The following is a 56,281-nucleotide window of genomic DNA, read 5'->3' as shown; positions in this document are numbered from 1 at the left end:
TTTCATCACCTGTCAATGCATGGACGTCCGTGACTGTCCCGGACAGGGTGGCGGAGCCGCTACACGCGCCGGGCGGGGAGACGGTTCGACAACTCGTCGAGAAATTTTCGGCTGGAGCTAATCCGACTGAACGCTACGGACGTACTGGTGGGGGGAACAGGGTCGGCCGGCGGTGCGCCGCCGCGAGACGATCGAGGAGCTAATGGCCCGGGCTACGCAGAACGAGAAGGCGCCTGCCGTCCGTACCAGCACCAGCACCAGAGGCATCCGGGTACGGTCCCGCGGCCAGATCCTGGCGCTGTCCGCGTCCGGGATCGCGGCGCTGTGGGCGCTGATGATGCTCACCAACGTCGGCCAGCGGGCGTACGCCATGGGCTTCTTCTTCACCGAGTTCTTCGCCGGTGTGATCGCCCTGGTCGCGTTGAGTCTGACCGTGATGATGGGGCTGCTCGCCACCGACCGGCTGGTGCTGCTGATCCGGCACCGGGTGCTGTTGCAGTCGGCGCACCGGGCCACCGGCATCCTCGGCGTCGCCGGCCTGGTCTTCCACGTCATCACGAAGATCGCCAGCGGTCGGGCCGGGGTGACCGACATGGCGGTGCCGTTCGTCGGGGGCCGGGGGCTCTACGTCGGTCTCGGCACCATCGCCGCGCTGCTCATGGTGGGTGTGCTCTGGACCGGCATCATCCGGGCCCGGTTCGCCGACGTCGGTCCCAAGTGGCTGTGGCGCGGCCTGCACTCGATGGCGTACCTGTCCTGGCCCTTCGGCATCTTCCACGGCCTCGGCGCCGGACGCGCGCCGGCCACCTGGGTCACCCTCAGCTACTGGCTCTGCGTGGTGTTGGTGGTGGTGGCGCTGCTGGTCCGCCTCTCGGTCAGCCTCCAGCGCCGCAGTCGCGAGCAGCACCAGGCCGCCGCGCTCAACGAGGCGATGACCGGCAGCAAGTCCACCGAGGAGACCCGGGGCAAGGGCCTGCTCGGCACCCTCACCGGCCGGCGCGCCGAGGGCGAGGACGGCCGCGAGAAGCGGGTGCGCCGCGACATGAGCTGGGCCGAGAGCACCTCCGGCACCTGGGCCAGCCCGACCATCCGGCGCAACGACCCGGAGCGCTTCACCGTGCCGGTGGTCCCCGAGCCGGGCAGTCTGCGCGAGCCGGTACGTCCCGGCCGGGACCGCCTCGACGAGGACCTGGAGCCGGTGGTGCGGCGGCCCTCGCGCCGCGAGGAGGAGGAGTTCGAGCGGGCCATCCGCCGCGAGACCGAGCTGATGGAACCGGTGTCCCGACGGCGTGACGAGGAACCGGTCGGTCGGCGTGCCGTCCGCCGCGACGACGAGCTGGAGTCCACCGGGCGGCGCGCGTACCGCCGGGACGAGGAGGAGCTGGAGCCGGTGGGCCGCCGGGTCCGCGAGGACGAGGAGCCGGTCCGGCGCCGTGCGTCCCGCCGCGAGGAGGAGCGCGAGTCGGTGGGCCGACGCTCCGCGCGCCGCCGCGAGGAGGAGTCGGAGTACGAGCGCGAGCCGGGCGGCCGACGCCGCCGCGACGACGAGGAGACCGGCCGGTACCGCCGCTCCCGGGTGGACGACGACGCCGGTACCCGCTACTCGTCCCCGCCCCGCCGCCGCGCCGACGAGCCGGAGGAGCCCTGGGACAGCCCGCGTCGCTGGGAGTCGAACGCCCCGATCTCGGCCGGTCCGATCTCCGGTGCGCCCATCTCGGGTTCGCCGATCTCGGGTACGCCCATTTCGGCCGAGCCGCGCAGCGGAGGCGGGCGGCACAGCGTGGAGGACGACGTGCCGGAGGCGGAGAACGACTACTGGCGGCCTCCGGCCCGGTACGCGACGGAGGACGACGTGGACGACGACACCCCGACCCTGGTCGACCTCGCCTCCCGGCGCGCCCGCCGGGCGTCGGACAGCCGGCGCCGCCGGGCCGACCCGGAGAAGGTGGACGGCGCCTACTGGGCCGGGCTGCGAGGGGAGGCCAAGTGACGGAGCGTGCCGTGGTCCCGCCGGTGGCCTGTGTCGGTGAGCCCCGGCTCACCGCCGGGTTCGCCGAGTTCGGCCGGCTCGACCTGCAGGCCCACGAGATGGTGCACGGCCCGATCAGCCCGATGGAGCCGTCCAACCTGCTGCGTCTCGCGGAGGGCATCCAGCTCAAGGGCAAGGGCGGCGCCGGGTTCCCGTTCGCCAGGAAGCTGCGGGCGGTGCTGGAGTCCTGTGAACGCCAGGACCTGCCGCCGGTGGTGGTGGTCAACGCCACCGAGGGGGAGCCGGCGAGCTGGAAGGACAAGGTGATCCTCACCCGGGCCCCGCACCTGATCCTGGACGGCGCGGCGCTGGCCGCCTTCGCGTTGGACGCCGAGGAGATCGTGCTCTGCGTGGCCGACGACCTGGTCGGCCGGGACTCCCTGATGGAGGCGCTGGACGAGCGGCGGATGCCGGTGCCGACCAGCGTGGTGACGGTGCCGCACCGGTTCATCAGCGGGGAGGGCGGCGCGTTGGTCAACGGGATCAACGGGCTGCCGCACATCCCGCCCGGCACCAAGAAGCGCTCCAGCGACTCCGGCGTCAGCAACCTGCCCACTCTGCTCTCCAACGCCGAGACGTACTCGCAGCTCGCGGTGGCCGCCCGCCTCGGCCCGTACGAGTACGCGGCGCTCGGCACCGACGACGAGCCGGGCACCGTGCTGCTCAGCGTGACCGGTGCGGCCAAGCGGCACGCGGTGGTGGAGTGCGCGGCCGGCACCCCGCTGCGGGAGATCCTCGAACTCTGCGAGGTGCCCGACGGGCCGGGCATCCTGATGGGCGGCTACCACGGCAAGTGGATCACCAGGGAGGCGGCGGAGAAGGCCGAGGTCTCCCGCAAGGGGCTCGCCGCGGTCGGCGGCACCCTCGGTGCCGGCATCATCGTGCCGCTCGCGAACGACACCTGCCCGCTCGGCGAGGCCGCCCAGGTGGTGCGCTACCTGGCCGGTGAGTCGGCCGGGCAGTGCGGACCGTGCAAGCGCGGCCTGCCCGACCTGGCCCGCGCGGTCGACCTGGCGGTCTCCGGCAGCGCGCCGGTGGAGGTGGTCCGGGCCGCCGCCGGCGACGTCAAGGGGCGCGGTGCGTGCAGCCACCCCGACGGTACGTCCCGCTTCGCGCTGTCGGCGATGGAGGTCTTCGCCGACGACCTCAAGAAACACACCACCGGCGAGGGCTGCGGCCGGCGGGTCAAGGGCATGATGGGCCTGCCCGGCGCCCCCGACCCGGATCCGCAGAAGCTGGTCCTGGACTGGTCCCGGTGCGACGGCCACGGCCTCTGCGCCCACGTGGTGCCGGACTTCATCCGGCTCGACCAGAACGGCTACCCCGCCTTCCCGCCCACCCCGGTGCCGACCTGGCTGCGGGAGGGCGCGTCGAAGGCGGTCAAGGTCTGCCCGGAGCTGGCGCTGCGGTTGACCAAGGCCTGAGCGTGCCGCGACCGAAGCTGGCACCGGGCAGGCGTGCCGCGACCGAAGCGGGAGTGCGTGCGCGTGCGGTGACCGAAGCGGGACCGGGCGGGCGGCCGGTGGCCGTACCAGCGAACCGAAGGAGACACCGATGAGGCCGGTCCGACAGACGCGACGTGCCATCGGTGCGGTCGCCGTCCTGCTCGCCGCCGCGCTGGCGGCCGGCGGCTGCGGTGCCGCGGATTCGGTCGAGGAGGCCGCGGCCGTACCGGAGTCCGCCGCCGCGCCCGCACCCACCTCGGCGTCTGCGGAGCCCGCCGGACCGACGCCCGGCCCCACCGCCCCGGTGCCGGTACCCGACACTCTGAAGTTCACCGGGCAGACCCTGGCCGGTACGGATTTCGACGCCGCCGCCCTGGCCGGTCGTCCGGTGGTGCTCTGGTTCTGGGCACCCTGGTGCGCCACCTGTGCCAGCCAGGCGTGGACCATCGCCGAGATCGAACCCGGCTTCCGGGACACCGTGCCGATCGTCGGCGTCGCCGGGCTCGGCGAACGCAAGGCGATGACCGACTTCGTCACCGAATTCGAACTCGGCCCGATGCCGCAGATCGACGACCGGCAGGGCACGCTCTGGAAGCGGTTCGGGGTCGTCGAGCAGAGCACCTTCGTGATCATCGATCGGGAGGGCAAGGTCGCGCACAAGGGGTGGCTGGACGGGGAGGACCTCACCCGGCGGGTCACCGCCCTGGCCGCCTGATGGAGGCGCCGCTCCTGCTCGCGCTGACCGCGGGCATGCTCGGCGCGGTCAACCCGTGCGGCTTCGCGATGCTGCCGGCGTACCTGTCGCTGCTGGTCGCCGGGGCCACCGACACCCGGGGCGCCGTCGGCCGGGCACTCACCGCCGCCGCCGCGCTCACCTGCGGGTACGTGCTGGTGTTCGGTGCCTTCGGCCTGGCCCTGGCCCCGTTCGCCGGGTGGCTGCGTCCCCGGCTGCCGTGGTTCACCGTCGGGCTGGGACTGCTGCTCCTGCTGCTCGGCTGCTGGCTGCTCGCCGGACGACGGCTGCCCAGCCTGCGCCCGCTGCCCCGGGCACCCCGGCTGACCCGCAGTTGGCCGTCGATGGTGCTGTTCGGCATGGCGTATGCCGCCGCCTCGCTGGGCTGCGCCATCGCGCCGTTCCTGGCGATCGTGGTGACCAGCCTTCAGGCCGGGTCGACCGGACGCGGGCTGGCGCTGTTCGGGGCGTACGCCCTGGGGATGGGGTTGGTGGTCGCGGTGGCCGCGCTCGGCGTGGCGCTGCTGCGCGGCGAGGTGGTGGCCCGGCTGCGGGGCGCCGGCGCCTGGGCACCCCGGGTCAGTGGCCTGGTGCTGCTGCTCGCCGGTGGTTACGTCGCCTGGTACGGCTGGTACGAGGCGCGGCTGGCCGCCGGTCGTCGCGAGGCGCTCGCCGATCCGGTGGTGAGCGCCGTCGCCGGTGTCCAGCGTTCGCTGGCGGCGGCTCTGGACAGCGCGGGTCCGGCGGTGCTCGTCGCGGCTGTCGGCGTGCTGCTGCTCGCCGGCTTGCTGCGAAGGAAGGGCCCCTTATTAACGCCTGCGGTAGAGCAGGGGTCCCCTGCTAACACCGCACCCCGCCGCGAGCCCTCGGACGCGAGCGCACGAAGCGGCACTGCACCGAGCGGCACTGCACCGAGCGGCACCGCACCACCGGTCGATGCCGCATCGGTCGATACCGCACGGATCGGCAGCGCGCCGGTCGGCGTACCGGGCAGCGGGTCGGAGCGTCGGGGGTCGCACGCGGCGACCCCCGACGAACCGGTCAGCGCGGGGTGAGTCGGTCGGTGCCGATCCGGTCGCGGAGCACCTCCGGCACCAGCACCGAACCGTCGGCCTGCTGGAACTGCTCCAGGATCGCCGGCAGCAGCCGGCTGGTCGCCAGCGCCGAGCCGTTCAGCGTGTGTACGAACCGGGTCTGCTTGCCGCCCGGCTCGCGGTAGCGGATCGCCGCCCGTCGGGCCTGGTAGTCACCGCCCCAGGAGACCGACGAGACCTCCTTGTACTTGCCGGTGCTGGGCATCCACACCTCGATGTCCAGCGTCTTGCGCATCGAGGCGCTGGAGTCGCCGGCCGCCAGCAGGCTGCGCTGGTAGTGCAGGCCCAATCCCTCGACCAGGCTCTCCGCGTGGGCAACCATCTGTTCCAGCGCGGCGTCGGCCTGCTCGGGCAGGGTGAACTGGAAGATCTCCACCTTGTTGAACTGGTGGCCCCGCACGGTGCCGCGCTCGTCGGAGTGCGAGCCCGCCGCCTCGCGGCGGTAGCAGGGGGTGTACGCGAACACCCGCAGCGGCAGCTTCGCGGTCTCCAGGATCTCGTCCTGGTATGCGCCGAGGATCGCCGTCTCCGCCGTCGGCAGCAGGAACTGCCCACGCGGGGCGGACTGCTTGTCCAGGTGGTAGACGTCGTCGTAGAACTTCGGGAACTGGCCGGCGGCGAAGCCCGCGGTGTCCAGCAGCAGGTGCGGCGGGAGCAGGAACTCGTACCCGGCCTCGATGTTGCTCTCGATCAGCCAGTTGACCAGCGCCCACTCCAGGCGGGCACCCAGGCCGGTGTACATCCAGAAGCCCGACCCGCCCAGCTTGACGCCGCGCTCGTGGTCGACCAGGCCCAGCGCCCGGCTCAACTCGACGTGGTCACGGACCTTCTCGATCGCCGGAGGCGCGCCGAAGGTCTTCACCACCCGGTTGGCCTCCTTGCCGCCGGGGACCACGTCGTCGGCGGGCAGGTTGGGCAGCTCGCTCATCACGGTACGCAGCCGTGCCTGCACCTCGTCGAGTTCGCTCTCCAACTCGGCGATCTGCTTGCGGCCGACCTCGGAGGTCGTCTCCGGCTCGACACCGGCCCGCTTCGCCTGCGCGTACGCCCGGGCCTCGGCCTTGCGACGCTGGCGTTCCCCGTCGATCTCACTGATCAGCCGGCGACGCTCCCGGTCGAGCTGCTGGATGTCGTCCAGCGCCCGGTCGACCTCGGCGGCCTCCAGCCGCTTCGCCAGCGCGGTCGCCACCGCGTCGCGATCCTTCCGGATCAACTCCATGTCGAGCATGCTGCTCCGTACGCCTCCGTCCGGAAGTCGGGTGGACTACCAGATGCTACCGCCGCGCCCGGATCGCCCCGACTCCCGCACCCGGCACTCTGATCCTGCCCAGCGGCGCGCTCGGTCAGAGCCGGATCGGCATCAGGATGGAGAAGGCGCCCTCGTCGTCCGGACGGCGGATCGCCAGCGGGGTGACCGGGCTGTCGAGTTCGAGCACCAGCCGGCCGCTCCCGGCCGCGTCGAGCGCGTCGAGCAGGTACGCGCCGTTCACCCCGACCTGCAGGTCGTCGGCGTGGTGCAGGTCGTCGGGGCCGAGCAGGCGCAGCCCGTCGCCCGTCCCCAACCCGAGTACGGTCACCGGCAGCGGAGCACCGGCGTACTCGCGGGTCAGCGTGGGACCGCCCGCCCGCAGGGCGCCGGCCAGCCACTCGGCGTCCACCGCGATGCGGCGGGTCGGCCCGTGCTCGCCCGCGCGGGGTAGCAGCACGTGGTAGTCGGGGAAGTCGTCCGGCAGCGCCCTGGCGTGCAACTCCCGCCCGGCCACGTCGGCGTGCAGCCGGGACGTGGTCAGCGTCAGCCGTACCTCGTGCGCGTCGACGTCCGGGTCGGTCACCAGTCGGCTCAACCTGTCCACCGCCGCCAGCGGCAGCAGCGTACGCACCGCCGGGCCGTCCACCGTCGCGTCGGCGGTCGCCACCGCCAGCCGGTGCCGGTCGGTGGCCACCAGCCGTACGCCCGTGGCGGTCACGTCGAACAGGACACCGGTGAGCGCCGGCAGTTCCGGGTCGGTCCCGACGGCGAAGCGGACCGCGTCCACGGCGGCGGCGAGTCCCGCGCGGTCCAGGGTGAGCCGGGTGGCGGCGTTCGACTCCTCGACCGGCAGCAGTGCCCGGATCCGGGACACCTCGCGGCGCGCGTCGGCCAGCCCGTCGGCCAACCGGCGGAGTTGGGTGTCGAGCAGCCGGTGCACGACGGCCGGTTCGGCGCGTACCGCCTGGGCGATCTCGGCCACCGGCAGGCCGACCCGGCGCAGCCCGGCGACGAGCCGGGCCGAGGCGACCTGGTCGTCGGTGTAGCGGCGGTACCCGGTCACCGGGTCCACCAGGGCCGGCACCAGGACCCCGGCGGCGTCGTAGAACCGCAGGGCACTCACGGTCAGCCCGCTGTCCCGGGCCACCTCGCCGATGCTGCGCAGGTCACGCTCCACCCCGCAGATCCTGCCGCCTCGACCAGGTCGAGGGTCAACCGGGCGGCGGGCGCCGGGCGGATGTTAGGAGGGGTCCCTTCCTATGCACGAGGCGTTAGAAAGGGTCCCTTCCTTTCATCAAAGACCGTTCACCCAGCACCGTTCACCCAAACCGTTCAGCCGAGGACGCGGAAGGTGAGGCCGGCGCTGGTGAGGCGGGTCAGGAGTGCGTCGCCCATCGCGGTCACCGGCGTGACCTGGCCGGATGTGGCAGGCAGGTCGTCCAGGGCCAGGCAGAGGGCGGACTCGGCGAGCATCTTGGCGGTCTCGTCGTAGCCGGGGTCGCCGCCGGCCACCTCGGTGATCACCCGCTGCCCGCCGCCGGTGCCCACGAAACGGACCCGGAACCACGACTTGGCCCGCTGTTCGGCGCTCGGGCCCTGGCCGGAGGCGAGCCGGCCGAGCAGCCAGCGCCGGGCCGGGGGCAGCCGGGTGAGTCCGGCCAGCGCGCCCAGGCCGGCACCCGCCACCAGCACGGTGGGCAGGCGTTTGACCGCCGCGAAGTGCCGGTAGCGGAAGTCCGGCCCGTACTCGGGGCGGGCGGCGGCCGAGCGGCGCACCACCTGCGGGTCGATGGTCGGCAGCGGCACCGCCCAGACCGGCAGATCGCGCGACCGGGCCAGCTTGCCCGGTACGGCCCGGACCCGCCGGTCGGTGGGTCGCGGTTCGGCCGCGCGCCGTTCGCGGGCCACCCGGGACGTCTCGGCCCGCCGGGAGAAGGCGGTCAGCGCCGAGTGGTACGTGCCGCCGGAGAACCGGCCGCCGGCCCGTACGTAACCGTCGACGGTGATCGGTACGTCGGCCGGGAGGTGCTTGACGGTGAACCAGACGCCCAGGTCGTGCGGGATCGAGTCGAAGCCGCAGGCGTGCACCAGCCGGGCCCCGGTGCGGGTCGCCTCGGCGTGGTGCCGCAGGTACATCTGGTCGACGAACTCGGGTTCGCCGGTGATGTCGAGGTAGTCGGTGCCGGCTGCCGCACACGCCGCGACCAGCGGTTCCCCGTGGTGCACGTACGGGCCGACGGTGCTGGCCACCACCCGGGCCCGCTCGGCGACCGCCCGCAGCGACGCCGGGTCGGTGACGTCGGCGGTGAGCAGCGGCAGGTCCGCCAGGGGCGGCGTGATCGCGGCCAGCCGGTCCCGGACCGCAGCCAGTTTGTCGGGGTTGCGCCCGGCGATCGCCCAGCGCAGTCCGGCCGGCGCGTGCCGGGCCAGGTACTGCGCGGTCAGCTCACCGGTGAACCCGGTCGCCCCGAACAGCACGACGTCGTACGTCCGTTCCGCAGCCATCAAGCGATGATGTCATCCACCAGGCCGACCGTCGATCGATAGCGGCTCGTGCGGAGTGAACACGGCCCGCAGACAGTCGTCGGGGTGGTCGCGGAACAGCGCGTACCCCTGGGCCGCCCGCTCCAGCGGGAAGTGGTGCGTGGCCAGGTGTTCGGTCCGCAGTTCGTCGCGGGCCATCCGGTCCAGCAACATCGGGATGTAGCGCTGACCGTGCTGGCGCGCTCCGCGCACGGTGAGCCCCTTGTGCACCACCGCGCCGGTGGGGAACGCGTCGACGACGCGCGCGCCGCCGTTGAGCACGAAGACCGTGCCGCCCTTGCGGCAGGCGTGCACCGCCTCGCGCAGCGCCTCGGGCGCGCGGCGTCGTCCGGTGAAACGCTCCGCCAGGGACCGGGGTTCCTCGGCCGCGCCGCCGACCGCCTCCACACAGACGTCCGGCCCCCGTCCGCCGCTGAGGTCGCGCAGTTCCGCCAGCACGTCGGTGTGGCGCAGGTCGAGGGTTTCCGCGCCGGTGTGCTGCCGGGCCATCAGCAGCCGGCCCGGGTGCCGGTCGACGACCACCACCCGGTCGGCGCCGAGCAATCCGGCCGCCCGGGCGGTCAGTTGCCCCACCGCTCCGGCCCCCCAGACGGCCACCACGTCCCCGGGGCGGACCGCGCCCAGGTCGGCGCCCATCCAGCCGGCCGGGGCGGCGTCCGAGGCGAACAGGGCCCGGTCGTCGCCGACGGACTCCGGCACGGTGAACGCCCCGACGTCGGCGTACGGCACCCGCACGTACTCGGCGTGGCTGCCGGCGAAGCCTCCGGCGGCCCGGGGCTGGCCGAAGCAGCCGGCCACCGGGTGCCCCCACTCTGCCTCCCCGGCGGCCGGCTCGGTGCTGCCGTTGTCGCAGCAGGCCGGCAGCCCGCGCCGGCAGTACCAGCAGGCACCGCAGGCCACCGAGGCGCAGACCACCACCCGGTCGCCGACCCGGTGGCGGCGGACCGCCGGACCCACCTCCAGCACGTCGCCGAGGAACTCGTGGCCGAGCACGTCGCCGGGGGACAGGCCGGGTGTCCGCCCGGCGAGCAGCGACAGGTCGGCGCCGCAGGTGGCGCTGCGGCGTACCCGGACGATCATGTCCTGGTCGTTGCGCAGCTCCGGGTCCGGGACCTGGCGCACGGCCAGGTCCCCGCCGGAGGTCCAACACAGCGCCCTCATCCCGACGGGCGCGCCGGTCGGTCGGTGGACGGACGGTCGGCGCGCAACACCTCACCGGCCTCGACGAGCTGCTTGACCTGCCACAACGCCTGGCGCACCAGGAGCTGCGGGTCGTCGCCGACCAGGTGGGCGGCGAACCCGGGCGGGGTGGCGTCGGGCCGTGGTCGGGCGGCCAGTTCGACGCCCCGGTCGCCGGGGGCGGCGCGTAGCGTGACGTCGACCGCGCCGTCGAGCCGACGCAGCGGCTCGGGCCAGCCGCGTGCCGGCAGGACCTCCTCCGCCGGGCGGTCGACGGTCACCACCTGCCAGCGCCCGGTGCGGGCGCCGTCGGGTCCCCGGCGGCGTGCGGCCCACCGGCGGGCGACCACCGACCGGGCGGTACGCGCCGCCGCCCCACCGAGGACGCCGGCCACCGCGACGACCGTCCTGACCCGTCCCACTCGCACCTCCGGATCCGTGTCCGCCCCGATCGTCCGGATCGGCGGCCCCGCCCAGCGGACGGGAACCTCTCCACGCTCGCCCGGGGTGAGGTGAACCCGGCTCGCCCCGAAGGGGTGAACGGCCGCCGGTCGGGTAACCGCCCGCCGCAGGACCGGGGAGGAGTACGCGTCCGTGGGGGTGGGCCGGATGCCGGATGACCGCAGCACCGTACGGACCGCCGGGGCGGTCGGCGCACCGGCCGGCCCGCCCCTGCTGGCGTCGCGCCTGACGCCTGCCGTGCTCCCGAGACCGGTGGTGCTGCGTCCCCGGCTGGCCCGGATGCTGGACGAGGGGGTGACGTCGCCGGTCACGCTGGTCCGCGCGCCCGCCGGGTGGGGCAAGACCACGCTGCTCGCGTCGTGGCGGCAGGCCGTGACCGAGGCCGACCCGGACGCCCCGGCACCGGCCTGGATCTCGGTGGAGGCCGGCGACGACAGCGACCGCCTCTGGTCGTACCTCGCGGCGGCGCTGCGGTCGGTCGCGGACCCGGGGGCGGACCCGGCCGCGACACCGGTGCCCGACCGGGCCCCACGCCCGGACGAGCTGGAGGTGCTCGCCGCCGCCCTGGCCGCCCGGGAGCGACCCGTGGTGCTGATCCTGGACGACCTGCACCGCGTCACCGATCCGGCCGCCCTGGTCGGGCTGGAGTTCCTGCTGCGGCACACCGAGCAGCGGTTGCGGGTGGTGGCGGCCGGGCGGGCCGGCCTGCCGTTGGCGGTGCACCGGCTACGGCTGGCCGGTGAACTGACCGAGATCGGTCCGGGTGACCTGGCCTTCACCGCCGACGAGGTGGCCGACCTGCTGACCGCGCACGGGGTGGCGGTGCCGGCCGCCGCCGTCGAGCGGCTGCGCGGACGTACCGAGGGGTGGGCGGCGGCGTTGCGGATCGCCGCGCTCGGGCTGCACGGCCAGCCGGACCCGGACCGGTGGATCACCCAGCTCGGCGCGGACCAGCCGGAGATCGCCGGCTACCTGCGCGAGGAGGTGCTCGCCGGACTGGACCCGGCCGATCGGGACCTGCTGCGCCGCGCGGCGGTCACCGACACCGTCTGCGCCGGACTGGCGGTGGCGCTGACCGGTGACGGCGACGCCGAGGGGCGACTCGGCGCGCTCGCGGCGGACGCCGGGCTGCTGCACCCCGACGGCGGGCGGCCGGTGTGGTACCGGTGCCATCCGCTCCTGGCCGACCTGCTGTACCGCGAAGTGTCCCGGCTGCCCGCCGAGGAGCAGCGTGACCTGCACCTGCGCGCGGCGAGCTGGTATGCCGGCAACAGCCGACCGGCCGACGCGTTGCGGCACGCGCTGGTCGCCGGCGACTGGACGAGGGCGACCGACCTGTTCGTGACCGGCTGGCCGGAGTTGGCGTACGACCGGGGCGGCCGGACCGGGCCGGTGCCCGCGCCACCCCCGGCGGAGGCGGTGTCGCGTGACCCGGAACTGGCGCTGGCCTGCGCCGCCCAGCGGGCTCTCGACGGTGACGGCGACGCCGCCCACCGGCACCTACGGCTGGCCGCCGGGCACGCCCGTGCCCTGCCGGAACCGCGCCGCAGCCGGTTCGCCCGGCTGGTCGCCGCCGTGGAGCTCACCCTGGCCCGGCTGGCCGACGACCCCGAGGCGGTACGCGTCGCCGCCGCCCGCCTGCTCGCCACCCGCCCCGCCGTCGCCTCGCCCGCCGTCGCGGAGCCCGCAGTCGGGGCGGCCACTGCGGGGCGGCTCGACCTCGCCGTTGCGGACGAGCCAGTGGCGGTACGCGCCGAGGGTCTCCGGGCGGGCACCGGGGACGATGCCGACGTGCGGACGGTGGCCGGTACCGCCTCGGCCCTGCTCGCCCTCGACGCCGGTGACCTGGCCGGTGCGGCGAGCGGGTTCGCGGCGGCGCTGGCGGCGGCGCGGTCGGCGGGTCGGCCGCGCACCGAACTGGTCTGCGCCAGTCGGTGGGCGCTGCTCGCGGCGCTGCGCGGCGAGCTGCGCGCGGCCGAGGAGGCGGCCCGCGCTGCGCTGGCCCTGCCGCCCTGCCAGGGCTGGTCGGCGCAGCTCGACTGCGGGTACGCCTATCTGGCGTTGGCCCTGGTGGCGCTGCATCGGGACCAGCCTGCGGAGGCCGAGGCGAACCTGACCCTGGCGGCACCGGCGAACGAGGAGGCGGCGGCCGGCGCGGTGGCGGTCTGGTGCCGGGCGTACCTGCGCGGCGACGAGGGGGATCTCGCGGTGGCCCACCGGCTGCTGGTGGAGGCCCGGAGCCGCTGGTCCGGCCGGGGCGGCGAGCTGGACGGGCGGCTGCGGGCGGCCGAGGCGGACCTGCACAGCGCCCGGGGTGACGTGCCGACGGCCCGGGACCTGGCCAACGGCCACCCGGACTCGGCGGCACCCCCGCTGGCGGTGGCCGCCGCCCGGGTCGAGCTGCGGGCCGGTGACCCGCGCGCCGCCGCCCGCCTGCTGCCGGACTGGTCGGCGCCGTCGTCGGCCGACTGGCCGCTGCCGGTACGCCTGGACGCCGCGCTGCTCGACGCGGTGCTCGCGGCCGGGAGCGGGGACGGGCGGCGGGCCGGCCGGACGGTGGAGCAGGCGCTCGACCTGGCGGCCCCGGACGGGTACCGGCGGCCGTTCACCCGGGCCGAGCCGGGCCTGCGGGACCTGCTGGCCGCCCACCTGGACTCCGGCACGGCGCACTGGCCGACGGTCAGTGACCTGGTCCGTGCCGTCGAGGTGCCGGACGGGCGGGGTACGCCGGGCGTGCCGCTGGCGGCACTGGACGAGCCGTTGACCGAGCGGGAGCTGACCATCCTGCGGTACCTGCAGAGCATCCTGTCCAACGTGGAGATCGCGGCCGAGCTGTCCGTCTCGGTGAACACCGTCAAGACGCACGTCCGCAACATCTATCGCAAGCTGGACGCCACGCGCCGTCGGGACGCGGTACGCCGGGCCCGCCAACTGCGCCTCATCTGATCCGGATGCGCGACGGTGGCGGGTGAGGTGATCACCCGCCACCGTCGCCACCGCCCGGCCGCTGGTCAGCCGGCGGCGTCGTCGACCACGGTCAGGAGGGTGCCCGGGTCGACATCGCCGTCGTGGCGGTCGCCGTTGACGAACAGGGTGGGGCTGGCGTCCACGCCGCTGCGGATCGCGCCGACGAAGTCCTGCCGGATCCGGTCACCACCGGCGTGCCGCCCGATCTCCGCGTCCACCTCGTCGACCGGCAGGCCGAGTTGCTCGATGCCGAGCGTCAGGTGCACCGGGTCGAGCTGGTCCTGGTGCTCGTAGAGCCAGTCGTGCATCTCCCAGAACCGTCCGCGCCGACCGGCGGCCTCCGCCGCCTCGGCGGCCCGCTCCGCGTACGGGTGGATGTTGGCGATGGGGAAGTGCCGATAGACGAGGCGGACGGTGTCGGACCGCTGCCGCTGGACCTCCTGGAGGTTGCGGTGCGCCGTTCCGCAGAACGGGCACTGGAAGTCGCCGTACTCGACGATCGTCACCGGCGCGTCCACCGGGCCCCGGACGTGGTCGTGCTCCGTGACGGGTGTGCGGAGCCGCGCAGTGACCTGCAATGGCGTGGTCAGCCGATCGGTCATACCCGCCAGTCTGCTGTCCGGCCGGGTGAGGCGGGGTCACCCGGCCGGGGTGGTCGGGCCGGGACGGCTCAGCCCAGCACCGGGGCCACCGCGATGTGGTTTCGCACCTCGCGGATACCGGGAGCGGACCAGACGACCCGTTCGACCTCGGCGCGCTCGGGCATCGAGTGCACCAACCCGCCCAGCAGCACCGTGTCGCCGTGTACGCGTACCGTCACCTGCTCGGCCTCGGTGGCCTGGTTGCGGGCCAGCGCGTCGACGATCCGCTGGGCCAGCACGGCGCCGTCGGGGCGTACCGAGGGCCGGACGACGAGACCGTCGCTGACCCCGCGTACGCCGCCGAGCCCGGCGACCGCCTGCTGGGCGGCCCGGCGCTGGTACTCCCACTCGACCTCGCCGTGCAGGGTGACCCAGCCCTGCGAGACCGTCACGTCGATCTGCTCGACCGGCACGAACGCGTGCCACTGGAGGGCGTGCGTCACGGCGGCGGCGATCTCCGGGTCGGTGCGCTCGGCGCCGGTGGCCGTGTGTACGGCGAGGTCGTTGGCGACGGCCCGGACCTGGGCCACCCGGTGAGCGGCCCGCTCCGCCGCCCACTTCTTGGCGTAGCCGTCCACCCGTCCGGTCAGCGTCACCACGCCCTCCGCGACGCTCACCCCGATCTCGTGCGGCCGGACCCGGGGCTCCCAGTCGAGTTCGTCCAGCACCGCGGTCCGGATGTGCTCGTCGGTGCGCTGGATCGTCGAGATGCCGACCATCTCCTCGCTCCTCTCGCGGCGGCGGCTGCGGACCGGTACCGGTCCGCCGGGACCGAGCCTGGTCGAGGAGCGGGTGATCCCGCCTCACCCGCGTCGGGCGAGACATCGCGCACAGATGTTCGGGCGAGACGCCGCGCACAGATGTAAGGAAGGGTCCCCTGCTATGCACGAGGCGTTAGCAGGGGACCCTTCCTTACATCTTCGTCAGGTCAGCGGACCGGCGGGGGAGTCCGGGCGCTCGACGTCCACGAACTCGATGTCGTCGGCGGCCCGGTCCCGGCTGCCGGCGGCCCGCGCGGCGCTGCCGGCGGCCCAGCCGATCGCGGCGCCGACCAGGGCCGCGCCGATCAGCAGGGTCCAGGGCAGCGCGGGGCGGCGTCCGGCGAGCGCGTCGAAGGCCACGCTGGCCCGGTGCCGCGCCTCCTCGGCCGCCGATCCGACCAGGTCACCGGCGTCGTCGGCGAAACCGGCCGAGGTGTGCCGCGCCGAGCGGGCGGCGTCCCGGATGCTGTCGCCCGCCGAGACGAGGTGTTGCCACGCCTGGTCCGTGATCTGTTCCGGCTTGCTGCGACGGTCCAGCAGGTTGCTTCCGAACATGTGGTTCCCTCCTCGACAGTGCCGAAGCCGGTGGCCGGGCAGACCTCGGACGTCGGCGGTTCGCCACCGAGGCTGTGCCCCGCCGGACGCCACCGCAAACCACAGTGCCCGCGTGGTCGGTGTCGGCCGCGTGGACGTCGCCCGTGCACGGGCGACGGCTCTCGCCGGCCGGCGTACCGGATCACCCCTGGGACACCACCATCACCCCTGGGACACCACCGCGACGACCGCCGCGCGGGCGAAGTCGTCGTCATCGTCATCGTCGTCGTCATCGCCCCCGCCGCCGAACCCGCAGGCGAGCAGGAGGGCGAGCAGGGCGCTGACACCGGCCAGACCGGCGAGCCTGCGAAGCATCGCGTCGTCCCTTCGTCGTGGTCGTCATCGGTGATGCTAGGCACACTCCGCCACCGGCACCGGCTGGTCGCAGGTCAGGCCGTCGGCTGGCGGGGCACGCCGGGGTCCCGGATATCGGACGGGCGAGCCGCGGCCCGCTACCCTGGTTCGTCGGTGCGAGCCTCGGCTTGCTCCAAGTGATAGGACGTAATAAGTCCGGATATGGGCGATTTGACGCGCCGATGTCCGCGAATTGCTCATCCCGAGGGGTGGCGACCGAGGCCGTCGGAGGAATACTCTCGGTCGCGGCCCGCGTACTGATGAGGCGCCCGTCGTACGGGCGAGTGGAGGTGCTCGCGTGAGCCTGTCGATCCTGCAGACGGTTCGGCCCGGTGGTGTCATCGAGATCGCCCCTCGGGGCGAGATCGACGTCGACACCGCGTATGAGGTGAAAGAGGCCATCGCCGAAGTGCTGGCCAAGGGGCGGCCGGCCCGGATCGAGCTCAACATGCGGCTGGTCACCTTCATCGACTCGGTGGGCATCAGCGCGATGGTCGCCGGCTTCCAGACGGCTGAGGTCAGTGGCGTCAAGCTGATCGTCACCGAACCCAGTCGGTTCGTGCACCGACAGCTCTGGGTGACCGGGCTGCTCGGTCTCTTCGGCGCGCCGGAGCCGTACTACGCCGGTGCCGCCGCCACTCCCGAGGTCCTTCCCGGCGGCTGACCGTCAGTCGCCGTCGAGACCGGTCAGGTTCACGTCGGACACCTCGGTAACGGCGCGGACCGCCGTCACCGAGGCGTACCCGTCGGCGAGCCACGCCAGGTCGGTCCCGGGCTGCACCGCCTGACCGGGCTCCTCCAGCGCGGTCCGCACGAAACCGTGGCCGGCCTCGGCGACGGTCATCTGCACCTGACCGAAGGTGGCCAGACCCGCCCGGCGTACGCCGCGCAGCCGGTCCAACGGCACGTCCGGCGAGTTGACGTTGAGCACGCTCTCCACCGGACCGGCGGTCAGCCGGGGGAGCAGGTCCAGGGCCACGTGAGCGGCGGTGGCCCAGTTCCGTTCGGCGTCGCGTACCCGGGCCGCGGCGGCCACCGCGGCACCTCCGCTGACGGCGGTCGCCTCCCCGACGGAGAGCACGTCCAGTGACACCGCCAACGCCCGGCAGCCGTTGGCAGCGGCGGTGAACGCCGCACCCACCGTGCCGGAGTGCAGCACCGCCCGGCCCGCGTTCGCCCCCCGGTTGATGCCGGAGAGCAGCACCGACGGCGGCGGCCCGAACGCGCCGTGCACGGCGATCAACGCGATGAAGCCGGGTGAGCCGCCGACCCCGAAGGCCGGTACCCCGGCCAGCTCCGGCAGCGGATGCTCACGGACCACCACCTGCCCGTCCTGCTCCACGGCACTCATCGCGGCGCTGGTGCCGCTCGCCTCCTCCAACGGTGCCGCGACCACCACGTCCAGCCCTCGGTCGACCGCCGCCCGGGCCAGCGCATGGATTCCCGGCGCGGCGATCCCGTCGTCGTTGGTGATCAGCACGCGCAACGTCATGCGCCACCCACCCGGTGCGCCAACTCGTCGGGGGTGGTGCGTTCCTGCCGGCGGACGCCGGCCGGCTCCAGGCGTACCCGGTCCACCAGGCCGGTGATCGAGTCCAGCCGCCCGGTGCCCAGCCCGTGCCGGGTGACGTTCAGCGCGCCGGCCGCCGCGCCGGTCCGGATCGCGGTGCGTACGTCACCGCCGCGCGCCACCACGGCGGCCACGCTGGCGGTCATCGAGTCTCCCGCACCGCGCGGGTCGGCCGCCTCCAGGCGGGGCATCTGCACCTCGAAGACCTCGCCGTCGACGAGGGCCAGCGCCGGCTTGTCGGCACGGCTGACCACCACGTTCTCGGCGCCGGTGGCGTGCAGCTCGTACATCGCCCGGGTGAGCTGCTCCTCGTCGTCGTCGGCCGCGCGGCCGTCGGCGATCAGCTCCTCGTGGCTGACCTTGACGAAGAACACCCCGCTGTCCAGCACGGCGGTGAGGTGGTCGCCGCAGAGGTCCACCACCACCCGGCTGCCGTTCGCGCCGAGGTCGGCGGCGAAGCGCCGGTACAGGTCGGCGGGGACCAGCGACGGGTCGTTCGGGCCGCTCAGGATGCTCACCGCCGCCCGCAGTCCCTCGCCCAGCGACAGGTTGTAGAGCTCGTCCAACTCGTGTCGACTCAGCGGCTGCCCGGTCACGTCGACGATCTCCTGCCGGGTGCCCTCGCGGCGGTCGTGTACGTACCCGCCGCTGCCGCCGGAGTCCCGCGCCACCACCTTGAGGTCGACGCCCTCGCTGACCAGCAGGGGCTCCAGCACCTGCCCGATCTCGCCGCCGAGCGCGGTGCAGAGCACCACGTCGACGCCGTGCGACAGCACCATCCGGGCCTGCCAGACGCCCTGACCGCCGGGGTGCAGGTGCAGCTCCGGAGTCTCGTTGGGCTGGTCGATCGTGACCGTGAGCAGTGGGGTCGGCGCGAAGACCATCACATGTCCGGTCGCCGCGCTCACGACGCACCGTCGCACTGGGTCCGCTGCGGTCCGCTCATAACCGTTCCTCCCGGTCGCCACGAAATGTCCGCTTCGATGTCGACGGTAACCAAGGTGGCCGCAGAGCGCGCGGCGACGGGCGGGGCGGAACCGAGGCAGCCGCCTCGGAGTGCGGGAACGACGACGCCGGGTGGACCACCCGCGAGGGCGGCCACCCGGCGTGCCGTGTGGATCAGTACACCGACAGGTGCACGTGGTTGGTGTGGTCGCTGGACGGGTCGCCCCGCGCGCCGCTGTACGTCCGCCAGCCGCTGCTCGGCAGCCAGATCTGCTTGTACCAGATCACGTAGAGCACGGCGAGACGGTCGGCGTTGTTGACGTAGAACGCCGCCAGGTTGTTGCCGTACGTCCGGTCGCCGCCGGTGGCGACCCCGCCGAAGCCGTTCTTCTGCGCCGCGAAGTCGCAGGCCCGACCCTTCGGGTGCTCACCCGAGCCGCCCGCGCGGTAGCAGGAGACGTACCGGGTGAAGCCGGCCGCCTTGGCCTGGTTGAGCGCGTGCAGGGTGCGGGGCGTGATGCAGCCGTTGGCCGGGGTGGGGTCGTTGACGCTGCACGACTCGGCCGGCCAGGAGCCGTTGGAGTTGCGCGGTGCCGGCTTGGCGGTGGCGCTGCTGGAACCGCCGCCACGTGCCGGGGTCCGGCTGGCCCGCTCCTGTGCCGCGGCCCGCTCGGCGCGCTCGGCGCGTTCCTCGGCCACGGTCAGCGAGCGCTCGGCCTGCTCCTTGCGCTTGGCCATCACGGCCACCTGCTTGCGCTGCTCCTGCACCTCGACGTCGAGGGCCTGCTTGGTCTTGCTGACCTCGTCCCGGGTGGTCCGCAGGTCCCGCAGCGCGCGTTCCTCGTTGGCCGCCACCGCGTCCAGCGCCGCCGCACGGTCCATGAAGCCGGCCGGGGAGCCGCTGTTGAGCAGCGCCGACGCGGCACCGAGCCGGCCGCCGCGATACGCCTGCGCGGCGATCTCGGCTACCTTGTCGCTGCGTTCGGTGAGCTGACCCTCGGTCGTGGTGAGCTGCGCGGCCAGCTTCTTCTGCCGGTCGACCGAGCGGTCCAGGGCGGTCTTGGCGTCGAGGTAGCCCTTGCTGGCCGCCTCCAACTGGGCGCGCAGCGCCGGTGTGCCGCCCTCGTCGCCGACGTCACCGGGGGCTGCGGAGGCAGCGCTGAACGGAGCGAGCGCGGCGCCCAGGGCGAGGGCGAGCCCCGCAGCGATCAGGGCCGCCGTACGGGCGGCCGGTCTCACGGTTGCCACTGCTGGCATGCACATGTCCTTCCGTCAGCCGCCGACCGGGTTAGCTGACGGGTTCGGGACGGAAGATCCCTACCGCTGGACGCGGATGCACCCCTGGAACATGGTTCCCCGGTTCGCCCTGGCGGGCGATTAGGCGGCGGTCACCGCCGGCACCGTCGAGTGCCGCCTGGCGGAGACCGGGTCCGAGCCTACCGGTGCTGGTGGGGCTGGTGCAGCCGGTGTGACTCCTGGTGTTCCCCTGATCACCAGTAAACCAGACAAATGGGATTCTTGTTGCCTTTCGTATTCCTCGTCCCGCTACCACTCCACCGTCCCACAGGCACCTGCGCTCGTCCCGGGCTCGATCTGCAACGTGGCGTGCGCGATGTCGAAGTCCTCGCGCAGTGCCTTACGGGCCGCGCGGAGCACCGTGCCGACCTCGACGCCCTCGGCGGTGGTCAGGTGGGCCGAGGCCACCTCCATCCCGGAGGTGAGCGTCCAGACGTGCAGGTCGTGGACGCTGGCCACGCCGGGCACCGCGGCCAGCCGGTCATGCACCGCAGTGACCTGGAGGTGCTCCGGGGCTGCCTGCACCAGGATGCGGACCGCCGCCCGGCCCAGACGCCAGGTACGCGGCAGGATGAACGCGCCGATCGCGACCGCCACCAGCGGGTCCGCCCACCACCAGCCGGTCAGCGCGATCAGCGCCGCCGCCGCGATCACCCCCAGCGAGCCGAGCAGGTCGGCCAGCACCTCCAGGTACGCCCCGCGCAGGTTGATGCTCTCCCGTGCCCCGGGTCGCAGCAGCGCGAACGCGACCAGGTTGGCGAGCAGGCCGAGCGTGGCCACCACCAGCACCGGCCCGGTACGCACCTCCGGTGGGTCGCCGAACCGGCGTGCCGCCTCGACCAGCACGTAACCGGCGACGCCGACGAGCAGCACGGCGTTGGCCAACGCGGCGAGCACCTCCAGCCGATAGAGGCCGAAGGTGCGTTGTGGATGTGTGTCCACGCGTCGGGTGGCGGTCACCGCCGCGAGCGCCATCCCGATGCCGAGCACGTCGGTGAACATGTGCCCGGCGTCGGAGAGCAGGGCCAGCGAGCCGGTCCACAGGGCGGTCACCGCCTCCACCACCATCAGGGCGGCGAGCAGCACGAACGCCGCCCACAGCCGGCCGGAGTGGCGGTGTGCGGCGTTCGACACCGAAGCGTGGTGGTGGTCGTGGCCCGCGCCCACGCAGACACCTTGCGTGCTGCGCCCCGCCGGGGACGGATCTATGCCGACATTGCTATATGTGCGCGCTCAGCCGGTCGGGTCGATCGTGGTCAGCCGCTGGGTGGCCCGGGACAGGGCGACGTAGAGCGTACGCACGCCGGAGCCCGGATCGGCACGGATCTCACCGGGGGCGACCAGCACCACGCCGTCGTACTCCATGCCCTTGGCCTCCAGGCTGGTCACCACCTGGAGGCGCTCGCCGCCGAGCCCGCCCAGCCAGGCCGCGACCTCGTCCCGGCGCGGCACCGGCGTGATCACCCCGACGGTGCCCTCGACCTCGCCGAGCAGCGCGCTCGCGGCGGTCAGCACACTGGTTTCCAGCTCCGCCGCCGGCACCACCAGCTCCACCGGGTCGACCCCGGTGGTCCGCACGGCGGTGGGCAGGGCCAGGTCCGGGTACGCCCGCCGGATCTCGGCCGCCGCCACCGCGAAGATCTCCGCCGAGTTGCGGTAGTTGGTGGTGAGCGTGAACCGGTGCCGCCGCCGACGACCCAACGCCTGGTCCCGGGCCCGGGACAGCTCCTGCGGATCCCCCGTCCACGCGGTCTGCGCCGGGTCGCCCACCACCGTCCACGAGGCCAGCCGACCGCGTCGGCCGATCATGCGCCACTGCATCGGTGACACGTCCTGCGACTCGTCCACCACCACGTGCGCGTAGTCGCGGTAGTCCTCCGGCCGCTCCCGGGCCGCCTGGCGGGCGGCCCGCTGCCGGCCGGCGTGCGTGCTCAGCTCGCGTACCCCACCGGCGAGCTGGAACGGGTCGCGCTTCGCGCGGGCCGGACGCACCGGCTTGCCGAGCAGCGCGTCCAGCTCGTCGAGCAGCGCCACGTCGGCGACGGTCGGCACCTCGGCGGCCAGCCCCCGGTACGCCTGCTCCAGCAGCCGGATCTCGGCCCGGGACAGCAGCCCGGCGGCGTACCGGCGCAGCCGCTCCGGATCGGCCAGCCAGCCGAGCACGTGCCGGGGATGCAGCCGGGGCCACCACGCCTTGAGGAAGTCCCGGAAGTCCGTCCGGTCGATCAGCTCGTCCTCGAAGGCCCGCTGCTCGGGCAGCCGGGCGATGCCCAACCGGCGGGCCTGCGCCCAGAGCGCCGCCAGGACGCCGTCGAAGCCGGCCCGGCGTACCTCGTTGCGCCGCGCGCCCCGGGCCAACGCCCGGTCCCGGATGGCGTCCAGCTCGGCCCGCTCCAACCGCAGCAACTGCCCCCGGTAGAGCAGCCGCAGCTCGGCCGGGGAGTCGGGTACGCCGTCCCGGGCCGCCCGCTCCAGCAACCGGCGCATCCGCAGCGACCCCTTGACCGCGGCCACCTCGACCGGGTCGGTGCGGGTGGCGACCAGCCCGGGGAAGAGGGTGCCCAGCGAGTGCAGGGTGGCGGTCTCCTCACCCAGGGACGGCAGCACCGAGGCGATGTACTCGACGAAGACCGAGGAGGGGCCGACCACCAGGATGCCGCCCCCGGCGTACCGGCTGCGGTCGGAGTAGAGCAGGTACGCAGCACGGTGCAGCGCCACCGCCGTCTTGCCGGTGCCCGGCCCGCCCGAGACCAGCGTCACCCCGGAACCGGGGGAGCGGATCGCCTCGTCCTGCTCGCGCTGGATGGTCGCCACGATGTCGCGCATGCCCCGACCGGTGGTCCGGGACAGGTTGGCCAGCAGCGCGCCGTCGCCGACCACCGCCATCTCCGCCGGTGCGGCGTCCGGGTCGAGTAGGTCGTCCTCGATCCGGGTGACCCGCTCCCGGCTGGACTGGATCGTCCGGCGGCGTACCACGCCGAGCGGCTCGGCCGGGGTGGCCTGATAGAACGGGGCGGCGGCCGGGGCACGCCAGTCGACCACCAGCGTCGCGGCGTCCTCGTCGCGGATGCCCAGCCGTCCGACGTGGAACACCTGCCCGTCGCGCAGGTCCAGACGGCCGAAGACCAGCCCCTCGTACTCGGCGTCGAGCACGTGACGGCGCTGCGCGGCGTGGAACACCATCGCGTCCCGCTCCACCAGCGCGCCGAAGTTGCCGACCCGGGCCAGCCGGTAGCCGTCCCGCTCGGCACGGACCGCCGCGCGGCGCAGCTCGGCCAGTCGTGCGTACACCCGGTCGAGATGCCGCTGCTCGACGGCGATCTCCTGGTCCAGGGTGCTCTGGTCCACCGCTTCGTTCTCCTCGTCACCCGGCCCGGCCAACCGCACGAGATTACGCCCCACCTCGCGGGCGTGCGGAGGCACCGGGCCCGGGTGCGATCTCTATCGGCGGCGGGTGCGGCCGGCGGCGGCCCGACCACCGGCGCGTCGGGCGTCGGCGAGCACCTGACGCAGCACGCCGGAGAGGGCCGCAGTGACCTCCTCGGGACGCTCCATCATCAACATGTGCCCGGCGCCGGGGCAGACGGTCAGCTCGGTGGCGGGCAGCGCGGCGGCGATCGACTCCGCGCACGGCGGCGGGGTGAGCCGGTCCCGGTCGCCCACCAACGCCGCCGCCGGCAGATCCGCCAGCGCGGCCAACGTCTCCAGCCGGTGCTGGGCGCCGAAGGAGGCCCGGAACCCGCCGATCGAGCGCAGCGAGGCGCGCGCCACCGCCGAGGTGACCAGGCGGATGTCGGTCGGGTCGCAGCGGTCGCCGAAGAGCATCCAGCGGATGCTGGGGCGGAGCGCGCGCAACAGGGCCCGGGGCGGACGCCAGGCCCCGCAACGGGCGAGCACCCCGGCCCCGGTGGTCTCGGCCAGCCGGATGATCCGGGCGATCCGGGGCGACAACCCGTAGACCGTGTGCGTGTGCCCCTCGGCGGTGGTCGAGACGAAGACCAGCCCGGCCACCCGGCGGGCGAAGTGCCCGGGGTGCCGGTGCGCGTACTCCATGATCGTCATCCCGCCCATGGAGTGCCCGACCAGCACCACCCGGCCGGTCGGCACCACCGTGTCCAGCACCGCGGCCAGGTCGTCGCCGAGTTGGGCCAGCGTCGCCGTGGGCAGCGTCATGCAGCTGGACCGACCGTGGCCACGCGCGTCGTACCTGACCACCCGCACCGACCGGTACGCCTTGCGCAGCGCCGTCACCTGCCGGTGCCAACTGCGCGCGTCGAGCGTCCAGCCGTGCAGCAGCACCGCCGTGACCTCGGCGTCCGCCGGGCCGTCGGTGTCCACGTGCAGGCTCACGTCGTCGCCCAGTCGCACCTCGACCGGATCTGGCATCGCCACCTCCCCAGGCACACGCGGATGCGCAACACCGGGGATACCCGGTGGTAACACCGGCTACCCGTCATGAGACCACGCGAATCGGGGTGCTGAGAAGATCCCGGAACCGGTGACGTCGGCGGGACGATCCGGCCAAGCTGAGACCATGGCGATGCCACGGACGGCCGATCCACGACCGGACGACCGGGCGGCCGGCGGGACCCCACGCGCCGCGCTGGCCGAACTACTCGCCGGCAACCGGCGCTTCGTCAGCGGCCAGCCGGTGCACGGACACGACGTCACCGCCGCCGCCGCGAGCGCCTCCGGCGACCAGCAGCCGTACGCCGTCCTGCTCGGCTGCATCGACTCGCGGGTACCGCTCGAAGCGATCTTCGACCAGACCTTCGGCTCGATCTGCGTCATCCGCACCGGCGGCCACGTGCTGGACCGCGCGGTCCTCGGCTCGATCGAGTACGTCGTGGACGTGCTGGGCGTACCACTGGTGATGGTGCTGGGGCACGAACGCTGCGGCGCGGTGGCCACGACGGTCGACACCCTGCGTACCGGTCGACGTCCGGCCGGGGCGCTGGCCCACCTGGTCGACCGGATCGCGCCCGCCGTGACCGAGGTGGGGCTGGACGACCCGCAGGTGCAGCCCCTGGCCGTACGCCGCCACGTCCGGCGCACCGTCACCACCCTGCGCGCCGACCCGCTCCTGGCCCCCGCCGTCGCCTCCGGCCGGGTCGCGGTGACCGGCGCGCTCTACACCCTCACCACCGGCGAGGTCTCCCTGGTCGCCCCCGCCCCCTGACCACCCCACCCCGTCCCGCTGCCCGTGCCCCGCTGCCCGTGCCCTGCGTCCCGCTGTCCGCCCTGTCTCGGGCGATCATGGAATTGTGGCAGATGTTTTGGGATGGTATTCGCCCTTTTGTCGCTGCCATGACTCCATGATCGCGCAGCGGAGCGACGGGGTGCGGCGAGGCGGGGGTGTTGCGTCGGCGGGCGCGGCGAGGCGTGCCAGGGCGAGGCGGATGCGGCGCGGGCGGTTCGGGGGTCGGGGGCGGGGACGCGCGAACGCCCGCCGGGTGGGCCCGGCGGGCGTTCGTGGTGGTGCGGGTGGGGCGGTGCTCAGCCCTCGAAGACGCCGGCCTCGACCAGGCGCTTCTCGGTGGCGTCCCAGCCGTCGCCCGGGTGGGCGGCGTTGAGGCCGTTGATCTCCGCCCGGATCTTGGTGGCGTGCCCGGCGGCGGCCAGCACCCGGATCTCCTCGATGAAGGCCTCGGAGTCGGTACGCAGGTGCGCGGTCTTGCCGTTGGTCAGGTTCCGCACGTAGGCGTGCTTGCCGCCGTTGAGCGGGATCAGGTACTTGAACTCGCCCAGCACGCTGAGTGCGCCACCCTGGCCAGCCTGGCCGGCCCGGACTGACGCGCGCGCGGTCTTAGAGGTGTTGCTCGCCACGGAGGTACTCCTTGCAAGACGTACGGAGGACGGGGAAACGTCCGGGGGCTGATGCGGGTGGTACCGAATGGGTGACCCGCAGAGGCTGTACGCGGCACAGGCCGCCGATGGAACTGTACACGAGCCACGATCCCGGCTGGTCACCGCGGCGTCACGAGGTGGAACCGCAGTCACCTGTCCGGGTATTCCGACCGGCGGATTTCCCGATTCGCTGGCGCACCATCCGTCACAGGAGTCATCATGTGTTCCAGCAACGCACCCGGTCCGGGTCGAGGTCGTAGGGGAAGACGCACCTCGCTCTCCGGGAGGTCACCGTGCCAACGCGTGGCGTCGTATACGTCCATTCGACCCCGCTCGCCGTGTGTTCACACGTCGAGTGGGCGATCGCGCGCGTCCTTGTCGCGCCGGTCAACCTGCAATGGACGGCTCAACCCGTCGATCCCGGCGCCCGCCGGGCCGAGTGCGGGTGGTCCGGTCGCCCGGGGACGGGCGCCGAACTGGCTGCTGCCCTCCGGCAGTGGCCCATGATCCGTTTCGAGGTGACCGAGGAACCCAGTCCGGGCGCCGACGGCGAGCGTTTCATGTACGTGCCGGGACGCGGGCTGTTCCGGGCCACGGTCGGTGCCGCCGGTGACATCCAGCTCGGCGAGGACCGGCTGCGCAGCATCATGGCTGCGGCGCGGGGACCAGAGGCGCTCGCGCACGCGCTGGACAAGGCGCTCGGCACCGCCTGGGACGCCGAGCTGGAGCCGTACCGCTACGCCGGTGACGGCGCGCCGGTGACCCTGCTCACCCGGGTCGGCTGAGCGGCCGGACCCGAGGCCCGCCACCTCCGGCGGCGTACCGGCACGCCCGTCCACTGGTTGACGGTCGAGTTGCCCCGATACGCGGTGAGCTGGTGGACTGGGCCGCGTGTCGACTACCCCTCGGCGCGTCGTCGCCGCGTTCGTCGCCGTGACCGCGTTACTCGTCACCGGCTGTTCGGGAGCCGGGCAGCGACCGGGGGCCGCCCCGTCGTCGGCCCCGGCGACAGAACCGGCGCCCCCGTCGAGCGCACCGCCGGACGACCCGGCCACCCGGGCCGCCGCGCTGGTCGCCGAACTCGCCGACGAGGACCTGGTCGGCCAGGTGCTGATGCCGTACGCCTACGGCGACCAGGCCACCAAGGTCTCGGCCGGCTCGGCCGCCGGCAACCGGAACCTCGGCGGCGTGGACACCCCGGCCGAGATGATCGAGAAGTACCGGCTCGGTGGCCTGATCCTGGTCGGTTTCAGCGCCGACGACCCCACCCAGGGCAACCAGCCGACCACCAACGTCGACAACCCGAAGCAGGTCCGCCAGCTCACCACCGGCCTGCGGGAGGCCGCCGACAAGCTGCCCGCCGGCACGGCGCCGTTCCTGATCGGCACCGACCAGGAGTACGGCGTGGTCACCCGGATCACCGACGGGGTGACCATGCTGCCCAGCGCGCTCGCCGCCGGTGCCGCCGACGATCCGGCGTTGACCGAGGCCGCCTGGCGGGCCGCCGGCACCGAGCTGGCCGCGATGGGGATCAACCTCGACTTCGCGCCGGTCGCCGACGTGCTGGTCAAGCGCAGCACGGTGATCGGGTCCCGGTCGTTCGGCGCGGACCCGACCCGCGCCGCCGGACAGGTCGGCGGTGCGGTCCGGGGGCTTCAGGCGTCCGGTGTCGCGGCCACCGTCAAGCACTTCCCCGGGCACGGGCACAGCGCCGTCGACTCGCACGAGGACCTGCCGGTGCTCACGCAGTCGCGCAAGAAGCTCGCCGCCGAGGCGTGGCCCCCGTTCAGCGCCGGCATCGAGGCGGGCGCCCTGGCCGTGATGTCCGCCCACCTCGACGTGGCGGAGATCGATCCGGGAGTGGCCGCCACCTTCTCCCGCAAACTGCTCACCGACGTGCTGCGCGGCGAACTCGGGTTCCAGGGCGTGGTCATCACCGACGGGATGAACATGCCTCCGGCCCGCCGCTGGGGGCCGGGCGAGGCGGCGGTACGCGCCCTCAAGGCCGGCAACGACCTGATCCTCATGCCGCCGCACGTCGGTCAGGCGTACGACGGGCTGCTGACGGCGCTGCGGGACGGCTCGCTGCCCCGGGCCCGACTGGTGGAGGCGGCCACCCGCGTACTGACGATGAAGCTCACCCTGGCCGACAAGCCGGTGCCGGAGATGTCCACGTTGCGGGCTCCGGCGCATCTCGAGGCCGCCGGTGACCTGGCCGCCGCCGCGGTGACCGTGTTGAAGGGCCGGTGCGACACCAGCGGGGTCAACGGCCCGGTCACCGTCACCTCCTCCGGCGGGCGGGCGCACACCCGGACCGCGCTGACCGAGGCACTCACCGCCGCCGGGATGGAGGTGGTGCCCAGCGGCGGCACGGTCGTGCACCTCGTCGGGTACGGCGACGGGGCCGGCGACCTGCGCTCCGGAGCCGCCGTCACCGTCGCGATGGACACCCCGTACGTGCTGGCGCAGGCGAACTCGCCGACGCTGCTGGCCACGTACTCGTCGAGCCGGGCCTCGATGACGGCGCTCGCCGACGTACTCGCCGGCAAGGCCGCCCCGCGCGGACGGTCCCCGGTGAAGGTCTCCGGGCTGCCCGCCACCACCTGCGGCTGACCCGCCGACGACCGGCCGACCGGCCCGGAACACGCATCGGCCCCGCCGACGCGTGGTGCGTCGGCGGGGCCGATGCGGTGCTGCCGCAGCCTGCGCCGCCGGGGCGGCTCAGGCCCGGGTGAAGACGAGCGCCACGTTGTGGCCGCCGAAGCCGAACGAGTTGTTCAGCGCGGCGGGGATGTCCATGTGGCGGGCCTTGCCGGCGGCGACATCGAGGTCGAGGCCGTCGTCCGGGTCGTCCAGGTTGATCGTCGGCGGCACCACGCTGTCGCGGATCGCCAGGATCGTGGCGATCGACTCCAGCGCACCGGCCGCGCCGAGCAGGTGCCCGGACATCGACTTGGTGGCGGTCAGCACCGGGTGGTCGCCGAGTGCCGCGTGCAGTGCCTTGATCTCGGCGATGTCGCCCACCGGGGTGGACGTGGCGTGCGCGTTGACGTGGCTGATGTCGGCCCGGTCCACGTCCGCGTCGGCGATCGCCTTCGCGATGGCCCGGATCGCGCCGGCGCCCTCCGGGTGCGGCTGGACGATGTCGTAGCCGTCGGAGGTGATACCGGCACCGGCCAGCCGCGCGTACACCCGGGCGCCCCGGGCGGCGGCGTGCTCGGCGCGCTCCAGCACCACGATGCCGGCGCCCTCGCCGAGGACGAAGCCGTCCCGGCCCTTGTCCCACGGCCGGGAGGCCCGCTCGGGCTCGTCGTTGCGGGTCGACATGGCCCGCATCGAGGCGAAACCGGCGATCGGCAGCGCGTGGATCACCGCTTCGGTGCCACCGGCCACCACCACGTCGGCCCGACCGGCCCGGATCATGTCCAGACCCAGCGCGATCGCCTCCGCGCCGGTCGCGCAGGCGCTGGCCACCGAGTGCACACCGGCCTGGGCGCCGAGTTCCAGACCCACCCACGCGGCGGGACCGTTGGGCATCAGCATGGGCACGGTGTGCGGGGAGACCCGCCGGGGACCGGACGCCTCCAGGATGTCGTCCTGGTTGAGCAGGGTGACCGCACCACCGATACCGGAGCCGATGCTGACCCCGATCCGTTCCGGATCCGCTCCGGCGTCGACCAGGCCGGCGTCGGCCCAGGCCTGGTGGGCGGCGATCAACGCGATCGCCTCGGAACGGTCCAGCCGGCGCAGCTTCACCCGGTCCAGGACGGTGGAGGGATCGACCGCCAGTTGGGCGGCGATCCGGACCGGCAACTGACCGGCCCACTCCTGGGTGAGCGCACTCACCCCGGAGCGGCCGGCGAGCATGGCGTCCCAGGTCGACGCGACGTCCCCGCCCAGCGGGGTGGTCGCGCCGAGCCCGGTGACGACGACGTCAGGACGACTCATGATCAGGACTGCGCCTCGATGTAGCTCACGGCGTCCCCGACCGTCTTGAGGTTCTGGACCTCGTTGTCCGGGATCTTGACGCCGAACTTCTCCTCGGCCGCCACCACGACCTCCACCATGGAGAGCGAGTCGACGTCCAGGTCGTCGGTGAAGGACTTCCCCTCGGCCACGTCGTCCGGGTTCACCCCGGCAACCTCTTCGAGGATCTCGGCGAGGCCGGTGGTGATCTCGTCACGGGTCATTGCGGTGGGTTCCTCTCATCGGAATTTCTCGACGGGCGGCGACGCCGTCCGTCACACCTCTGCGCCTGCGCGCCGAGGGGGTCTCAGGGGCAGCGGACGACCTGACCGGCGTAGGTCAGGCCACCGCCGAAACCGAACAGCAGCACCGGCGCGCCGGAGGGCACCTCGCGGCGCTCCACCAGCTTCGACAGGGCCAGCGGGATGCTGGCCGCCGAGGTGTTGCCGGACTCGATCAGGTCCTTCGCGATGATCGCCTGCGGGATCTTCAGCCGCTTCGCGATGCCGTCGATGATCCGCGTGTTGGCCTGGTGCGGAACGAACGCGGCCAGTTCCGACGGGTCGACCCCGGCCCGTTCGCACGCCTGTAGGGCCAGCGGCGCCAGGGCGGTGGTGGCCCAGCGGAACACCGTCTGACCCTCCTGCGCGACGTACGGGCGCCAGCCCTCGATGCGTACCGCGTCGCCGCGTTCCGGCACCGAGCCCCAGACCACCGGGCCGATACCGGCCGGCTCGCCCTCGGGTGCGGCGGTGACCACCGCGGCGCCCGCCCCGTCGCCGAAGATGATGCAGGTGGAACGGTCGTTCCAGTCGATGAAGTCGGACAACTTCTCCGCGCCGATCACGATGGCGTTGCGGCTGGCACCGGCGCGGACCGCGTGGTCCACGGTGCCCAGCGCGTACGCGAAGCCGGAGCAGGCCGTGTTCAGGTCGAACGCCCCCGGGGCGTCGATGCCCAGCTTGGCCGCGACCCGGCAGGCCACGTTCGGGCTGCGGTCGATCGAGGTGCAGGTCGCCACCACGACCAGGTCGATGTCGGAGGCGGTCAGCCCCGAGTTGGCCAGCGCCTTGTCCGCGGCGGCGGCGGCCATGTCGGCGACCGTCTCGTCACCGGCGATCCGCCGGCTGGCGATGCCGACCCGGTCCCGGATCCACGCGTCGTTGGTCTCCACCAACTGGGCGATCTCGTCATTGGTCACCACCCGGGACGGCTGGTAGTGCCCCAGGGACAGGATGCGACTGCCGCTCATGACGAGCCCTTCCTACGGTCGATCTCGGCACGGGAGTCGGACGGACTGAGGCGGACCGCGCTCACGCCTGCCCTCCGGCGACGCGGGCGATCAGGTCGCGGGCGGCGGGCAGCTTGTCCGGGGTGTTCAGGGTCACGATCTCCGGCAGGCCGGGGCCCTTGAGCTCGCGCTTGACCAGGCCGGAGAGCGTACCGGCGGGCGGCAGCTCGATCACGCCGGTCACCCCGAGGTCGGCGAGGGTGGCCATGCACAGGTCCCAGCGGACCGGGGCGGTGACCTGCCGGACCAGCCGCTGGAGCATCTCCGCGCCCTGTCCGACGGCGGTGCCGTCGAGGTTGGAGAGCAGGATCCGCGTCGGGTCGGCGGTGGTGACGTCGGCCGCGACCGTGGCCAGCGCCGCCTCCGCAGGAGCCATGTACGGGGTGTGGAAGGCACCCGCCACCTGGAGCCGGATGACCCGCGCCTGGGCCGGCGGCTCGGCGGCCAGCTTCTCCAGGCCGTCGACCGCACCGGCGGCGACGACCTGCCCGGTGCCGTTGCGGTTCGCGGCGTGCAGCCCGTGCCCCTCGATCGCGGCGAGCACCTCGTCCGGGTCGCCGCCGAGGACCGCGGCCATGCCGGTCGGTTCCAGCGCGCAGGCGGCGGCCATCTCCCGGCCGCGTACCCCGGCGAGGGAGATCGCGGCGTCCGCCGGCAGCGCGCCGGCCAGCGCCGCCGCACCGAGTTCGCCGACGCTGTGCCCGGCGGTCAGCGCCACGTCCTGCATCGGCAGGTGTTCGGCGGCGAGCAGGGCCGCGGCCACCAGCAGCGGCTGGGTGCGGGCGGTGTCCCGGATCTCGTCGGCGTCGGCCTCGGTGCCCAGGTGCACCAGGTCGACGCCGGCCAGCGCGGACCAGTGACGCAGCCGCGCCTCGGCGCCGGGCAGGTCGAGCCAGGGAGTCAGGAAGCCGGGTTTCTGAGAACCCTGGCCGGGGCAGAGTACGGCGAGCACGTCTATGACTCTCCCGGATACCCACCGGTTGCGCTGTGCCGACCGGTACCAAACCGCACTAGGACCTTTGGAGAGATCCTACAAAGATTGGTGCTGATCATCGCCGACCTGTGATCTTTTACCGGTCGGTGGGGCCAATGTCGGGGTCGGCACCACCGGATCCAACCGACCCACGGTCAGGGCCACCCGCAACGCGAAGGCGTCCCGGGGCGACAACGGGCTGAACCCGGTGACGTCGGAGATCCGCCGCAGCCGGTAACGCACCGTGTTCGGGTGCACGAACAGGGCCCGGGCCGCGCTCTCCAGCGTGCCTCCTGCGGCGAAGAAGGCGTCCAGCGTCTCCAGCAGCTCACCGCCGGCCCGCACCAGCACCGCGTACACGTCGTGCCGCAGCCGCCGCCGGGCCTCCGCGTCGCCGGCCAGGGACCGTTCGGGCAGCAGGTCACCGGCGTAGACCGGCCGGGGCGCGGCCGGCCACGCCGGGGCCGCCCGGTAACCGGCCAACGCGGCCCGGGCCGACTCGGTGGCCTCGTCCAGGCTCGGCACCGAGGGGCCGACGACCACCGGGCCGTCACCGAAGGCGGAGAGCAGCTCGGCGGTGGCCGCCACCGGGTCCGCCGCCCCACCCAGCACGATCACCAGACGGTCACCGTGCACGCCGCCGATCACCTCGACCCCGACCCGCCGGGCCTGCCGGTAGACGGTGTGCAGCACGGCGGCGACCTCGCCGCCGGGGGAGGGGCCGACCGCCACCGCGACCGGCGGCGCGTCCGTCCAGCCGAGCGCGGCGGCCCGGCTGGCCAGCACGTCCGGGGAGTCGCCCCGCAGCAGCGCGTCGACCAGCAGGGCCTGTAGGCGGGCGTCCCACGAACCGCGCGACTCGGCCGCCCGGGCGTACACCCGGGCCGCGGCGAAGGCGATCTCCCGGGAGTAGCGCAGCACCGCCTCGCGCAACTGCGCCGCCTCGCCCGGCGCGGCCAGGTCGTCGACCTGCTCCTCGACCACGTCGATGGTCACCTTGATCAGGGCGACGGTCTGCTGGAGGGTGATCGACCGGGCCAGCGCCTGTGGCGCGGTGGCGAACACCTCGTCGGAGACCTCCTGGGTGCCCTTGTTGGGGCCGCCGTCGGAGCGCAGCCACTGCACCAGGGAGCGCGCGCCGGCCTGCGCCACCAGCATCACCCAGGACCGCTGGTCGGCGGGCAGCTCCCGGAACCAGGGCAGCGTGTCGTCCATCCGGGCCACGCTGTCGGTGGCCAGCGCACCGGCGGCCCGCTCGATCCGGCGCAGCGTGGCCGACAGGTCCGTCCCGCCCGACTCGCTCACCCGCCTAGCCTGACATGTCCTGAGCTGGACCTCGCCGGCAGGCGTCGGCGGGACCGACAGCACCCACCCGGTACGCGCTGCACGGGCCGTCGGAGCCGGCCAGTACGGTAACGAGGCACGTCGGGTGGGCACCGGCGGGTGAGGGCGAGCGTGAGGAGACACCGATGGCGCACGGGGAGGCTGACCACGGCTGCGCCCAGGGAGAGCCCTGCCGATCGGGACCGCACGAGCAGCCGGCCGTCGCCAAGCACCACCGTCGGCTCATCGGCCTGGCCCACCCGGGCGAACCCACGCCGGCACGGGCGCCCGAGCGTCCCGAGGAGGACGTCGCTCCGGTGCGCCCGCGCCCCGTCGACCCCGTGGTGCCGCGTCAGCGTACGGGCGAGACCGCCGTGCCGGAGCCGGTCACCGGCGGCTGTCGCAGCGATCTGCCCGGCTGGGCCGGCGCCCACCGGCACGGCCCGGTCCGCCCGGCACTGCGGGCGGTACGCCGGGAACGGCCCCCGCGCCGCTGGTGCTGAGGCGCACCCGGTCCGGTCGTGCTGGTGCTGAGGCTCAGTCCGGCGGCGCTGGTGCGGAGGTTCAGCGGGTCCGGCGGCGGACCAGCAGCGCGATCCCGGCCAGCCCGAGGGTGATCACCAGCATCACCGCGACGTTCAGCAGGAGCAGGCGGCGCAGATCGCTGAAGGCCTCGTTGATGTCCTGAGCGGGGTTGAGCGCGTCCTCCGGAATGATCCGTTCGCCTCCACCGACCCCGCCGCTGACCGCCTCGTAGGTCCGCTCCAGCGGCACCCCGACGGTGCGCAGCGTCTCCGACATGGTCATCCGCCCGAGGAACCAGGCCGCCGTGGTCTTGCGGGCGTCCGGCTGCTTGGCCGGCCGATAGACGCGCGGTCCGCCGACCGCCTTCGGATAGAGGTCGTAGGTCTGCTTCGGAGTGTCACCGGCCAGCACCACCACGGTGTACTTCGGACCGAGATCGGCCTTCTTGGGCGCGCTCGCCCGCGCCAGGGACCGGCTCACCTGGTCGATGACGGCGGTCACCTGCTCCGGGCTGGTGTCGTGGCGCAGGCGCAACGGCTCGGCCAACCCGTCTCCGGTGATGTCGACGCCGGCCGGCGGCGCCTTCGGCGCGGCCTTGGCCGGCTCGACGAAGGCCAGCGACAACAACACCGCGGCGACTCCACCGACCGCTATCGTGGCCAGTCGCCTCATCCGTCGGACCATGCCGCCTCCTCGCCCCGTCGATGGTCGGCTGTGCTGCAGGGGTCACGCGTTGGAAGGCCGACGGCGGTGACCGTGCCCACAGGACGGGTACCCACCACAAAGACTCCGTGGAACGACGATCGGTTGCAGCTGGTGAAACACTAATTGGAACTATCTGCGATCGCGAATCGACCAATGATCAGCCGTGGACACGCGGGGCGGATCTTACCGGTGCGGAGGCCGTGATGGGGGGCAGGGTAGCGCGTACGACGCGGTCCTGGACAGTGGTGTTCGGCGTGGCGCTCGGTGTGTCGTTGCTGCTGCCGGTGACGCCGGCCGCCGCGCACAACCAACTGACCAGCAGCAACCCCCGCGACGGCGCCCGCGTCGCGACCGCGCCCGAGCGGGTCGAGTTGCGTTTCCTTGCTCGGCTCGACGAGGAGAGCACCACACTCAGGGTCACCGGACCGGACGACGTGGACGCGCTCGGCGGGCCGGCCAGGGTCTCCGGCAACCGGATCAGCGCGCCGTTCACCCCCGGCCGGGCCGGCCTGTACGTGATCGGGTACGAGATCGTCTCCGGCGACGGCCACCCGATCTCGGGCGAGGTCCGGTTCACGCTGACCACCGGTACGCCCGCCGATCCGACCTCGTCGGCGACGACCGCTGCCCCTGCCGAGGGGGCCACCACCGCCGTACCGACCACCCCGGCACCGACGGAGGCCACGCCCACCCCGAGCAGGTCCGGTCCGCTGGTGGCCACCCCGATGCCCCGGTCCGGCGATTCGTCGGGCGCCGGCTGGTGGGCGGGCATCGTTGCCCTGGTGCTGCTCGTCGTCCTGGTCGCCGCCCGCCTGATCCGCCGCCGCGCCTCTCGCCGTGCACGGATGTAAGGAGGGGTCCCCTGCTATGCACCAGGCGTTAGCAGGGGACCCCTCCTTACATCCGACAGCCTCAGAACAGGCGGGCGCGGGCGGCGCGTAGCCGGGTCAGGGTGCGCTCGGCGCCGAGCAGCTCCAGCGACTCGAACAGCGGCAACCCGACCGTCCGGCCGGTGACCGCGACGCGTACCGGCGCCTGGGCCTTGCCGAGCTTGAGACCGCGCGCCGCGCCGACCTCCTCCAGGGTGGTCTTCAGCGTCGCCGCGTCCCACGAGGTCACCGCCGCGTAGGCGGCGATGGCGTCGTCCAGCAGCTCGGCTGCGCCCTCCTTCATCGCCTTGGCCCAGGCCGCCTCGTCGATCAGCGGGGAGGCGAGGAAGAGGAAGTCGACGTTCGCGACGATCTCGCTGAGGACCGCGATGCGGGTCTGGGCCAGCGGTGCCACCGCGGCGAACGTCGCCGGGTCGAACTCGTCGGGCTGCCACGGCGGCGGCGGGATGCTGCCGGTACCGGTCAGCCACGGCCCGCAGACCTCGACGAACTCCTCGACCGACAACGCCCGGATGTACTCGCCGTTGAACGCCCGCAGCTTCTTCTCGTCGAAGAAGGCCGGCGACGGGTTCACCTCGTCGAGCCGGAACTCGTCCTCGATCACCGACCAGGGCACGATCTCCCGGTCGCCGGAGGGCGCCCAGCCGAGCAGCATCAGGTAGTTGCGCATCGCGGCGGCGAGGTAACCCTCGTCCCGGTACGCCTCCAGCGCGACCTTGTCCCGTCGCTTGGACAGCTTCTGCCGCTTCTCGTTGACGACCACGGGAACGTGCGCCCAGATCGGCGGCTTCACTCCGAGGGCATCCCAGAGCAACTGCTGCTTCGGGGTGTTGGGCAGGTGCTCCTCGGCCCGGATGACGTGGGTGATGCCCATCGTCATGTCGTCGACGACGTTGGCCAGCAGGAAGACGGGGGACCCGTCGCCCCGGGCGATCACGAAGTCCTCGATGAGCTTGTTCTCGAAGGTCGGCTCGCCCCGGATCAGGTCCACGACCACCGTGGTGCCCTCGTCGGGCGTACGGAAGCGCAGCGCGCGACCCTCGCCGGGCGGCAGGCCACGGTCGCGGCAGTGGCCGTCGTAGCCGGTGTACTGGTTACCGGTCCGGGCCTGCACCGCCTCGCGGGTGCAGTCGCAGTAGTACGCGCGGCCCGAGTCGTGCAGCCGGCGGGCGGCGGCGCGGTGCTCGTCGGCGTACGAGGACTGGAACCAGGGGCCCTCGTAGCTGCCCCGCTCGATGCCGATCCAGTCCAGCGCCGACAGGATGCCCTCGGTCCACTCCGGCTTGTTGCGGGCGGCGTCGGTGTCCTCGATGCGCAGCACGAACACCCCGCCCTGCTGCTTGGCGTAGATCCAGTTCTGCAGCGCCGAGCGGGCGCCGCCGACGTGGAACATACCGGTCGGGGAGGGGGCGAATCGCACACGTACCGTCACGGCCCCCAGCGTACAGATGTTAGGAGGGGTCCCCTGCTATCGCCTGGTGTTGTACAGGGGTCCCCTCCTTACATCACAGCCGGTCAGGGGACGGAGCGGATCTTCAGCACCAGAACGCTGCCGAGGACGGTCACCACGGCGGTGGTGGCGTACAGGGCCGGGTAGCCGCCCAGGTAGACCACGATCGGGGCGGAGATGGCCGGTCCGAGCACCTGTGGGGCGGAGTTGGCGATGTTGATCACGCCGAGGTCCTTGGCCCGGTCGGTGGCCCTCGGGAGCACCTGGGTGATCAGGGCGGCGTCCACCGACAGGTACACCCCGTAACCGGCACCGAGCAGCAGCGCGGCGACGATCGCCATCGGCCAGGTGGGGGCGACGGCCAGCAGCAGGGCCGCGACCGCGATCACCATTCCGGCGACGATCACGAAGATCTTGCGTTTGCCCGAGCGGTCCGACAGCCGCCCGGCGACCACCGTGGTGGCCATCAGCCCGGCGGTGTAGAGCAGGATCAGCACCAGCAGGCCGCCCTCGGGGTCGGCCATCCGGACCTCGTCGGTGAGGAAGTACAGCAGATAGAGGGTGCCGAAGGCGTTGCCGAGCTGGACCAGGAACCGGGTGATCCAGGCCCAGCCGAAGTCGGGGTACCGGCGCGGCGACACCCACATGCCGGCCAGCAGTCCCCGCAGCGCCGGTCGGTGCGTCCGCGGCAGCGGGTCGTCCGTGGTGCGCAGGGCGAACGGCAGCGCGAACAGCAGCACCGCGGCGGCGATCGCCAGGTACCCGGCGGCGTTGCCGGTGACCACGGCGGTGACCAGCACGACGCCGAGCACCAGCCCGAGCGCCTGCGGGATGCCGACCCAGCCGGAGACGCCGCCACGTTGGGCGACCGGGACCCGGTCCGGTACGGCGGCGGTCAGGCTGGCCAGCATCGCGTTGAAGCAGGTCTGTGCCGCGATCCAGCCGACGACCACGCCGAGCACGGTCTGCGCCTGGGCGAGCAGCGCCAGCGACAGCGCCCCGAGCACCGCGCCGCCGAGGGTCCAGACGTGCCGGCGACCGAACTCCCGGCCGCCGATCCGCAGGCAGGTCCGGTCCGACAGCGCCCCGACCACCGGGTTGACGATCACCGCGGCCAACGCGCCGAGGCCGGTGACCACCGCCAGCATGGTCTCCTTGTTGGTCGGGGCGATCTGCCCGAGCTGCTGCGGCAGCAGCACCTGGATCGGCGTGAAGAACGCCATCCAGACACCGAGGTTCGCGGCGAAGAGCAGCGCGATCCAGCCGCGCCGCACCGGGACCGTCGGCTCCGCCAGCGCCGCCGGCAGCGAGGCCGGCGTCGGGTCGATGGTGGTCACCGGGGAGGTTCCCGGCGGGCCGCCGCGATGACCTCGCGCAGCCAGGAGTACGACGACTTGGGCGTACGCGCTCCGGTGGCGAAGTCGACGTGCACCAGCCCGAAGCGTTTGGTGAAGCCCTCGGCCCACTCCCAGTTGTCGAGCAACGACCAGACGAAGTACCCGGTCACGTCGACCCCGTCGGCCATCGCCGCGTGCACCGCGCGCAGGTGGCCGTCCAGATAGGCGATCCGGTCCGGGTCCGGCACCCGGCCGTCGGCGTCCGGGGTGTCGTCGTACGCGCAGCCGCTCTCGGTGATCTGGATCGGGGGCAGGTCCGACCCGTACTGCCGGTGCAGCCAGCCGAGCAGGTCCCGGAGCCCGTCCGGGGCCACCGGCCAGTCGAAGGCGGTACGTGGGTACCCGGTGAGCGGCACCAGCTCGAACGGCAGCGGCGAGCCCTCCTCGGGGGCGCGTACGCCGGTGGGGTTGTAGTAGTTGACGCCCAGCACGTCCAGCGGGGCGGCGATGACGTCGAGGTCGCCGTCGCGGACCACGCTGGTGTCGAAGCCCAGCTCGGTCGGGTAGCCGCGGCCGAGCAGCGGATCGGTGAAGAGCCGGTTGTGCAGCGCGTCGTAGGCGTACCCGGCGGCGGCGTCGGCCGGGTCGTCGCCGAGCACCCGTACCGGCGAATAGTTGTTGGCGATGGCGACCGGACTGCTGCTGCGGGCGCGCAGCGCGGCGACCGCGAGACCGTGGCCGAGCAGTTGGTGGTGGGCGACCGGGAAGGCGTCGAAGAGCAGCGCCTTGCCGGGGGCGTGCTCGCCGGTGCCGTGGCCGAGGCTCATGTGGATGAACGGCTCGTTGAGGGTGATCCAGAGCTTGACCCGGTCGCCGAGGCGGGCGGCCAGCACGTCGGCGTACTCGGCGAAGCGGTGCGCGGTGTCGCGGTGCAGCCAGCCGCCGGCGTCCTGGAGCGGCTGCGGCAGGTCCCAGTGGAACAGCGTGGCGACCGGGTCGATGCCGTGGTCGAGCAGCTCGTCCACCAGCCGCTCATAGAAGTCCAGCCCGGCGGCGTTGACCGGACCGGTGCCGGTGGGCAGCACGCGGGGCCAGGACACCGAGAAGCGGTACGCGGTCACCCCGAGCCCGGCCATCAGCGCGACGTCCTCCGCGTAGCGGTGGTAGTGGTCGCAGGCCACGTCGCCGGTGCTGCCGTCGAGGATGCGCCCGGGGGAGTGGGCGAAGGTGTCCCAGATGGAGGGTCCGCGACCGTCCGCGTCGGCGGCGCCCTCGATCTGGTAGGCGGAGGTGGAGACGCCCCAGCGGAATCCGGTGGGGAAGTCGGGCATCGGAGCGGTCTGCATGCGCCCTCCCGGCGAAACGCGAAACGTGTTCGGAACTCTAGGGGTCGTGGGAGCGCTGCGCCATAGGGTGCCGCGGCGTCGATGGCAATACCTTTCGGCGTGTCTTCGTCAAACCCGTCCACATACGTCCGTTTTTGCGCATACAGTTCCGAATATTGTGGGATGTCCTCACTGGAGGAAGACGGAAATGATCCTCGTGGAACGCAGCGCGCACGTGTCGGCACCGGTGAACGCGGTCTGGGACGTGGTTCAGCGCGCTGAACAGTTGCCGGCCTGGCTGGCCGGCGTCCGTGCGGCCGAGGTCCTCTCAGGAGAGGGCTTCGGCAGACGGCAACTGGTCCAGGCCGGGCGCGGTGCCGCACATGAGGCCGAAGTGATCGCCTACCAGGAGCCGACCCTGATCGGCTGGCGGGAACGCGCCAAGGGCGCCGGTGCCCGAGCGGAGGCGCGCACCGAGATATACGTCCAGCTCACCCCGGACGAGGACGAGGGTGGGACGGTCGTGCGGCTCATCGTCGTACGCTGGCCGGCCGGCCCGGTCAAGGCCGCTCTGCTCCGGCTCGGCCTGCGGAGGGTCGGCGCCGATCTGGAGGACTCGCTGGCTCGGCTGACCGACCTGGCCGCCGTCGGCTGACCGACCACCTCCTGGCGTCACCCACGATGCGGTGGCGGCCCCGGTGTCCCGACCAGGTGCACCCGGGCCGCCACCGTTTTCGGCTCCTCGTGCGACCGCCTCACACGACCACGGTGAAGGCCGCCACGCGTACCTCGTCGAGGTGCCGGAACTCGAAGAACAGGCGGTAGGTGCCCGTCGACGGCACGGTGATGCCGAACGCCACCACCGAACTGGCCTGGCTGGCCGCCGCCGGATGGACGTGCAGGTACGCCACGTCGCCCTGACGCAACGCGACCAGATGCCCGTACGCGCCCAGGTGTGGTTGCAGGTCGTTCACCGGCTGCCCGAGGCGACCGAGCCAGACCAGCACCTGGTGGGACTCCCCGGCACGCAGGCCACCGTCCAGGGTGACCGTGTAGTCGTCGACCAGGACCGTCTCCTCGGGCGGATCGAGCGGCCGGACCGCGTACCGGCCGGGAACCGGCACGTCGGCCCCGAGGGCGACCCCCGCCTGGGCGCCGAGCGGCCAGAAGTCGGCGATCACCCGCAACGGGCCGGGTGCCGACGGTGTCACCCGCACCCGCCAGGTGCCGTCGGGCGACATCTCCGGGTGCAGGTGCTGATATCCGGAGAGGTCACGCCCGACGAGGATCAGGTGCATCCGGCGCTCGTGGTTCTCCTGGAACGCGGTCAGCGCGACGCCGGTCTGGTCGGTGATCTGGAAGGCCAGTTCGTTCGGCTCGCCGACGGTCAGGGCCGGCGTGTGCAGCGTCAGCGTCCAGCCGTCCCGCGAGACCTCCAGTCCACCCGGACCGTGGCCCGCGTGCCCGCCCGCCATGGCGGCGGTCGGCCGGGCCGGACCGCCGTTCGGACCACCGGCCCGACCGGCGAAGAAGCCGACCGTCAGGGACAGCGCGAGCACCAGCGCGATCGCCGCGTAACGGGTCCCCGGGCCTGCCGTCGGCACCGGGACGCCGGGACCGGCCGCGTACTCCGGATCGGGTGGCACGTCGACGGGGCCGACGGCGTTCGCCGTCGGCCCCTGGCTGGTCGTCGTCACGGCAGCCGGGGCTGCAACACGAACAGCCCCTGTTCGATGCCGCTGACCACGACGACACCGCTCGGGAAGTACGGGTAGGTGCTCCAGGCCCCGTTCATCGAGGAGCTGTTGCTGGAGGGGTAGACGTCGAAGAAGCCGGCCTCGGTGGCCCGACCGGCGGCCACGTCGGTGAGGTCCAGGATGCGCAACCCGGCCCGGTAGTTGGCCTGGTAGCTGTACCTCCCCTTGACGTACTGGTTGTGGTCGGTGGCGGCGACGCCGGAGGGCGCGCTGTAGGTGCCGATGTGCCGGGGTGCGTCCAGGTCGGCCAGGTCCCAGATGTAGGTCTGGGTGTTGACCCCGCGCCGGGACTCGTCCAGCTCGTCGTCGAGCAGGAAGTACCGCTGGTCCTCGGTGAACCAGCCCTGGTGGGTGTACGCCCGGCCGGTGTACCCGATGCGGGCCAACTGCCGCGGAGCGGACTTGCTGGTCACGTCCACCACGGTGACGGTGTCCTCGTTGGAGCTGACACAGATCTCCCGGCCGGTGTGGGCGGTGTCGGGACCCCGGTACACCACGCACTGGGTGTCGTGGGTGTATCCGTCGTTGCTGACGCAGCCGGCGTACGTCGGGGACTTCGGGGTCCGGATGTCGACCATGTGCAGGCCGCCGCTGCAGGTGTTGGTGCCGACCGCGTACGCGAAGCCGGTCTGCTCGTTGATGGCGATGTTGTGCGAGTTGCCGAACTGGTTGTACTGCGCGTTGGTGGTCCAGGTCTGCGGCGTGGTGACGCCCCGCAACCGGGTCAGGTCGAAGACCTGCATGCCGTGCCCGGACACGTCCGCCACCACGTACGCGTGGTCGCGGTAGACCTTGATGTCCCGCCAGACCGCCGTTCGGTTCTGGTACGCAGGCAGGTTGCCGAGATAGACCGGCGCGGTCGGGTTCGAGACGTCCACGAAGGAGGTGCCGTTGCGGCGACCGACGATCGCGTACTCCTTGCGGGTCTGGGGGTCGGTCCAGCCCCAGATGTCGTTCGCCTGGCTGCCGCCGATGCTCGTCAGCGGCAGGAACGACAGCAGGTCGACGTTGCGACACGGGTAACCCGCCGCCTGGCCGTTCGTGCAGGCCGTCGCGGCGGCGGCGACCAACTGCTGGGTCGGTTCACGCTGTGCCATGAACTCCTGGGCCGAGGCCCGCCCGGCGGGGGTGGCGGGGTCGTGTGCCACCGAGGGCGAGCCCGGCCCCAGCGTCGACACCACCAGGGCGCCGACGGCCAGGGCCAGGCCGATCCGGACGATTCGCATCTGTGCTCCCTCTCGTCGCGCGGGGGCGGACGGCGTCCGAGCCGGCGGAGGACGGCGCGACAGGGGGAGTCCACCGGGCCGGCGTGGTGCCCGTGCGGAAGCCGGATGCCTATCGACGATTGTGGATTGGTGATGTTACGGGGGGAAGTCGCCTCCCGATATCGCCTGTGTCATACCGACACGCCAGAGGGCCCGGCGCCATGCGCCGGGCCCTCTCTCGGTGCGTGCGGTACTAGCTGTCGCCGCCGGTCTCGCCGACCGGGGCGGCGTTCACGTCATCGATGGCGTACTTCTTGGCCGCCTCGGCCGGTACGTGCGCCGGTACGACGCCACGCAGCGCGAGCTGCCGCAGCGTGGCGACCGCGATCGACTCGGCGTCGACGCGGAAGTGCCGACGCAGCGCGTGCCGGGTGTCCGACAGGCCGAAGCCGTCGGTGCCCAGCGAGGTCCAGTCGCCCGGCACCCAGCGGGAGATCAGGTCCGGCACCGCGCGCATCCAGTCACTGACCGCGACCTTCGGCCCGTCGGCGTCGGCCAGCTTCTGCTGGATGTACGGCACCCGCTGCTCCGTGCCCGGGTGCAGGAGGTTGTACGCCTCGCACTCGACCGCGTCCCGCCGCAGCTCGGTCCAGGAGGTCACCGACCAGACGTCGGCGGCCACCCCCCAGTCCTGGGCGAGCAGCTGCTGCGCCTTGAGCGCCCACTGCATGCCGGTGCCGGAGGCGAGCACGTTGGCCCGGGGGGCGTCACCCTCCACCGTCGGGGCCGCCGCGTAGCGGTAGATGCCCTTGACGATGCCCTCGGCGTCCACACCCTCCGGCTCGGCCGGCTGGTGGATCGGCTCGTTGTAGATGGTGAGGTAGTAGAAGATGTTCTCCTGTTCCTCGCCGTACATCCGGTGCAGGCCGTTCTCCACGATGTGCGCGATCTCGAACGCGAACGCCGGGTCGTACGCGACGACGGCCGGGTTCGTGGCCGCGAGCAGCAGCGAGTGGCCGTCCTCGTGCTGGAGGCCCTCACCGTTGAGCGTGGTGCGACCGGCGGTGGCGCCGAGCACGAAGCCACGGGCCATCTGGTCGGCCGCCGCCCAGAAACCGTCGCCGGTGCGCTGGAACCCGAACATCGAGTAGAAGATGTACATCGGGATCATCGGCTCGTCGTGCGTGGCGTACGACGAACCGGCGGCGGTGAACGAGGCGACCGAACCGGCCTCGTTGATGCCCTCGTGCAGGATCTGGCCGGTGGTGGACTCCTTGTACGACAGGAACAGCTCCCGGTCGACCGAGGTGTACCGCTGGCCGTGCGGCGAGTAGATCTTGGCGGTCGGGAAGATGGAGTCCAGGCCGAAGGTGCGCGCCTCGTCCGGGATGATCGGCACCCAGCGCTTGCCGAACTGCTTGTCCTTCATCAGGTCCTTGAGCAGCCGGACGAAGGCCATCGTGGTGGCCACCTTCTGCTTGCCCGAACCCCGCTTGACGTCGGCGAAGCGCTCGCTGCCGGGAATGGCCAGGGTCTTGGCCTTGGTCCGCCGGCTCGGCAGGTAGCCGCCGAGCTGCTTGCGCCGCTCGTGCAGGTACTGCATCTCGTCGGACTTCTCGTCCGGCCGGTAGTACGGCGGCAGGTACGGGTTGTCCTCCAGCGCCGAGTCCGGGATGTCCAGGTAGAGCCGGTCGCGGAACATCTTGAGGTCGTCCAGCGTCAGCTTCTTCATCTGGTGCGTGGCGTTGCGGCCCTCGAAGTGCTGACCGAGCGTCCAGCCCTTGATCGTCTTGGCCAGGATCACCGTCGGCTGCCCGGTGTGCTCCGTCGCCGCCTTATAGGCCGCGTAGAGCTTGCGGTAGTCGTGCCCGCCCCGCTTGAGGTTCCAGATCTCGTCGTCGCTCAGGCCGTCGACCATCTTGCGGGTCCGCGCGTCCCGACCGAAGAAGTGCTCCCGGACGTACGCGCCGGACTCCGCCTTGTAGGTCTGGTAGTCGCCGTCCGGCGTGGTGTTCATCAGGTTGACCAGCGCGCCGTCGGTGTCGGCGGCGAGCAGCGGGTCCCACTCCCGGCCCCAGACCACCTTGATGACGTTCCAGCCGGCGCCCCGGAAGAACGCCTCCAGCTCCTGCATCACCTTGCCGTTGCCGCGGACCGGACCGTCCAGGCGCTGGAGGTTGCAGTTGATCACGAAGGTGAGGTTGTCCAGCTCCTCCCGGGCGGCCACGCCGATCGCGCCCAGGGTCTCCGGCTCGTCCATCTCGCCGTCGCCGAGGAAGGCCCAGACGTGCTGGTCGGAGGTGTCCTTGATGCCCCGGTGCTGGAGGTAGCGGTTGAACCGGGCCTGGTAGATGGCGTTCAGTCCGCCGAGCCCCATCGAGACGGTGGGGAACTCCCAGAAGTCCGGCATCAGCCGGGGGTGCGGGTACGACGGCAGACCGCCGCCGGGGTGCGACAGCTCCTGCCGGAAGCCGTCGAGCTGGTTCTCGCTCAGTCGGCCCTCGAGGAACGCGCGAGCGTACATACCGGGGGAGGCGTGCCCCTGGTAGAAGAGCTGATCGCCGCCACCCGGGTGGTTCTTGCCCCGGAAGAAGTGGTTGAAGCCCACCTCGTACAGCGAGGCCGAACTGGCGAAGGTGGAGATGTGACCGCCGACGCCGATCTCGGGACGCTGCGCCCGGTGCACCAGCATCGCCGCGTTCCACCGCACGTACGCCCGGATCCGGCGCTCGATGTGCTCGTCACCCGGGAACCAGGGTTCGCGCTCCGGCGGGATCGTGTTGAGGTAGTCGGTGGTGGTCAGCGACGGTACGCCGACCTGGCGCTCACGGGCGCGCTCCAACAGGCGCAGCATCACGTAACGCGCCCGCTTGGTGCCACGATCATCGATGACACCGTCGAGCGACTCGACCCATTCGCTGGTCTCTTCAGGGTCGATGTCCGGAAGCTGGCTCGGCAGTCCGGCCGTGATCACCGGGCGCTTGCGTTCCGTAGCCACAGGCGTTCCCTCGGTTGTGTGTGGGATAGGTCTCTAGCGCCATCCTGCCCCGTCGCGGCACTCGCCGTCACGTCCACCCGGCCCAAGGGCGACGCGCGACACACGTACCGACCAGTAACTTCAGGTCGCCGCGCAGGCCGCGACGGGTCGTAGACGATCTTGCCAGGAAACGCCACCGAGCGCGCCGGTACAAGATCTCGTAACCGGGCAGAATGAGGGGTATGCGTAGTGAGGTGATCAGCATCCGGACCGGTTCCCGGCCGACCGTCCGGGACATCACCGCCGAGGCCGAGCAGTTCCTCGCCGGGCAGGGCGACGGACTGCTGCACGTGTTCGTGCCGCACGCCACCGCCGGGGTGGCCATCATCGAGACCGGCGCCGGCTCCGACGACGACCTGCTCACCGCGCTGGACGCCCTGCTGCCCACCGACGACCGGTGGCAGCACCGGCACGGGTCGCCCGGGCACGGCCGTGACCACGTGCTGCCCGCCTTCGTCGCCCCGTACGCGACGCTGCCCGTGCTCGGCGGCCGGCTCGCCCTCGGCACCTGGCAGTCGGTCTGCCTGGTCGACACCAACGGCGACAACACCAGCCGGCAGGTCCGCTTCTCCTTCCTGCCCGGCTGACCACGGCGTCTGCCCGGCCGACCACCACGGCGGGACCGTCCCGGCGGCGTGCGGTCGGAGTAACGGCGGAGCTGCCCGAATCCGGCCGGAACGTAGAATCCGACCATGCCGCGACCACCCGTCACCCTGGTCGGCCCGGGTCGGGCCGACCGCTCCCGGGTGGCCGGCGACACGGTCCGGCGGATCATGCACGTGGCCGGCGCCCTGCGGCACCACCAGGACACCGAGATCGCCGCACTGGGGCTGACCCCGGCGGTCGCCCGCGCGCTCTACGAGCTGGACCCGGATCGCCCGCTGCCCGCCCGCGAGCTGGCCGAGCAGTTGCGCTGCGACCGGTCCAACGTGACCGCGCTGGTCGACAAGCTGGAGCGGGCCGGGCTGGTGGAGCGCCGCGCCGACCCGGCCGACCGGCGGCAGCGGACGCTGGTGGTGACCGAGGCGGGCCGGCGGATGCGGGACAGGGTCCACGAGGTGCTGTCCGACTCACGACTGCTGGCCGGGCTCAGCACGGAGGAGTTGGCGGTCCTCGGCGAGCTGGTCTGGAAGGTCTCCGACGGCGGCTGCCCGGAGCAGATCGGCGTCTGAGGCCGGTCACTCGGGCCAACGGTGGGCCGGGCATCCTCCACCCGACGGACGGCCCACCCCTGGTCGGTGCCACCACCTGGGCCGTACGGTCCGATGCGCCGCGCCGTCCCAGGTGCGTGAAACGTGCTCAGGTGGGCGAGGCGTGCCTCGGTCGGTAATGCTGTCGGACGTGACCACCCCGCAGGATCTCGACGACCGGTTCCGGGAGGCCCTGGCCGCCCTCGCCGCGCCGGGGCGCCGCGCCGACCCGGCACAGCCGGTGGCCGACGGTGCCACGCTGACCGGCGCAGAGCTGTTGGACCTCTTCGACGCCCAGGTCACCAGCCGCCAACTCGACCTCGCCGGGCGCTGGCTCCGCAGCTTCGGTGAGGGCTACTACACGATCGGCTCGGCCGGGCACGAAGGCAACGCCGGGGTCGCCGCAGCGCTGCGCCCCACCGACCCGGCCCTGCTGCACTACCGCTCCGGCGCGTTCTACTGCGTACGGGCCGCTCAGGCCGCCCGCAACGCGGAGCCCGACACCGGCCGGGAGCCCGACGCGGACCCGCCCGGAGGCGGCGACGGCGAACCCTCGAACGCGTTCGCCACACCGCCCCCGTCGACCGTCGGCATGACGGGGAAGTCCGGACGCGCGGAGGACACCACACCCGTGGACAGCGATCCGGGTCCGGCCGAGGACACCGAACCGACCCAGGACGATGTCGAACCGGCTGAGGAGGTCGAAGCGCCCGCGGATGATGTCGAACCGGCCGACGGTGCCGAACCCGCCGAGGGCGCTGCGGCGCCGGGGACGGCGGGTGGCGGGTCGGTTGGCGCGCGGGCGGTGGACCCGGGGTACGCGGACGCGGCCCGGGACGTGCTGCGCGGGATGGTGGCCTCGCGGGAGGAGCCGATCGCCGGAGGCCGGCACAAGGTCTTCGGCCGTGCCGACCTCGCCGTGGTGCCGACCACCTCGACGGTCGCCTCGCACCTGCCCCGGGCGGTCGGCATGGGCCTCGCGGTGGAGCGGCTGCGTCGGCTGGAGACGCGGCAGGAGCCGACCCGGCCAGGGGAGACGCCGGCGGCGACGTGGGCACCCGACGCGATCGTGGTCTGCTCGTTCGGGGACGCCTCGATCAACCACGCCAGCGCCACCGCCGCCTTCAACACCGCCGGCTGGTACGACCACACCGGCCTGCGCATCCCGGTGCTGTTCGTGTGCGAGGACAACGGCCTGGGACTGAGCCTGCGGTCCCCGCAGGGCTGGGTGGCGACGGCGCTGCGGTCGAAGCCGGGGGTCCGGTACTTCGCCGCCGACGGCACGGACCTGGTCGAGACGTACGAGGTGGCGGTCGAGGCGGCGGCCTGGGTGCGTCGGCACCGGCGTCCGGCCGTCCTGCACCTGACCACGGTGCGGTTGATGGGGCACGCGGGCGCGGACGCCGAGAGCGCGTACCGGTCGGCCGGGGAGATCCGTGCCGACCTGGACCGGGATCCGCTGGTGGCCACCGCCCGACGGTTGGTCGAGGCGGGCCTGGCCAGCGGCGCGGAGCTGCTGGACCGCTACGACGAGGTCGGCTGGCGGATCCGTCGGCTGGCCGAGGGGGTGCTCGACGAGCCGAAGCTGGCCAGCCCCGCCGAGGTGGTCGCCCCGCTGGCGCCCCGCCGACCGCTGCGGGTGGCCCGTGCGGTGGCCGAGGCGGGCGACCGGGCGGCCGGTCCGGGCGCGGGCGCGCGGGTCGAGGCGTTCGGCGGCAAGCCGCCGGAGTTGGTCGGCCCGCTGACGCTGGCGCAGAGCATCAACGCCGCGCTCACCGACGGGCTGCTCGACCATCCGCAGATGGCCGTCTTCGGCGAGGACGTCGCCGCCAAGGGCGGGGTGTACGGGGTGACGAAGGGCCTGCGGGACCGGTTCGGTGTCGCCCGGGTCTTCGACACGTTGCTCGACGAGACCTCGATCCTCGGCCTGGGGCTCGGTGCCGGGCTGGCCGGGATGCTGCCGGTGCCCGAGATCCAATATCTGGCGTACCTGCACAACGCCGAGGACCAGTTGCGTGGCGAGGCGGCCACCATGAGGTTCTTCTCGCAGGGCGCGTTGCGTAACCCGATGGTGGTGCGGGTGGCCGGGCTGGCGTACCAGGAGGGTTTCGGCGGGCACTTCCACAACGAGAACTCGGTGGCGGTGCTGCGGGACGTGCCCGGGCTGGTGGTCGCCGTACCCGCGCGACCGGACGACGCGGCGGCGATGCTGCGGACCTGCCTGGCGAGCGCGGCGGTGGACGGCAGTGTCTGTGTGTTTTTGGAGCCGATCGGGCTCTACCACACCCGCGACCTCTACACCGACGGCGACGGGGAGTGGCTGGCCGGGTACGCCGAGCCGGGCGCCTGGGCGGGCGCACACGTGCCGGTCGGGCGGGCCCGGGTGTACGGCGTCGGCTCGGCCGAGGACGTCACCATCATCACGTTCGGTAACGGCGTACGCATGTCGTTGCGGGCCGCGTCGGCGCTGGCCGACGAGGGCGTCGGCACCCGGGTGGTGGACCTGCGGTGGCTGGCCCCGCTGCCGGTGGCCGATCTCATCCGGGAGGCCACCGCGACCGGCCGGGTGCTGGTGGTGGACGAGACCCGGCGCTCCGGCGGGGTGGGTGAGGGAGTGCTGGCTGCCCTGGTCGATGCCGGTTATGTCGGTGCGGCACGACGGGTGGCAGCAGTTGACTCATTTGTACCATTAGGTCCGGCTGCCCGTCAGGTCCTAGTGTCCGAGGAGGCCATCACCCAGGGTGCCCGTACGCTGCTGGCACGGTAAATTTCGTTCCACCCGGTGCGCCACTTGCGCCGGAGGGCACAACTGTGTGGACTTTGCCTGACGGCGTTCGAGGGGACGCCGCGAACTCGCCACGAGATGAGGAGGCACGCGACAGTGAGCGCGACCGCTGGTCAGGCTGCCGACGGGGTACGCAGCCTGGCGGACCGGTTCGGCATCGAGCCGGGGATGGTCGTCATGGAGATGGGTTACGACGACGACGTCGACTCCGATCTCCGGGACGCCCTGACGGACCGTTGTGGTGATCTGGTCGACGAGGACACCGACGAGGTGGTCGACGCGGTGCTGGTGTGGTACCGCGACGGCGACGGTGATCTCTTCGAACTCCTCGTCGACGCCCTCGGCCCCCTGGCCGACAACGGGGTCGTGTGGCTGTTGACGCCCAAGGCCGGCCGTGACGGGCACGTGGAACCGAGTGAGGTCGCCGAGTCGGCGCCGACTGCGGGCCTGCAACAGACCTCCACCATCAACGCCGGCAAGGACTGGAGCGGGGCCCGTCTCGTCCTGCGCCGAGGCGCCAAGGGCAAGAAGTGACCCTGCTCAGCGGTGTGACAGGCTGAGGCCGACCCGACCTGACTCCCGAAGGAGCTCGCATGCCGATCGAGGTTGGTGCCGAGGCGCCGGACTTCGTGCTGAAGGACCAGAACAACCAGGAGGTACGGCTCGCCGACTTCCGTGACCGGCGTACCGTCCTGCTGGTCTTCTACCCGCTGGCCTTCACCGGCATCTGCCAGGGCGAGCTGTGCGAGGTGCGGGACAACCTCGACGAGTACGTCAGCGACGACGTCCAGGTGCTCACCGTCAGCGTCGACTCGGTGTACGCCCACAAGATCTGGGCGGACCGCGAGGGCTACCAGTTCCCGCTGCTGTCGGACTTCTGGCCGCACGGTGCCGTCGCCCAGGCGTACGGCGTCTTCAACGAGGTCGCCGGCATCGCCAACCGGGGCACCTTCGTCATCGACAAGAACGGCGTGGTCCGGTTCGCCGAGATGAACATGCCGGGCGAACCGCGCGACCAGCACGGGTGGCGCAAGGCCCTGGCCGAGGCCAGCGCCTGACCCGTCCCGAACGGTGGTAACCGTCCGGCTGGGCCGGTGGGCGGCAGGGTAGGCTTGCCACCCGCCGGCTCGGCCGGACGGTGTCCCGGGCGCGTAGCTCAGCGGGAGAGCACTCGCCTTACAAGCGAGGGGTCGCAGGTTCGAAACCTGCCGCGCCCACCAGATCCAACGACGGCCCGGAGACCAGTTCTCCGGGCCGTCGGCGTCGAGGTGCCGTAGATGCACGTCGGCGGCGACCTTCTTGGTTCCTAGTTCGGCGCCTGTCGAGCTGAACCGTCTGCGCTGTCGCACCTTCGGGCGCGGGGCGCCGCACTTTGGAAGGGTCCAACGCGATCCGTCAACGCTCTCAGCTCGACAGGCGCCCACCGTGCTGTCGGCCAGCTCCCGAGGGCCAGCCGGGCGCAGGCACGGGGCGGGCCATCCTCACCGAGCGCGTGATGACAGGGGTGCGGTCTCGGGCAATCGGAGCCGAGACCGTGAAGGTGCCGCGTACCGTCGTCGTCGGGTCGGTGCCGACGCGGACGGGGAGGGGCGCGAGTGGGCTACGCCGAGGTCGCCGACGTGCGGTTCTGGTACGAGACACACGGCACCGGGCGGCCGTTGGTGCTGCTGCACGGCGGGTTCGGCGCGGTGGAGACCTTCGCCGCGATCCGGCCCGCGCTGGCGCAGCGCCGCCAGGTGATCAGCGTCGACCTGCCGGGTCACGGACGCACCGCCGACGTCGACCGTCCGATGCGGTACGAGTCGATGGCCGACGACGTGGCCGCGTTCATCGACCACCTGGATCTGGGGCCGGTCGACGTGCTGGGCTTCTCCCTCGGTGGCGGGGTGGGCCTGCGGCTGGCGGTCCAGCACCGGCACCTGCTCCGCCGGCTGGTGGTGGTCTCCGCGCCGTGCCGACGTCAGGGCTGGTTCCCCGAGGTGCTCGCCGGGATGCCGGAGCCCGACGAGGCGGCCGGCGAGCGGATGCGCGGCATCCCCGCGTACGAGCTCTATCGGCAGGTCGCGCCCCGCCCCGACGACTGGCCCAAGCTCTGGGCCCGGACCGGTGAGCTGTTGCGCCGCGAGTACGACTGGTCCGCGGAGGTGGCCGCGCTGACCACCCCCACCCTGCTGGTCTTCGCCGACGCCGACTCGATCCGTCCCGCGCACATGGTGGAGTTCTTCGGCCTGCTCGGCGGCGGCCACCGGGACGCCGGTTGGGACGGTGCGGACCGGCCGGACGCTCGTCTGGCCGTCCTGCCCGGGCTCACCCACTACGACATCGTGGACTCGCCCGCCCTGCCGACGGTGGTGCTCCCGTTCCTCACCCACACCCTGCACACCCCGGACTGACCGTGCCGCCGACACCTCGCCGACCTGCCCGGTGAGCCGCCTCTACCGGGTGTAGCGCAGCATGACCACGCCCGCGCCGATGGGGGTGGCGTCGGCCAGGGTGAAGTGCTGCAGGTCGAACGAGCGGTCGGCGAGCGGGATGCCGCTGCCCGCGACGATCGGGTTGACCTTGACCATCAGTTCGTCCACCTCGGGCAGCAGTTGGCCGGCGAGCTGGCCGCCGCCGCAGAGCCAGATGTCGCCGCCGGACCGTTGCTTGAGGTCGCGGACGAAGGCGACCGCGTCGTCGGAGACGATCTCCACCGCCGGATCCTCCGACGGCGGCAGCGAGCGGGCGAAGACGTACTGCTTCAGGTGGGCGTACGGGCTGGCGATGCCGAGCTTCAGGGCTGGTTCGTAGGTGGCCCGGCCCATCAGGACGGCGTCGAACCGGCCCTGCGGGCGGTCGATGCCGAGCTGTGCGTGGGCGAAGGTCGGGAAGGTCTGCGGCCAGTGCGTGGCGAGGTGTTGCGCCACCTCGGGTTCGGGGCCGAAGAAATCGAACGCCCCGTCGGGGGCGGCGATGAAGCCGTCGATCGTGCTGGCGACGTAGTAGACGAGGGATCGCAAGCGGTACTCCAATCACTACGGATGTTGTGGTTGACTGTAAACTACAACACCTGTCGTGGTTGTTGCTAGGGTGCTCCCCATGGCACGCAACCCCGAGCGACGAGCGGCCCTGGCAGACGCCGGGCTGCGGGTACTGGCGGCGCAGGGCGCGCGGGGGCTCACCCACCGGGCCGTCGACACCGAGGCGGGCGTACCGGTCGGCACCGCCTCCAACTACTTCCGCTCCCGGGACGCCCTGCTCGGCGCGCTCGGCGAGCGGATCTTCGAGCGGTTCGCCCCCGACGAGACGGTGGTGGCCGGACTGGCCGCCCGGGAACCCTCCACGGCCCTGCTGACCGACTACGTCCGGTACATCGTCGAGCGGACCACCCGGCAGCCGGAACTCACCCGCGCCCTGATCGAGTTGCGCCTGGAGGCGACCCGCCGTCCCGACCTGGCCCGGATCCTCGGCGCCACCCTGCGGCAGGGCTACCGCGACGACGTCGCGCACCAATTGGCCGCCGGCCTGCCCGGTGGCGCGTTCGAGGTGACCCTGCTGCGCTACGCCGTGGACGGGCTGCTGCTCGACCTGCTCACCCCCTCGATCGACGCCGGGTTCGACCCCGACGACGTGGTCGTCGCCCTGGTGTCCCGGTTGTCCGCCGAGCCCTCCTGAACCCTGATCGCCGCTCGGCGGCGCCCCCGGCGCGGCGAGGACTGTTCGCCGGTGCAGCGGGAAGACGTCGATGCGGACGCACCTGGGGAGGAGCGACGGATGACGCGTGCCGGACTGACCATCGGCGTGCTCGGCTCGTACGGCGGGCGCAACCTCGGTGACGAGGCCATCCTCACCGGCCTGCTGGCCGACCTGCGGGAACAGGAGCCGAACGCCCGGATCATCGTCTTCTCACGGAACCCGGCGCACACTGCGGCGGCGCACCCGGACGTCGAGGCGGTGCCGTGGGAGGGGGTCAGCCGTACCGACTCCGCCCTGGTGTTGTCGCAGCTCGACCTGCTCATCCTGGGCGGCGGCGGCATCCTCTACGACAAGGAGGCCCGCCGCTACCTACGCGTGGTGCGGGTCGCCCAGGAACGCGGCCTGCCACTGCTGACGTACGCGGTGGGGGTGGGGCCGCTCAGCGAGATGGTCGACACCGGGATGGTGCGGGAGACGCTGGCCGGCGCCACCCAGGTGACCGTCCGCGACCAGGAGTCGCGGATGGTGCTGGAGGAGGCCGGACTGCTCAACCCGATCACCGTCACCGCCGACCCGGCGTTCCTGCTGGAACCGGAGGACTTCCCGGCGGAACTGCTGCGCGAGGAGGGCGTCCCGGCGGGCAAGCGGCTGGTCGGCATGAGCGTACGGGAACCCGGTCGGGCCGCCGAACGACTCGACGTCGACGGCTACCACCGTCTGCTGGCCCAGATCGGCGACTTCCTGGTGCACCGGATCGACGCGCACGTGCTGTTCGTTCCGATGGAGCGCGATGACATCCGGCACTCGCACGGGGTGCTCTCGCACATGATCGCCGCCGAGCGGGGACGCATCCTGCACGGCACCTACTCGCCGCAACAGGTGCTCGGGCTGATGCGCCACTTCGACCTGGCCGTCGGCATGCGGCTGCACTTCCTGATCTTCGCCGCGATGATGGGTACGCCGTTCCTGCCCCTGCCGTACGCCGGAAAGGTCTTCGACCTGGCCCAGCGGCTCGGGGTGCCGGCGCTGCGCGGCGTGGAGCGGGAGGTGGAGGGGCCGCTGCTGGCCGAGGTCGACCAACTGTGGGACGAGCGTGACCAGCGGCGGGAGACGACCGCCCGGCGGGTCGCCCAGGTCTGCGAGGAGGCCCGGGGCACCTCGCAGGTCACCCGGTCGGTGCTGGAGAACCTGCGCACCCGTTCCCTGGTCGAGGTCGGCGCCTGACCTGTGTGCTCGGTCGGTGGGCCGCGTCGTGCGTCGGGTGGATCAGACGGCCGGGCCGCGCCAGCAGTAGCGCCACTGCTGGCTCTGGGCGTCGACCGACTCCAACTCGTAGATGTCTGCCCCGGCCAAGCCGCCCGAGCCCAGGTGGTGGTGGGTCAGTGGGGGACGGCCGTTGGGGTCCAGCTCGACGGTGACCTGCTGTCCGTCCGCCTCGCCACCTACCAGCGGGATCTCAACCGAGGATGCCATGCGCCCATCCTGCCCCGCCCGCCGCCGCCGTGCAGTGGATAGCCGGGGCACGGGGGACAGCCGACGGGTCGAAAAGGGGCTAATCTCCGGTCATGGCGGAGATCGCGATAGACCCGACGCTCGGCCCGGTCGTCAACCGGGTGGCCGGCGAACGGGAGATCCTCGAATCGTTCCTCGATTTCCACCGGGCGGTGCTGCTGCGCAAGCTGCGCGGCCTCTCCGACGCCGACGCGGCCCGTCGGCTGCTGCCCTCGGCGACCACGGTCGCCGGGCTGGTCAAACACCTCACCGAGATCGAACGCAACTGGTTCCACATCCTGCTCGATCCGGCACCGGGCGAGGTGTTCCCCACCTCGGAGGAGGCGGCGCTGGCCAGCTTCACCCTGGACGAGGCGGACACGGTGGAGAGCCTGGCCGTCGACTACGAGCGGACGTGTGACCGGTCGCGGGAGATCGCGGCCCGCTTCGACCTGGACCACGTGGTGCCGCAACCGCAGCTCGGTGAGGTGTCGCTGCGCTGGATCCTGGTGCACATGATCGAGGAGACCGCACGGCACGTCGGGCACGCCGACATCCTTCGGGAACTGACCGACGGCACCACCGGCGCCCTCTGACCGTCGCCCGCGGTCGGACGACGCGCGCGGCACCGACGGCCGGGCGGCCGTCAGGGCAGGGGGAGCAGCCCCGGCGGGTACTCCATGCCGTCGTGGGTGCAGGCGGCGGCGGCCACCCGGGCCGCGTACCCCGCCGCCTCTGCCCAGGTCGCGCCCTGCGCCCGGGCCGCGACGACCCCGGCGGCGAAGGCGTCCCCGGCGCCGTTGGTGTCGATCACCGGGCCGGGCGGTACGGCGGCCGGCACCCGGTGCACGCGGCCGCCGAGATGCAGCTCCGCGCCGTCCGCGCCCCGTGTGACCAGCACCGGGCGCGGTGCGAACGCGGCTGCTGTCGCCGCCGCCCGGTCGCCCAACGCCGCGCCGCTGACCAGGACCAACTCGGCGACCTCGGCGAAGGGCCGGTGATAGGGGTTACGCCCGTCCCAGTCGTGCAGGTCGGTGGAGCTGCTCACCCCCTCGGCCAGGCGGTCGGCGAGGGCGGGCAGCAGGTCCCGGACCCAACTCATGATCGACAGATGGACGTGGGTGGCGTCCTCGACCAGCGCCGCCACCCGCTCGATGCGGAACGGCGCGGGACCGTCCGAGGCCCGGGGGTCGTACAGCGCCATCCGGCGTCCGGTGGGGTCGACCAGGTTCACCGAGCGGCGGGTACCGGCCGGGTCCTCGGCCAGCTCGGCGTGCACGCCGGTCCGGGCCAGCGCGGCGCGGACCACGTCCCCGGCCGGGTCGGCACCGATCGTGTCGATCACCGCCACCCTCAGCCCGAGCGCGTGCGCGGCGAGCAGCACCCCGGAACCCGTGTTGCCGATCCGCAGGTCGATCGGGTCGACGGTGACCGAGTCGAGAACCGGCAGCGGCAATCCGGGCACCCGCACCCGTACGTCGACACCGAGTCCACCGATCACCAGAAGGTCGTACATGGCGTCGACGGTAGCCGTGCGGTGCCGCCTAATACTCCAACGTCACTTGGCCTGTCTGCGCTGGTAGTGGGATCGGCGGGCTCGGGCTTGGGATGTTCGTCGCCAGATTGACCAGTGCAGGGTGTGT

At 72.9% G+C, this 56,281-nt stretch carries 51 protein-coding genes, 1 tRNA gene, 1 pseudogene and 1 riboswitch; of the genes and pseudogenes, 22 read left to right on the top strand and 31 right to left on the bottom strand.

Annotated elements, in window-relative coordinates; all coding sequences use genetic code 11:
* The first annotated feature begins 202 nt into the window (after nt 1–202).
* From ACIBO1_RS24660 to ACIBO1_RS24645, 4 genes are all read left to right on the top strand, one after another.
* Nucleotides 203–1,990: a hypothetical protein gene (locus ACIBO1_RS24660; RefSeq protein ID WP_396750420.1), complete on the top strand. Its 1,788-nt coding sequence runs from the start codon at nt 203–205 to the stop codon at nt 1,988–1,990.
* Nucleotides 1,987–3,453, top strand: coding sequence for an NADH-ubiquinone oxidoreductase-F iron-sulfur binding region domain-containing protein (locus ACIBO1_RS24655; protein ID WP_350698391.1), 1,467 nt, complete (start codon nt 1,987–1,989; stop codon nt 3,451–3,453). Before ACIBO1_RS24660 ends, ACIBO1_RS24655 begins: the two co-directional genes overlap by 4 nt.
* A gap of 130 nt (nt 3,454–3,583) precedes the next feature.
* The gene (locus tag ACIBO1_RS24650) at nt 3,584–4,189 is read left to right on the top strand and encodes a redoxin domain-containing protein (protein ID WP_396750418.1); all 606 of its coding nucleotides are present in this window, start codon (nt 3,584–3,586) and stop codon (nt 4,187–4,189) included.
* On the top strand, nt 4,189–5,262 hold the full coding sequence (locus ACIBO1_RS24645; RefSeq protein ID WP_396750416.1) for a cytochrome c biogenesis protein CcdA: 1,074 nt from the start codon (nt 4,189–4,191) through the stop codon (nt 5,260–5,262). The genes ACIBO1_RS24650 and ACIBO1_RS24645 overlap by 1 nt, the downstream gene beginning before the upstream one ends.
* Here ACIBO1_RS24645 and serS read toward each other — a convergent pair.
* The 5 genes from serS to ACIBO1_RS24620 all read right to left on the bottom strand — a co-directional run bounded on the left by serS (nt 5,249) and on the right by ACIBO1_RS24620 (nt 10,623).
* A complete protein-coding gene (gene serS / locus ACIBO1_RS24640) occupies nt 5,249–6,529 on the bottom strand; it encodes a serine--tRNA ligase (RefSeq protein WP_396750414.1) in 1,281 nt (426 codons plus the stop codon). The genes ACIBO1_RS24645 and serS overlap by 14 nt on opposite strands.
* A gap of 115 nt (nt 6,530–6,644) precedes the next feature.
* Nucleotides 6,645–7,715 carry a MerR family transcriptional regulator gene (locus ACIBO1_RS24635; RefSeq protein WP_396750550.1) on the bottom strand — a complete coding sequence of 357 codons (1,071 nt, stop codon included), beginning with the start codon at nt 7,713–7,715 and terminating at the stop codon, nt 6,645–6,647.
* Between the two features lie 167 nt (nt 7,716–7,882).
* Nucleotides 7,883–9,055: a saccharopine dehydrogenase family protein gene (locus ACIBO1_RS24630; protein ID WP_396750412.1), complete on the bottom strand. Its 1,173-nt coding sequence runs from the start codon at nt 9,053–9,055 to the stop codon at nt 7,883–7,885.
* Nucleotides 9,056–9,067: 12 nt separating this feature from the next.
* Nucleotides 9,068–10,255: an alcohol dehydrogenase catalytic domain-containing protein gene (locus ACIBO1_RS24625; RefSeq protein WP_396750410.1), complete on the bottom strand. Its 1,188-nt coding sequence runs from the start codon at nt 10,253–10,255 to the stop codon at nt 9,068–9,070.
* Nucleotides 10,252–10,623: a hypothetical protein gene (locus ACIBO1_RS24620; RefSeq protein ID WP_396750548.1), complete on the bottom strand. Its 372-nt coding sequence runs from the start codon at nt 10,621–10,623 to the stop codon at nt 10,252–10,254. The genes ACIBO1_RS24625 and ACIBO1_RS24620 overlap by 4 nt, the downstream gene beginning before the upstream one ends.
* A gap of 259 nt (nt 10,624–10,882) precedes the next feature.
* Between ACIBO1_RS24620 and ACIBO1_RS24615 the strand changes: the two genes are divergently transcribed.
* Complete coding sequence (locus ACIBO1_RS24615) at nt 10,883–13,681, top strand: LuxR C-terminal-related transcriptional regulator (RefSeq protein ID WP_396750408.1); 2,799 nt, start codon at nt 10,883–10,885, stop codon at nt 13,679–13,681.
* A 65-nt stretch (nt 13,682–13,746) separates the two neighbouring features.
* Here the strand turns inward: ACIBO1_RS24615 and ACIBO1_RS24610 are convergent, their stop codons facing one another.
* From ACIBO1_RS24610 to ACIBO1_RS24595, 4 genes are all read right to left on the bottom strand, one after another.
* Complete coding sequence (locus tag ACIBO1_RS24610) at nt 13,747–14,292, bottom strand: DsbA family protein (RefSeq protein ID WP_396750546.1); 546 nt, start codon at nt 14,290–14,292, stop codon at nt 13,747–13,749.
* 80 nt (nt 14,293–14,372) lie between these two features.
* Nucleotides 14,373–15,062 (bottom strand): BON domain-containing protein, encoded by a 690-nt coding sequence (locus ACIBO1_RS24605; RefSeq protein WP_396750406.1) that lies wholly within the window; start codon nt 15,060–15,062, stop codon nt 14,373–14,375.
* Nucleotides 15,063–15,266: 204 nt separating this feature from the next.
* The gene (locus ACIBO1_RS24600; protein WP_396750404.1) at nt 15,267–15,659 is read right to left on the bottom strand and encodes a hypothetical protein; all 393 of its coding nucleotides are present in this window, start codon (nt 15,657–15,659) and stop codon (nt 15,267–15,269) included.
* Between the two features lie 201 nt (nt 15,660–15,860).
* Entirely contained in the window at nt 15,861–16,013 is a 153-nt protein-coding gene (locus ACIBO1_RS24595) for a hypothetical protein (RefSeq protein ID WP_350698408.1), read from the bottom strand.
* A 337-nt stretch (nt 16,014–16,350) separates the two neighbouring features.
* Here ACIBO1_RS24595 and ACIBO1_RS24590 point away from each other — a divergent pair, with 337 nt between their 5' ends.
* Nucleotides 16,351–16,716 (top strand): STAS domain-containing protein, encoded by a 366-nt coding sequence (locus tag ACIBO1_RS24590; RefSeq protein WP_131054395.1) that lies wholly within the window; start codon nt 16,351–16,353, stop codon nt 16,714–16,716.
* 3 nt (nt 16,717–16,719) lie between these two features.
* Here the strand turns inward: ACIBO1_RS24590 and surE are convergent, their stop codons facing one another.
* The 6 genes from surE to ACIBO1_RS24560 all read right to left on the bottom strand — a co-directional run bounded on the left by surE (nt 16,720) and on the right by ACIBO1_RS24560 (nt 24,249).
* Nucleotides 16,720–17,544, bottom strand: a complete 825-nt coding sequence (surE, locus tag ACIBO1_RS24585) for a 5'/3'-nucleotidase SurE (protein WP_396750402.1) — start codon at nt 17,542–17,544, stop codon at nt 16,720–16,722.
* Nucleotides 17,541–18,506, bottom strand: coding sequence for a 1-phosphofructokinase family hexose kinase (locus tag ACIBO1_RS24580; protein WP_396750544.1), 966 nt, complete (start codon nt 18,504–18,506; stop codon nt 17,541–17,543). The genes surE and ACIBO1_RS24580 overlap by 4 nt, the downstream gene beginning before the upstream one ends.
* A 235-nt stretch (nt 18,507–18,741) precedes the next feature.
* Nucleotides 18,742–19,824 (bottom strand): coiled-coil domain-containing protein, encoded by a 1,083-nt coding sequence (locus tag ACIBO1_RS24575; RefSeq protein WP_396750400.1) that lies wholly within the window; start codon nt 19,822–19,824, stop codon nt 18,742–18,744.
* Between the two features lie 4 nt (nt 19,825–19,828).
* Nucleotides 19,829–19,961, bottom strand: a riboswitch (cyclic di-AMP (ydaO/yuaA leader).
* Nucleotides 19,962–20,112: 151 nt separating this feature from the next.
* The gene (locus ACIBO1_RS24570) at nt 20,113–21,030 is read right to left on the bottom strand and encodes a cation diffusion facilitator family transporter (protein ID WP_396750398.1); all 918 of its coding nucleotides are present in this window, start codon (nt 21,028–21,030) and stop codon (nt 20,113–20,115) included.
* Between the two features lie 66 nt (nt 21,031–21,096).
* Nucleotides 21,097–23,211 (bottom strand): HelD family protein, encoded by a 2,115-nt coding sequence (locus ACIBO1_RS24565; protein ID WP_396750542.1) that lies wholly within the window; start codon nt 23,209–23,211, stop codon nt 21,097–21,099.
* A gap of 93 nt (nt 23,212–23,304) precedes the next feature.
* Entirely contained in the window at nt 23,305–24,249 is a 945-nt protein-coding gene (locus ACIBO1_RS24560; protein ID WP_396750396.1) for an alpha/beta fold hydrolase, read from the bottom strand.
* A 148-nt stretch (nt 24,250–24,397) separates the two neighbouring features.
* Between ACIBO1_RS24560 and ACIBO1_RS24555 the strand changes: the two genes are divergently transcribed.
* Nucleotides 24,398–25,042 (top strand): carbonic anhydrase, encoded by a 645-nt coding sequence (locus ACIBO1_RS24555; protein WP_396750394.1) that lies wholly within the window; start codon nt 24,398–24,400, stop codon nt 25,040–25,042.
* 317 nt (nt 25,043–25,359) lie between these two features.
* Here the strand turns inward: ACIBO1_RS24555 and ACIBO1_RS24550 are convergent, their stop codons facing one another.
* Nucleotides 25,360–25,689 carry a hypothetical protein gene (locus ACIBO1_RS24550; RefSeq protein ID WP_350698420.1) on the bottom strand — a complete coding sequence of 110 codons (330 nt, stop codon included), beginning with the start codon at nt 25,687–25,689 and terminating at the stop codon, nt 25,360–25,362.
* Nucleotides 25,690–26,003: 314 nt separating this feature from the next.
* On the opposite strand from ACIBO1_RS24550, the gene ACIBO1_RS24545 reads away from it, so the two are divergent.
* On the top strand, nt 26,004–26,495 hold the full coding sequence (locus tag ACIBO1_RS24545) for a DUF3145 domain-containing protein (protein ID WP_396750392.1): 492 nt from the start codon (nt 26,004–26,006) through the stop codon (nt 26,493–26,495).
* 97 nt (nt 26,496–26,592) lie between these two features.
* On the top strand, nt 26,593–28,323 hold the full coding sequence (locus ACIBO1_RS24540) for a glycoside hydrolase family 3 protein (RefSeq protein ID WP_396750540.1): 1,731 nt from the start codon (nt 26,593–26,595) through the stop codon (nt 28,321–28,323).
* 108 nt (nt 28,324–28,431) lie between these two features.
* On the opposite strand, the gene fabF is transcribed toward ACIBO1_RS24540, so the two are convergent.
* The 5 genes and pseudogenes from fabF to ACIBO1_RS24515 all read right to left on the bottom strand — a co-directional run bounded on the left by fabF (nt 28,432) and on the right by ACIBO1_RS24515 (nt 33,308).
* A complete protein-coding gene (gene fabF, locus ACIBO1_RS24535; RefSeq protein ID WP_396750390.1) occupies nt 28,432–29,658 on the bottom strand; it encodes a beta-ketoacyl-ACP synthase II in 1,227 nt (408 codons plus the stop codon).
* A gap of 2 nt (nt 29,659–29,660) precedes the next feature.
* Nucleotides 29,661–29,900: an acyl carrier protein gene (locus ACIBO1_RS24530; RefSeq protein ID WP_053653162.1), complete on the bottom strand. Its 240-nt coding sequence runs from the start codon at nt 29,898–29,900 to the stop codon at nt 29,661–29,663.
* Nucleotides 29,901–29,983: 83 nt separating this feature from the next.
* On the bottom strand, nt 29,984–30,928 hold the full coding sequence (locus ACIBO1_RS24525) for a beta-ketoacyl-ACP synthase III (RefSeq protein ID WP_396750388.1): 945 nt from the start codon (nt 30,926–30,928) through the stop codon (nt 29,984–29,986).
* Between the two features lie 73 nt (nt 30,929–31,001).
* Nucleotides 31,002–31,919 (bottom strand): annotated as a pseudogene (locus ACIBO1_RS24520) (ACP S-malonyltransferase); the annotation flags it as partial.
* A gap of 78 nt (nt 31,920–31,997) precedes the next feature.
* A complete protein-coding gene (locus ACIBO1_RS24515; protein ID WP_396750386.1) occupies nt 31,998–33,308 on the bottom strand; it encodes a PucR family transcriptional regulator in 1,311 nt (436 codons plus the stop codon).
* A gap of 101 nt (nt 33,309–33,409) precedes the next feature.
* Here ACIBO1_RS24515 and ACIBO1_RS24510 point away from each other — a divergent pair, with 101 nt between their 5' ends.
* Nucleotides 33,410–33,766, top strand: coding sequence for a hypothetical protein (locus tag ACIBO1_RS24510; RefSeq protein ID WP_396750384.1), 357 nt, complete (start codon nt 33,410–33,412; stop codon nt 33,764–33,766).
* 61 nt (nt 33,767–33,827) lie between these two features.
* Here the strand turns inward: ACIBO1_RS24510 and ACIBO1_RS24505 are convergent, their stop codons facing one another.
* The gene (locus ACIBO1_RS24505) at nt 33,828–34,472 is read right to left on the bottom strand and encodes a hypothetical protein (RefSeq protein WP_396750382.1); all 645 of its coding nucleotides are present in this window, start codon (nt 34,470–34,472) and stop codon (nt 33,828–33,830) included.
* 224 nt (nt 34,473–34,696) lie between these two features.
* On the opposite strand from ACIBO1_RS24505, the gene ACIBO1_RS24500 reads away from it, so the two are divergent.
* Complete coding sequence (locus ACIBO1_RS24500; RefSeq protein WP_396750380.1) at nt 34,697–35,344, top strand: copper resistance protein CopC; 648 nt, start codon at nt 34,697–34,699, stop codon at nt 35,342–35,344.
* Nucleotides 35,345–35,405: 61 nt separating this feature from the next.
* Here ACIBO1_RS24500 and gltX read toward each other — a convergent pair whose 3' ends face one another.
* The 3 genes from gltX to ACIBO1_RS24485 form a co-directional block, all read right to left on the bottom strand.
* Entirely contained in the window at nt 35,406–36,815 is a 1,410-nt protein-coding gene (gltX, locus tag ACIBO1_RS24495; protein WP_396750378.1) for a glutamate--tRNA ligase, read from the bottom strand.
* 83 nt (nt 36,816–36,898) lie between these two features.
* A complete protein-coding gene (locus ACIBO1_RS24490; RefSeq protein ID WP_396750376.1) occupies nt 36,899–38,170 on the bottom strand; it encodes an MFS transporter in 1,272 nt (423 codons plus the stop codon).
* Entirely contained in the window at nt 38,167–39,516 is a 1,350-nt protein-coding gene (locus ACIBO1_RS24485; protein WP_396750374.1) for a GH1 family beta-glucosidase, read from the bottom strand. The genes ACIBO1_RS24490 and ACIBO1_RS24485 overlap by 4 nt, the downstream gene beginning before the upstream one ends.
* Nucleotides 39,517–39,703: 187 nt before the next feature.
* Here ACIBO1_RS24485 and ACIBO1_RS24480 point away from each other — a divergent pair, with 187 nt between their 5' ends.
* Complete coding sequence (locus ACIBO1_RS24480) at nt 39,704–40,150, top strand: SRPBCC family protein (protein WP_396750372.1); 447 nt, start codon at nt 39,704–39,706, stop codon at nt 40,148–40,150.
* 100 nt (nt 40,151–40,250) lie between these two features.
* On the opposite strand, the gene ACIBO1_RS24475 is transcribed toward ACIBO1_RS24480, so the two are convergent.
* The 3 genes from ACIBO1_RS24475 to aceE form a co-directional block, all read right to left on the bottom strand.
* The gene (locus ACIBO1_RS24475; RefSeq protein ID WP_396750370.1) at nt 40,251–41,192 is read right to left on the bottom strand and encodes a hypothetical protein; all 942 of its coding nucleotides are present in this window, start codon (nt 41,190–41,192) and stop codon (nt 40,251–40,253) included.
* Complete coding sequence (locus ACIBO1_RS24470; protein ID WP_396750368.1) at nt 41,189–42,478, bottom strand: choice-of-anchor B family protein; 1,290 nt, start codon at nt 42,476–42,478, stop codon at nt 41,189–41,191. The genes ACIBO1_RS24475 and ACIBO1_RS24470 overlap by 4 nt, the downstream gene beginning before the upstream one ends.
* 232 nt (nt 42,479–42,710) lie before the next feature.
* The gene (gene aceE / locus ACIBO1_RS24465) at nt 42,711–45,455 is read right to left on the bottom strand and encodes a pyruvate dehydrogenase (acetyl-transferring), homodimeric type (protein WP_396750366.1); all 2,745 of its coding nucleotides are present in this window, start codon (nt 45,453–45,455) and stop codon (nt 42,711–42,713) included.
* Between the two features lie 221 nt (nt 45,456–45,676).
* Between aceE and ACIBO1_RS24460 the strand changes: the two genes are divergently transcribed.
* The 7 genes from ACIBO1_RS24460 (at nt 45,677) to ACIBO1_RS24430 (ending at nt 51,862) form a co-directional block, all read left to right on the top strand.
* Nucleotides 45,677–46,081 (top strand): YjbQ family protein, encoded by a 405-nt coding sequence (locus ACIBO1_RS24460; protein WP_396750364.1) that lies wholly within the window; start codon nt 45,677–45,679, stop codon nt 46,079–46,081.
* Between the two features lie 105 nt (nt 46,082–46,186).
* Nucleotides 46,187–46,666: a MarR family winged helix-turn-helix transcriptional regulator gene (locus ACIBO1_RS24455; protein WP_396750362.1), complete on the top strand. Its 480-nt coding sequence runs from the start codon at nt 46,187–46,189 to the stop codon at nt 46,664–46,666.
* 292 nt (nt 46,667–46,958) lie between these two features.
* The gene (locus ACIBO1_RS24450) at nt 46,959–49,451 is read left to right on the top strand and encodes a thiamine pyrophosphate-dependent enzyme (protein WP_396750538.1); all 2,493 of its coding nucleotides are present in this window, start codon (nt 46,959–46,961) and stop codon (nt 49,449–49,451) included.
* Nucleotides 49,452–49,565: 114 nt separating this feature from the next.
* Nucleotides 49,566–50,003, top strand: a complete 438-nt coding sequence (locus ACIBO1_RS24445) for a DUF3052 domain-containing protein (protein WP_350698451.1) — start codon at nt 49,566–49,568, stop codon at nt 50,001–50,003.
* 59 nt (nt 50,004–50,062) lie between these two features.
* Entirely contained in the window at nt 50,063–50,527 is a 465-nt protein-coding gene (locus ACIBO1_RS24440) for a peroxiredoxin (protein ID WP_396750360.1), read from the top strand.
* 87 nt (nt 50,528–50,614) lie between these two features.
* Nucleotides 50,615–50,689: transfer RNA gene (locus ACIBO1_RS24435), tRNA-Val, on the top strand.
* A gap of 375 nt (nt 50,690–51,064) precedes the next feature.
* A complete protein-coding gene (locus tag ACIBO1_RS24430; RefSeq protein ID WP_396750358.1) occupies nt 51,065–51,862 on the top strand; it encodes an alpha/beta fold hydrolase in 798 nt (265 codons plus the stop codon).
* A 42-nt stretch (nt 51,863–51,904) separates the two neighbouring features.
* On the opposite strand, the gene ACIBO1_RS24425 is transcribed toward ACIBO1_RS24430, so the two are convergent.
* Nucleotides 51,905–52,471 carry a dihydrofolate reductase family protein gene (locus ACIBO1_RS24425; protein ID WP_396750356.1) on the bottom strand — a complete coding sequence of 189 codons (567 nt, stop codon included), beginning with the start codon at nt 52,469–52,471 and terminating at the stop codon, nt 51,905–51,907.
* A 79-nt stretch (nt 52,472–52,550) separates the two neighbouring features.
* Here ACIBO1_RS24425 and ACIBO1_RS24420 point away from each other — a divergent pair, with 79 nt between their 5' ends.
* Entirely contained in the window at nt 52,551–53,126 is a 576-nt protein-coding gene (locus ACIBO1_RS24420) for a TetR/AcrR family transcriptional regulator (protein ID WP_396750354.1), read from the top strand.
* A 99-nt stretch (nt 53,127–53,225) separates the two neighbouring features.
* The gene (locus ACIBO1_RS24415; RefSeq protein ID WP_396750352.1) at nt 53,226–54,371 is read left to right on the top strand and encodes a polysaccharide pyruvyl transferase family protein; all 1,146 of its coding nucleotides are present in this window, start codon (nt 53,226–53,228) and stop codon (nt 54,369–54,371) included.
* 42 nt (nt 54,372–54,413) lie between these two features.
* On the opposite strand, the gene ACIBO1_RS24410 is transcribed toward ACIBO1_RS24415, so the two are convergent.
* Nucleotides 54,414–54,620 carry a hypothetical protein gene (locus ACIBO1_RS24410; RefSeq protein ID WP_350698462.1) on the bottom strand — a complete coding sequence of 69 codons (207 nt, stop codon included), beginning with the start codon at nt 54,618–54,620 and terminating at the stop codon, nt 54,414–54,416.
* 92 nt (nt 54,621–54,712) lie between these two features.
* On the opposite strand from ACIBO1_RS24410, the gene ACIBO1_RS24405 reads away from it, so the two are divergent.
* The gene (locus tag ACIBO1_RS24405) at nt 54,713–55,234 is read left to right on the top strand and encodes a DinB family protein (RefSeq protein WP_396750350.1); all 522 of its coding nucleotides are present in this window, start codon (nt 54,713–54,715) and stop codon (nt 55,232–55,234) included.
* 50 nt (nt 55,235–55,284) lie between these two features.
* Here the strand turns inward: ACIBO1_RS24405 and ACIBO1_RS24400 are convergent, their stop codons facing one another.
* Nucleotides 55,285–56,154, bottom strand: a complete 870-nt coding sequence (locus tag ACIBO1_RS24400) for a carbohydrate kinase family protein (RefSeq protein ID WP_396750348.1) — start codon at nt 56,152–56,154, stop codon at nt 55,285–55,287.
* Nucleotides 56,155–56,281 lie beyond the last annotated feature (127 nt).

Source organism: Micromonospora sp. NPDC049903 (genome assembly GCF_044460945.1).
In the GTDB taxonomy this organism is placed as follows: Bacteria; Actinomycetota; Actinomycetes; order Mycobacteriales; family Micromonosporaceae; genus Micromonospora.
This window is presented reverse-complemented; position numbering and strand designations above follow the sequence as displayed.

What these genes read in the sequence shown, in the direction of transcription:
- ACIBO1_RS24530 (WP_053653162.1), bottom strand. Translation starts at nt 29,900, where the DNA reads ATGACCCGTGACGAGATCACCACCGGCCTCGCCGAGATCCTCGAAGAG.
- ACIBO1_RS24625 (WP_396750410.1), bottom strand. Translation starts at nt 10,255, where the DNA reads ATGAGGGCGCTGTGTTGGACCTCCGGCGGGGACCTGGCCGTGCGCCAG.
- ACIBO1_RS24410 (WP_350698462.1), bottom strand. Translation starts at nt 54,620, where the DNA reads ATGGCATCCTCGGTTGAGATCCCGCTGGTAGGTGGCGAGGCGGACGGA.
- surE (WP_396750402.1), bottom strand. Translation starts at nt 17,544, where the DNA reads ATGACGTTGCGCGTGCTGATCACCAACGACGACGGGATCGCCGCGCCG.
- ACIBO1_RS24480 (WP_396750372.1), top strand. Translation starts at nt 39,704, where the DNA reads ATGATCCTCGTGGAACGCAGCGCGCACGTGTCGGCACCGGTGAACGCG.
- ACIBO1_RS24455 (WP_396750362.1), top strand. Translation starts at nt 46,187, where the DNA reads ATGCCGCGACCACCCGTCACCCTGGTCGGCCCGGGTCGGGCCGACCGC.
- ACIBO1_RS24630 (WP_396750412.1), bottom strand. Translation starts at nt 9,055, where the DNA reads ATGGCTGCGGAACGGACGTACGACGTCGTGCTGTTCGGGGCGACCGGG.
- ACIBO1_RS24595 (WP_350698408.1), bottom strand. Translation starts at nt 16,013, where the DNA reads ATGCTTCGCAGGCTCGCCGGTCTGGCCGGTGTCAGCGCCCTGCTCGCC.
- ACIBO1_RS24485 (WP_396750374.1), bottom strand. Translation starts at nt 39,516, where the DNA reads ATGCAGACCGCTCCGATGCCCGACTTCCCCACCGGATTCCGCTGGGGC.
- ACIBO1_RS24525 (WP_396750388.1), bottom strand. Translation starts at nt 30,928, where the DNA reads ATGAGCGGCAGTCGCATCCTGTCCCTGGGGCACTACCAGCCGTCCCGG.
- ACIBO1_RS24405 (WP_396750350.1), top strand. Translation starts at nt 54,713, where the DNA reads ATGGCGGAGATCGCGATAGACCCGACGCTCGGCCCGGTCGTCAACCGG.
- ACIBO1_RS24500 (WP_396750380.1), top strand. Translation starts at nt 34,697, where the DNA reads ATGGGGGGCAGGGTAGCGCGTACGACGCGGTCCTGGACAGTGGTGTTC.
- ACIBO1_RS24400 (WP_396750348.1), bottom strand. Translation starts at nt 56,154, where the DNA reads ATGTACGACCTTCTGGTGATCGGTGGACTCGGTGTCGACGTACGGGTG.
- ACIBO1_RS24415 (WP_396750352.1), top strand. Translation starts at nt 53,226, where the DNA reads ATGACGCGTGCCGGACTGACCATCGGCGTGCTCGGCTCGTACGGCGGG.
- ACIBO1_RS24575 (WP_396750400.1), bottom strand. Translation starts at nt 19,824, where the DNA reads ATGCCAGCAGTGGCAACCGTGAGACCGGCCGCCCGTACGGCGGCCCTG.
- ACIBO1_RS24440 (WP_396750360.1), top strand. Translation starts at nt 50,063, where the DNA reads ATGCCGATCGAGGTTGGTGCCGAGGCGCCGGACTTCGTGCTGAAGGAC.
- ACIBO1_RS24660 (WP_396750420.1), top strand. Translation starts at nt 203, where the DNA reads ATGGCCCGGGCTACGCAGAACGAGAAGGCGCCTGCCGTCCGTACCAGC.
- ACIBO1_RS24600 (WP_396750404.1), bottom strand. Translation starts at nt 15,659, where the DNA reads ATGTTCGGAAGCAACCTGCTGGACCGTCGCAGCAAGCCGGAACAGATC.
- serS (WP_396750414.1), bottom strand. Translation starts at nt 6,529, where the DNA reads ATGCTCGACATGGAGTTGATCCGGAAGGATCGCGACGCGGTGGCGACC.
- ACIBO1_RS24505 (WP_396750382.1), bottom strand. Translation starts at nt 34,472, where the DNA reads ATGGTCCGACGGATGAGGCGACTGGCCACGATAGCGGTCGGTGGAGTC.
- ACIBO1_RS24560 (WP_396750396.1), bottom strand. Translation starts at nt 24,249, where the DNA reads ATGCCAGATCCGGTCGAGGTGCGACTGGGCGACGACGTGAGCCTGCAC.
- ACIBO1_RS24555 (WP_396750394.1), top strand. Translation starts at nt 24,398, where the DNA reads ATGGCGATGCCACGGACGGCCGATCCACGACCGGACGACCGGGCGGCC.
- ACIBO1_RS24580 (WP_396750544.1), bottom strand. Translation starts at nt 18,506, where the DNA reads ATGGTCTTCGCGCCGACCCCACTGCTCACGGTCACGATCGACCAGCCC.
- ACIBO1_RS24645 (WP_396750416.1), top strand. Translation starts at nt 4,189, where the DNA reads ATGGAGGCGCCGCTCCTGCTCGCGCTGACCGCGGGCATGCTCGGCGCG.
- fabF (WP_396750390.1), bottom strand. Translation starts at nt 29,658, where the DNA reads ATGAGTCGTCCTGACGTCGTCGTCACCGGGCTCGGCGCGACCACCCCG.
- ACIBO1_RS24420 (WP_396750354.1), top strand. Translation starts at nt 52,551, where the DNA reads ATGGCACGCAACCCCGAGCGACGAGCGGCCCTGGCAGACGCCGGGCTG.
- ACIBO1_RS24615 (WP_396750408.1), top strand. Translation starts at nt 10,883, where the DNA reads ATGCCGGATGACCGCAGCACCGTACGGACCGCCGGGGCGGTCGGCGCA.
- ACIBO1_RS24510 (WP_396750384.1), top strand. Translation starts at nt 33,410, where the DNA reads ATGGCGCACGGGGAGGCTGACCACGGCTGCGCCCAGGGAGAGCCCTGC.
- ACIBO1_RS24460 (WP_396750364.1), top strand. Translation starts at nt 45,677, where the DNA reads ATGCGTAGTGAGGTGATCAGCATCCGGACCGGTTCCCGGCCGACCGTC.
- ACIBO1_RS24605 (WP_396750406.1), bottom strand. Translation starts at nt 15,062, where the DNA reads ATGGTCGGCATCTCGACGATCCAGCGCACCGACGAGCACATCCGGACC.
- ACIBO1_RS24650 (WP_396750418.1), top strand. Translation starts at nt 3,584, where the DNA reads ATGAGGCCGGTCCGACAGACGCGACGTGCCATCGGTGCGGTCGCCGTC.
- ACIBO1_RS24470 (WP_396750368.1), bottom strand. Translation starts at nt 42,478, where the DNA reads ATGCGAATCGTCCGGATCGGCCTGGCCCTGGCCGTCGGCGCCCTGGTG.